This is a genomic window from Streptomyces sp. NRRL F-5122, from assembly GCF_001507435.1.
Lineage (GTDB): Bacteria > Actinomycetota > Actinomycetes > Streptomycetales > Streptomycetaceae > Streptomyces > Streptomyces lannensis.
The window spans coordinates 1-56870 of the sequence record NZ_LMWH01000244.1; the positions used below are offsets into that span (position 1 = coordinate 1).

The 56870-nt window shown below is 71.6% G+C and carries 52 protein-coding genes (1 of these 52 running past the window's edge); 26 read left to right on the forward strand and 26 right to left on the reverse strand.

Annotated features, from left to right (window positions below):
* Positions 1–172 precede the first annotated feature (172 nt).
* Positions 173–1000, reverse strand: coding sequence for an SDR family oxidoreductase (locus ADL25_RS29105; protein ID WP_059130837.1), 828 nt, complete (start codon positions 998–1000; stop codon positions 173–175).
* 194 nt (positions 1001–1194) lie between these two features.
* On the opposite strand from ADL25_RS29105, the gene ADL25_RS29110 reads away from it, so the two are divergent.
* Complete coding sequence (locus ADL25_RS29110; protein ID WP_059130838.1) at positions 1195–2082, forward strand: helix-turn-helix transcriptional regulator; 888 nt, start codon at positions 1195–1197, stop codon at positions 2080–2082.
* A gap of 218 nt (positions 2083–2300) precedes the next feature.
* Here the strand turns inward: ADL25_RS29110 and ADL25_RS29115 are convergent, their stop codons facing one another.
* Positions 2301–3068 (reverse strand): SDR family oxidoreductase, encoded by a 768-nt coding sequence (locus tag ADL25_RS29115; protein ID WP_059130839.1) that lies wholly within the window; start codon positions 3066–3068, stop codon positions 2301–2303.
* A 264-nt stretch (positions 3069–3332) separates the two neighbouring features.
* Here ADL25_RS29115 and ADL25_RS29120 point away from each other — a divergent pair, with 264 nt between their 5' ends.
* On the forward strand, positions 3333–3905 hold the full coding sequence (locus tag ADL25_RS29120) for a winged helix-turn-helix transcriptional regulator (protein ID WP_059130840.1): 573 nt from the start codon (positions 3333–3335) through the stop codon (positions 3903–3905).
* Between the two features lie 107 nt (positions 3906–4012).
* Positions 4013–4711, forward strand: coding sequence for a GNAT family N-acetyltransferase (locus ADL25_RS29125; RefSeq protein ID WP_319115178.1), 699 nt, complete (start codon positions 4013–4015; stop codon positions 4709–4711).
* A gap of 250 nt (positions 4712–4961) precedes the next feature.
* Here the strand turns inward: ADL25_RS29125 and hypE are convergent, their stop codons facing one another.
* The 9 genes from hypE to ADL25_RS29170 form a co-directional block, all read right to left on the reverse strand.
* Positions 4962–6041 (reverse strand): hydrogenase expression/formation protein HypE, encoded by a 1080-nt coding sequence (gene hypE, locus ADL25_RS29130; RefSeq protein ID WP_059130841.1) that lies wholly within the window; start codon positions 6039–6041, stop codon positions 4962–4964.
* A complete protein-coding gene (gene hypD, locus ADL25_RS29135) occupies positions 6034–7158 on the reverse strand; it encodes a hydrogenase formation protein HypD (protein WP_059130842.1) in 1125 nt (374 codons plus the stop codon). Before hypD ends, hypE begins: the two co-directional genes overlap by 8 nt.
* Entirely contained in the window at positions 7155–7463 is a 309-nt protein-coding gene (locus ADL25_RS29140) for a HypC/HybG/HupF family hydrogenase formation chaperone (protein ID WP_079050640.1), read from the reverse strand. The genes hypD and ADL25_RS29140 overlap by 4 nt, the downstream gene beginning before the upstream one ends.
* Positions 7464–7517: 54 nt before the next feature.
* The gene (hypF, locus tag ADL25_RS29145) at positions 7518–9911 is read right to left on the reverse strand and encodes a carbamoyltransferase HypF (RefSeq protein WP_059130844.1); all 2394 of its coding nucleotides are present in this window, start codon (positions 9909–9911) and stop codon (positions 7518–7520) included.
* Positions 9908–10669, reverse strand: a complete 762-nt coding sequence (gene hypB, locus ADL25_RS29150) for a hydrogenase nickel incorporation protein HypB (RefSeq protein ID WP_059130845.1) — start codon at positions 10667–10669, stop codon at positions 9908–9910. Before hypB ends, hypF begins: the two co-directional genes overlap by 4 nt.
* Before the next feature lie 3 nt (positions 10670–10672).
* A complete protein-coding gene (locus tag ADL25_RS29155; protein ID WP_059130846.1) occupies positions 10673–11068 on the reverse strand; it encodes a hydrogenase maturation nickel metallochaperone HypA in 396 nt (131 codons plus the stop codon).
* A gap of 176 nt (positions 11069–11244) precedes the next feature.
* The gene (locus ADL25_RS29160; protein WP_059130847.1) at positions 11245–11787 is read right to left on the reverse strand and encodes a hydrogenase maturation protease; all 543 of its coding nucleotides are present in this window, start codon (positions 11785–11787) and stop codon (positions 11245–11247) included.
* On the reverse strand, positions 11784–13028 hold the full coding sequence (locus ADL25_RS29165) for a hypothetical protein (RefSeq protein ID WP_059130894.1): 1245 nt from the start codon (positions 13026–13028) through the stop codon (positions 11784–11786). The genes ADL25_RS29160 and ADL25_RS29165 overlap by 4 nt, the downstream gene beginning before the upstream one ends.
* Positions 13025–14761: a hydrogenase maturation protein gene (locus ADL25_RS29170; protein ID WP_059130848.1), complete on the reverse strand. Its 1737-nt coding sequence runs from the start codon at positions 14759–14761 to the stop codon at positions 13025–13027. The genes ADL25_RS29165 and ADL25_RS29170 overlap by 4 nt, the downstream gene beginning before the upstream one ends.
* Before the next feature lie 313 nt (positions 14762–15074).
* Between ADL25_RS29170 and ADL25_RS29175 the strand changes: the two genes are divergently transcribed.
* The gene (locus tag ADL25_RS29175; RefSeq protein WP_199839222.1) at positions 15075–17861 is read left to right on the forward strand and encodes a SpoIIE family protein phosphatase; all 2787 of its coding nucleotides are present in this window, start codon (positions 15075–15077) and stop codon (positions 17859–17861) included.
* Between the two features lie 128 nt (positions 17862–17989).
* Positions 17990–18838: a chitosanase gene (locus ADL25_RS29180; protein WP_059130849.1), complete on the forward strand. Its 849-nt coding sequence runs from the start codon at positions 17990–17992 to the stop codon at positions 18836–18838.
* 15 nt (positions 18839–18853) lie between these two features.
* Here the strand turns inward: ADL25_RS29180 and ADL25_RS29185 are convergent, their stop codons facing one another.
* Entirely contained in the window at positions 18854–20743 is a 1890-nt protein-coding gene (locus tag ADL25_RS29185) for a DUF2264 domain-containing protein (protein WP_059130850.1), read from the reverse strand.
* A complete protein-coding gene (locus ADL25_RS29190) occupies positions 20740–21768 on the reverse strand; it encodes a hydroxyacid dehydrogenase (RefSeq protein ID WP_059130851.1) in 1029 nt (342 codons plus the stop codon). The genes ADL25_RS29185 and ADL25_RS29190 overlap by 4 nt, the downstream gene beginning before the upstream one ends.
* Before the next feature lie 362 nt (positions 21769–22130).
* On the opposite strand from ADL25_RS29190, the gene ADL25_RS29195 reads away from it, so the two are divergent.
* Together ADL25_RS29195 and ADL25_RS29200 are read left to right on the forward strand one after the other, a co-directional pair.
* Entirely contained in the window at positions 22131–23033 is a 903-nt protein-coding gene (locus ADL25_RS29195) for a universal stress protein (RefSeq protein ID WP_059130852.1), read from the forward strand.
* Positions 23034–23155: 122 nt separating this feature from the next.
* A complete protein-coding gene (locus ADL25_RS29200; protein ID WP_059130853.1) occupies positions 23156–23860 on the forward strand; it encodes a YqjF family protein in 705 nt (234 codons plus the stop codon).
* Between the two features lie 45 nt (positions 23861–23905).
* On the opposite strand, the gene ADL25_RS29205 is transcribed toward ADL25_RS29200, so the two are convergent.
* From ADL25_RS29205 to ADL25_RS29215, 3 genes are all read right to left on the reverse strand, one after another.
* A complete protein-coding gene (locus ADL25_RS29205) occupies positions 23906–24640 on the reverse strand; it encodes an SOS response-associated peptidase (protein WP_059130854.1) in 735 nt (244 codons plus the stop codon).
* A 50-nt stretch (positions 24641–24690) separates the two neighbouring features.
* On the reverse strand, positions 24691–24903 hold the full coding sequence (locus ADL25_RS29210; RefSeq protein ID WP_159045027.1) for a hypothetical protein: 213 nt from the start codon (positions 24901–24903) through the stop codon (positions 24691–24693).
* Positions 24904–25205: 302 nt separating this feature from the next.
* Entirely contained in the window at positions 25206–25661 is a 456-nt protein-coding gene (locus ADL25_RS29215) for a phage holin family protein (protein ID WP_059130856.1), read from the reverse strand.
* A 236-nt stretch (positions 25662–25897) separates the two neighbouring features.
* Between ADL25_RS29215 and ADL25_RS29220 the strand changes: the two genes are divergently transcribed.
* From ADL25_RS29220 to ADL25_RS49905, 8 genes are read left to right on the forward strand one after another with little or no spacing between them, the layout of a single operon-like run.
* Complete coding sequence (locus ADL25_RS29220; protein WP_059130857.1) at positions 25898–27052, forward strand: hypothetical protein; 1155 nt, start codon at positions 25898–25900, stop codon at positions 27050–27052.
* Positions 27031–27576 (forward strand): hemerythrin domain-containing protein, encoded by a 546-nt coding sequence (locus ADL25_RS29225; RefSeq protein WP_059130858.1) that lies wholly within the window; start codon positions 27031–27033, stop codon positions 27574–27576. Before ADL25_RS29220 ends, ADL25_RS29225 begins: the two co-directional genes overlap by 22 nt.
* A complete protein-coding gene (locus ADL25_RS29230) occupies positions 27573–28652 on the forward strand; it encodes a hydrogenase expression protein HypE (protein WP_059130859.1) in 1080 nt (359 codons plus the stop codon). Before ADL25_RS29225 ends, ADL25_RS29230 begins: the two co-directional genes overlap by 4 nt.
* A 37-nt stretch (positions 28653–28689) precedes the next feature.
* On the forward strand, positions 28690–30483 hold the full coding sequence (locus ADL25_RS29235; RefSeq protein ID WP_059130860.1) for a nickel-dependent hydrogenase large subunit: 1794 nt from the start codon (positions 28690–28692) through the stop codon (positions 30481–30483).
* Positions 30476–31027, forward strand: coding sequence for a NifU family protein (locus ADL25_RS29240; RefSeq protein ID WP_059130861.1), 552 nt, complete (start codon positions 30476–30478; stop codon positions 31025–31027). Before ADL25_RS29235 ends, ADL25_RS29240 begins: the two co-directional genes overlap by 8 nt.
* Complete coding sequence (locus ADL25_RS29245) at positions 31024–31611, forward strand: DUF5947 family protein (RefSeq protein ID WP_059130862.1); 588 nt, start codon at positions 31024–31026, stop codon at positions 31609–31611. The genes ADL25_RS29240 and ADL25_RS29245 overlap by 4 nt, the downstream gene beginning before the upstream one ends.
* 18 nt (positions 31612–31629) lie before the next feature.
* Complete coding sequence (locus tag ADL25_RS29250) at positions 31630–31836, forward strand: hypothetical protein (protein WP_059130863.1); 207 nt, start codon at positions 31630–31632, stop codon at positions 31834–31836.
* Between the two features lie 44 nt (positions 31837–31880).
* Entirely contained in the window at positions 31881–32027 is a 147-nt protein-coding gene (locus ADL25_RS49905; RefSeq protein ID WP_181922964.1) for a hypothetical protein, read from the forward strand.
* A gap of 211 nt (positions 32028–32238) precedes the next feature.
* Here the strand turns inward: ADL25_RS49905 and ADL25_RS29255 are convergent, their stop codons facing one another.
* Both ADL25_RS29255 and ADL25_RS29260 read right to left on the reverse strand, forming a co-directional pair.
* The gene (locus ADL25_RS29255) at positions 32239–32766 is read right to left on the reverse strand and encodes an NAD(P)H-dependent oxidoreductase (RefSeq protein ID WP_059130864.1); all 528 of its coding nucleotides are present in this window, start codon (positions 32764–32766) and stop codon (positions 32239–32241) included.
* 88 nt (positions 32767–32854) lie between these two features.
* Positions 32855–33439, reverse strand: a complete 585-nt coding sequence (locus tag ADL25_RS29260) for a TetR/AcrR family transcriptional regulator (protein WP_059130896.1) — start codon at positions 33437–33439, stop codon at positions 32855–32857.
* Positions 33440–33650: 211 nt separating this feature from the next.
* Between ADL25_RS29260 and ADL25_RS29265 the strand changes: the two genes are divergently transcribed.
* Together ADL25_RS29265 and ADL25_RS29270 are read left to right on the forward strand one after the other, a co-directional pair.
* Positions 33651–34094, forward strand: coding sequence for a MarR family winged helix-turn-helix transcriptional regulator (locus ADL25_RS29265; protein ID WP_059130865.1), 444 nt, complete (start codon positions 33651–33653; stop codon positions 34092–34094).
* Between the two features lie 80 nt (positions 34095–34174).
* Positions 34175–35896, forward strand: a complete 1722-nt coding sequence (locus ADL25_RS29270; protein ID WP_059130866.1) for an MFS transporter — start codon at positions 34175–34177, stop codon at positions 35894–35896.
* Between the two features lie 129 nt (positions 35897–36025).
* On the opposite strand, the gene ADL25_RS29275 is transcribed toward ADL25_RS29270, so the two are convergent.
* Positions 36026–40639 (reverse strand): cation-translocating P-type ATPase, encoded by a 4614-nt coding sequence (locus ADL25_RS29275; protein ID WP_063805766.1) that lies wholly within the window; start codon positions 40637–40639, stop codon positions 36026–36028.
* A 179-nt stretch (positions 40640–40818) separates the two neighbouring features.
* Here ADL25_RS29275 and ADL25_RS49205 point away from each other — a divergent pair, with 179 nt between their 5' ends.
* The 6 genes from ADL25_RS49205 (at position 40819) to ADL25_RS29310 (ending at position 46210) form a co-directional block, all read left to right on the forward strand.
* Positions 40819–41259, forward strand: coding sequence for a hypothetical protein (locus ADL25_RS49205; RefSeq protein ID WP_147317834.1), 441 nt, complete (start codon positions 40819–40821; stop codon positions 41257–41259).
* 41 nt (positions 41260–41300) lie between these two features.
* On the forward strand, positions 41301–42485 hold the full coding sequence (locus tag ADL25_RS29290; RefSeq protein WP_063805767.1) for a PP2C family protein-serine/threonine phosphatase: 1185 nt from the start codon (positions 41301–41303) through the stop codon (positions 42483–42485).
* Between the two features lie 154 nt (positions 42486–42639).
* Complete coding sequence (locus ADL25_RS29295) at positions 42640–43635, forward strand: lysylphosphatidylglycerol synthase transmembrane domain-containing protein (protein ID WP_059130869.1); 996 nt, start codon at positions 42640–42642, stop codon at positions 43633–43635.
* A 240-nt stretch (positions 43636–43875) separates the two neighbouring features.
* A complete protein-coding gene (locus ADL25_RS29300) occupies positions 43876–44208 on the forward strand; it encodes a non-heme iron oxygenase ferredoxin subunit (protein ID WP_059130870.1) in 333 nt (110 codons plus the stop codon).
* Positions 44205–44819 (forward strand): TetR/AcrR family transcriptional regulator, encoded by a 615-nt coding sequence (locus ADL25_RS29305; protein ID WP_059130871.1) that lies wholly within the window; start codon positions 44205–44207, stop codon positions 44817–44819. The genes ADL25_RS29300 and ADL25_RS29305 overlap by 4 nt, the downstream gene beginning before the upstream one ends.
* Before the next feature lie 185 nt (positions 44820–45004).
* Positions 45005–46210: a cysteine desulfurase-like protein gene (locus ADL25_RS29310; protein ID WP_059130872.1), complete on the forward strand. Its 1206-nt coding sequence runs from the start codon at positions 45005–45007 to the stop codon at positions 46208–46210.
* Positions 46211–46272: 62 nt separating this feature from the next.
* On the opposite strand, the gene ADL25_RS29315 is transcribed toward ADL25_RS29310, so the two are convergent.
* Positions 46273–47313, reverse strand: a complete 1041-nt coding sequence (locus tag ADL25_RS29315; RefSeq protein WP_079050642.1) for an amidohydrolase family protein — start codon at positions 47311–47313, stop codon at positions 46273–46275.
* A gap of 59 nt (positions 47314–47372) precedes the next feature.
* Positions 47373–48992 (reverse strand): FAD-dependent oxidoreductase, encoded by a 1620-nt coding sequence (locus ADL25_RS29320; RefSeq protein ID WP_059130873.1) that lies wholly within the window; start codon positions 48990–48992, stop codon positions 47373–47375.
* 303 nt (positions 48993–49295) lie between these two features.
* Here ADL25_RS29320 and ADL25_RS29325 point away from each other — a divergent pair, with 303 nt between their 5' ends.
* Entirely contained in the window at positions 49296–50549 is a 1254-nt protein-coding gene (locus ADL25_RS29325; RefSeq protein ID WP_059130898.1) for a cytochrome P450 family protein, read from the forward strand.
* Between the two features lie 118 nt (positions 50550–50667).
* Here ADL25_RS29325 and ADL25_RS29330 read toward each other — a convergent pair whose 3' ends face one another.
* From ADL25_RS29330 to ADL25_RS29345, 4 genes are all read right to left on the reverse strand, one after another.
* A complete protein-coding gene (locus tag ADL25_RS29330) occupies positions 50668–51525 on the reverse strand; it encodes a dioxygenase (protein WP_059130874.1) in 858 nt (285 codons plus the stop codon).
* A 73-nt stretch (positions 51526–51598) separates the two neighbouring features.
* Positions 51599–52441: a citryl-CoA lyase gene (locus ADL25_RS29335; protein ID WP_059130875.1), complete on the reverse strand. Its 843-nt coding sequence runs from the start codon at positions 52439–52441 to the stop codon at positions 51599–51601.
* Positions 52434–53624, reverse strand: a complete 1191-nt coding sequence (locus ADL25_RS29340; protein ID WP_059130876.1) for a CaiB/BaiF CoA transferase family protein — start codon at positions 53622–53624, stop codon at positions 52434–52436. Before ADL25_RS29340 ends, ADL25_RS29335 begins: the two co-directional genes overlap by 8 nt.
* A 78-nt stretch (positions 53625–53702) precedes the next feature.
* On the reverse strand, positions 53703–54524 hold the full coding sequence (locus tag ADL25_RS29345) for an IclR family transcriptional regulator domain-containing protein (protein ID WP_059130877.1): 822 nt from the start codon (positions 54522–54524) through the stop codon (positions 53703–53705).
* A 257-nt stretch (positions 54525–54781) separates the two neighbouring features.
* Between ADL25_RS29345 and ADL25_RS29350 the strand changes: the two genes are divergently transcribed.
* Positions 54782–56230, forward strand: a complete 1449-nt coding sequence (locus ADL25_RS29350; protein WP_059130878.1) for an amidohydrolase family protein — start codon at positions 54782–54784, stop codon at positions 56228–56230.
* 40 nt (positions 56231–56270) lie between these two features.
* Complete coding sequence (locus ADL25_RS29355; RefSeq protein ID WP_059130879.1) at positions 56271–56807, forward strand: DoxX family protein; 537 nt, start codon at positions 56271–56273, stop codon at positions 56805–56807.
* A 55-nt stretch (positions 56808–56862) separates the two neighbouring features.
* Here the strand turns inward: ADL25_RS29355 and ADL25_RS29360 are convergent, their stop codons facing one another.
* Positions 56863–56870: the end of a (2Fe-2S)-binding protein gene (locus ADL25_RS29360; RefSeq protein WP_059130880.1), read on the reverse strand. The gene runs 469 nt beyond the window's last position; the window shows 8 of its 477 coding nt (coding positions 470–477); its start codon lies off the right edge, out of view; the stop codon is at positions 56863–56865.

Here is a 56870-nt window from a genome sequence, read left to right on the forward strand (position 1 = left end):
GGCGGGTCAATGTCCTGTGGGCGCTGCTGCGTGACGGACGGTGCTACCAACTCACACCACCCCTGGCTGAGGCGGCTTGACATCTTCATTGGGAGTCATACGCCGAGGCTAACTCCATACCGCCCGATCGGAAACCGACCAGTTTACGGTCATGAACACGAGGGCTGCCCGGTCAGACGGCCCGATCGAGCGGGGCGGACGCGAAGGACTCCCAGCGGTCGAGCTCGGCGAGGCGGGAGCGCAGCGACTCCCGGATGCCCTCGACGGCGTCTGCGCCGACGGCCAGGCGCAGGGGCGGCTCCTCCAGCGCCACGACCGCCATGATCGCGTCCGCCACGGACTCGGCGTTGCCGAACGCCGAGGGAGGCAGCGCCGAGAAGTCCTCGAGGAACTTCCCCACGGTCGGTGCGTACACGTCGTGCGGGGCGACGACATCAACACGAGCGGCGAACTCGGTGGCGAAGACGCCGGGTTCGACGATCGTCACCTTCGCGCCCGTGGGGGCGAGTTCGTGCGCGAGTGCTTCGCCGGCCAGTTCCACGGCGGCCTTGGAGGCCGAGTACAGACCCGATGAGGCCCACGCGAACTGGCCGTTGAGCGAGGAGATCTGGACGATCCGGCCGCGGGATGCGCGCAGCGCCGGGAGCGTGGCGCGCAGGACGGCGAGGTTGGCCAGCACGTTGGTCTCGAAGATCGCGCGCGCCTTGTCCGCGTCGATCTGTTCCACCGGGCCGAACAACCCGTAGCCGGCATTGTTCACCAGGACGTCCAGCCCGCCCGCCGCCCGCACCGCGTCGGCCAGGACCTGTTCCGCGTCGGGCGCGATGATGTCCAGCGGCAGCTCGGTGACGTGCCCCTCGGTGGCACTGTCCGCCAGCTCGGCGAGCCGGTCGCGGCGGCGGCCGACGGCGATCACGTGTGCTCCGGCGGCGAGCGCACGCTCGGCGACCAGGCGACCGAAGCCCGAGGTCGCACCGGTGATGAGCCAGGTCGAAGTCATGAGGGGATCTCCTTGTGGAGGGCCGTGCGGTGCGCACGGCGAAGTGGGATGCGGGAGCGCGAGGTGGGCGTCCCGCATCCCAGCAAACCGCCGGCGGACATCCAAGACGGCCATGGAACCGGCCCGCCCCTTCCTGGGATCCGGAGGGCCACCTTCGCCGCCACATGCGCATCGGCGGGAGGGACCATGGGGACATGGAGCGGAACGAGGGGCTCGGCGAATTCCTGCGCGCCCGGCGCGCGGCGATGGATCCGGAGGAGCTCGGCCTGCACGACGTGGCGCCGCGACGGGTCCCCGGGCTGCGCCGGGAGGAACTGGCCGCGCTGGCCGGCGTGAGTGTGGACTACTACACGCGTCTCGAGCAGGGCAGGCCCATCAGTCCCTCGGACTCCGTCCTCGACGCCCTGGCGAACGCCCTGCAACTCGACCCGGCGGAACGCAGCTACCTCAACGCGGTGGCGCGCCCGCGTTCCGGTGGGCGCCACCGTGGTCACCGTGCCGTGCAGAAGGTGCGTCCCGGGGTCCACGCGCTCCTGGCTCGGCTCGAGGGCACCCCGGCCCTCGTGCTGGGACGTCGCACCGACATCCTGGTGACCAACCGGATGGCCCGTGCCCTGCTCCACGACTTCGACGCGATGCCCGTCCGGAACCGCAACGCCGCTCGCTGGATGGTCCTCGACGAGGCGGCGCGATCACTCTTCGCCGACGGCTGGGAGAAGGTCGCCTCCGAGTTCGTGGGGACGCTGCGCATGGATGCGGCCCGCCATCCCGACGACACCCGCACCGCCGAGCTGGTGGGCGAGCTGTCCATGAAGAGCGATCGCTTCCGCCGCTGGTGGGCCGCACAGAAGGTGATGCAGTTCAGCCATCACACCAAGCAGCTCCACCACCCGGTGGTGGGTCGTCTCACCCTCCACACCGAAACACTGGCCTTCCCCGGCGACCCGGACCTGACCCTGCTCACGTTCCTCGCCGACCCCGGCTCACCCTCCGACGAGGCCCTTACAGTGCTGTCCGCATGGGCCACCGACCACGGCAGCGCGGGGAGCCGCACAGCGGCCCGCACCTTGCCGCTCGAGTGAGCCGACGGCCCGCTCGCCGCGAGCCGGCCCCGGCCGCACGACGACACATGAAAGCGGTCGTCGAGACAGCACAGTACGTGCGGACCGGTACCTCTCACGTCGTCCCGTACTCGCCACCGCGCATCCCCCGTCGAGAACCGTGGTGGCGCCGACGTGCGGCCGGGTGCCTCCGGTGAGATGTCCCCCTGGAACCGGAGGCACCCGGCCTCGACCGGTCGCTACCAATCGATCCCGGCCAACCTGAACGGCTCGCTCTCGGGCGCCGCCTTGCGCGCCTTCAGGGAACGCTCGGCGGGCATTCCGGCGGGCACACGCAGGGGAGGCTCGGGCCGTTCGACCGTGTCGGCCACGACCGCGGCCACCTCCTCGGAGGTGATGACCTCGCCGCGCAGAGCCGCGAGTTGCCGATACAGCGGGGCGTAGGGGCTGTCCTCCTCGACGAACGTCCGAGCCTGCTCGGCGCCGTTCGTGGACACCGCGCCGGGCTGCACGATGCTCACCTTGACGCCGAAGTGGCCCGTCTCGATGGCGAGCGTCTCGGCGATCGCCTCCAGCGCCCACTTGCTGGCGCCGTACGGGCCGATCATCGGCAGCACCAGTCGCCCTTGGATGCTGGAGACGAAAACGAGGCGGCCGGATCCTCGTTCCCGCATCGCCGGCAGCACACCCTGCGCCACTCGCAGCGCGCCCAAGGTGTTGAGCTGGTAGAGCCGTTCGACCTCCGCGAGGGGAACGCTCTCCAGCGGCGCGCGCACCGTCGCACCGGCGTTGCTGATCAACACGTCGATCTCGCCGGCGTCCTTGATGGCCTGGTCGACGCTGCCCTGATCGGTCACGTCGAGGGGCAGACGCTGGTCCACGGGGAGATCCGCCAGAGCTTCCGGCCGGCGAGCGGTGGCGATCACCCGGTGACCACGATGTGCCAGTTCGACGGCGATGGCCCGGCCGATTCCTCTGGACGCGCCGGTGATGAGCACGGACGACATGGGACTTCTCCTCGTCGATCGATTCGGTGCTTGTGTGCCCGGATCCGCGGTGCACGCCGGAGCCGAATGTCGAGCCCGTCGGATCCCGGGGCACGGCAGGTGATCCAGCGTGAAACGCCGAAGCAGCAGCCGTCGGCGTGTGCGCTGAACGCGGAGGCGTCCGCATGGATCCCACGACCCCAGGGATACCGGTTCAGTCAGTGAACTGCGCCAGCCTAACACCGTCAGTTCAGTGAGTGAACTGCACGAGGTAAACTTCGGAGCATGACCCTCCCCAGCACCTATCCGGACCGCAACTGCTCGCTTGCGCGGACATTGGAGGTCATCGGAGAGCGATGGACACTCCTCATCGTCCGTGACGCGTTCTACGGGGTCCGCCGGTTCGGGGACCTCGCCACCCAGCTCGGGATCCCTCGTGCCGTCCTGACCAACCGGCTGAAGCTCCTCGTCCGGGAGGGCGTACTGACCCGGGACGACGACGGAGCGGGAACCGTCGAGTACCTGCTGACCGACAAGGGCACCGCGCTGTGGCCGATCGTGCGCGCCATGATGGCCTGGGGGGACGCGTTCTACTCCCCGGCCGGGGCGAAGCGCGACCTGCGCCACGACCGGGACGGGGGCCTGCTCGACCACGACGGACGCTGCGAGGAATGCGGGGCAGCCGCACCGGTCCCGGAGATCCGCATCGAACCGGGCCCCGGGTACCAGGCGGGGAACTCCCCGCTCGATCCCGTGTCCGCCATGCTCACCGGGCCGCGGCGGCTTCTCGAACCGATCGCGATCCCGAGTACGCGCCAGGCCGACGAACGTGACGGCAGCACCGATGCAGGTCGTTGAGCGCGGTCGGCGCACAGCCCCGTCATCTGCGCGCGGAGACGACCGCCGGGGCGCGATCCATACCTGTTGTCACACGTGAGGACGCCGAAGTAGTGCCTTCGCATCCGTTGGACAATTCGATCCACTCGGCGCTGAGCGGGCCGCACGCCCACTTCGCGCAGCGGCGCGGCAACGCACTGCGCTACCCGGCCGACATGTCACCGTTCACGGCGCTGCCCGACCGCCCCGATGAGGCCGACTGGACGGACCTGGCGGCGCTCTCCGGCCCCGGCGCGCGGGTCGTGCTGAGCGGCCCAGCCGTGCAGCCGCCGGACGGCTGGGAGGTCAAGGCGCTCGTCCCCCTGCTGCAGTTCGTCGACGACGGAATCGCCGCCGCACCGGACGAGGAGGCGGTCCGCCTTCGTCAGGCGGACGTTCCTGAGATGCTCGCTCTGGCCCGACGCACCGAGCCGGGCCCGTTTCTGGCACGGACGATCGAGATGGGTACCTATCTGGGAATCCGGCGCGACGGTCGACTGGTGGCCATGGCCGGCGAACGGCTGCACGTGCCGGGTTGGACCGAAATCAGCGGGGTCTGCACCGATGCGGGATGGCGAGGGCGGGGGCTCGGTACACGTCTTCTCCTGGCCGTCGCAGCCGGCATCCGGGAACGCGGCGAGACTCCGTTTCTCCATGTGCTGTCGTCGAATGTGAACGCCGTCCGCCTGTACGAGTCCCACGGGTTCCGGCTTCGCCTGCGCACCGCGAACCTCGTCCTCACCTCGCCCGCTTCACCGGAGCCGAGTGAGGTCGACGACGAGCCGTGAGCCGTGATCGGGCCATTGCGGCCATGGATCGAGCGCCGATCCGCTCGCGCCGGTCGCAGGCGTCGAAGGTGTCAGGGCCGGTACTCATCCGGCCCTCCCCCGCCGCCTGCGCCGGGCGGCAGGGGAGGCCTCGGGTCGGGCGGCCTCGGCGCGCGGACGGACCACGATTCCGCTGAGGACGGCCGGTCTCATACGCGATGGCGTCCGCCGCGGAGGACGCGGGGAGTTACGGGCCCCCGGCCGACACCGATCAGCAGATCCTCGGCAACTGCTCCCCGATCGGCATGTCCACCACCCGCGTACCGCCGAGGCCGGTGCGGGCCACCACCATGCCCGGATGAACCGCCACCGCCTCGCCGATGATCCTGGACTCCAGGCCCAGGGGATGGGCGCGCATGGCCTCCAGGACGGCGTCGGCGTGCTCGCGCGGGACGAACGCCACCAGTTTGCCCTCGTTGGCCACGTACATGGGGTCCAGGCCCAGCACGGCGCAGGCACCGGCCACCGCCTGCGGGACCGGGATCTCGCGTTCCGTGACGACCACCCCCGTGCCCGAGGCCGTGGCGATCTCGTTCAGTGCCGCCGCCAGGCCGCCCCGGGTGGGGTCGCGCAGCACGTGCAGGTCCGGGGTGACGGCGAGCATGGCCTCCACCAGTCCGCCGAGGGCCGCGCAGTCACTCTCGATCTCCACCCCGAACTCCAGGCCCTCGCGAACGCTCAGGATGGCCACACCGTGCACGCCGATCGGACCGCTGACGATCACCACGTCCCCCGGGACCACCCGCTGCGGGCGCAGGTCCACTCCGTCGGGGATGAGGCCGACACCGGCCGTGTTGATGAAGATCCCGTCGCCGTGGCCCGCCTCCACCACCTTCGTGTCGCCCGTCGCCACCTCGACCCCGGCCACCCGCGCGGCCCTGCCGAGCGCGTCGGCGACCCGGGCGACGCGTTCCATCTCGACGCCCTCCTCCAGAATGAACCCGCAGGAGAGGTAGGACGCGCGGGCACCGCTCATGGCGAGGTCGTTGACGGTGCCGTTCACGGCGAGATCGCCGATGCTGCCGCCGGGGAAGAACAGCGGTCGCACGACGAAGGAGTCGGTGGAGAACGCCAGCCGGACACCGCCGAGCGACAGGGCTGCGGAGTCACCGAGCTGGGCGAGCGCATCCCCGCCGAAGGCGGGCGCGAAGACATGCCGAACGAGCTCGGCGGAGAGCGTCCCGCCCCCGCCGTGGCCCATCACGATGCGGGACTGGTCGCGCAGCGGAGCCGGGCAGGTCCAGGCCGCCGGGTCCACGGACGATGTGGTCAGGTCGATCGTGTCAGACAACGGAGGTCGCCTCCCGGGGCGCTGGGGTGAGGTCCAGGCGCCGGTAGAGGTAGTACGCGGCGCAGGCGCCCTCGCTGGAGACCATGGTGGCTCCGAGCGGGGTGCGGGGTGTGCACAGGGTGCCGAACGCCTCGCACTCGTGCGGCTTGATCAGGCCCTGGAGGACCTCGCCGCTGCGACACGCGTCCGGTTCACGGGTCCTGATGTCCTCGACCGAGAAGCGGAACTCGGCGTCGAAGTCGCGGTACTCGGCGGACAGGCGCCAACCGCTCGCCGGGATCACGCCGATGCCCCGCCAGGAGCGGTCGGTGACTTCGAAGACGTCCGCCAGCATGGCCTTGGCGGCCGGATTCCCCTCGGGCCGCACGGCGCGCGGATAGGCGTTGGCGACGGTGTGCTCGCCGCGCTCCAGCTGGGCCACGGTGCGGCGTACGCCTTCGAGGATGTCCAGGGGCTCGAAACCGGTGACGACGATCGGGACGCGGTAACGCTCCGCCAGCTCCGGGTACTCGTCCACGCCCATCACGCTGCACACGTGGCCTGCCGCGAGGAACCCCTGTACCCGGCAGCTGGGGGACCGCATGATCGCCTCGATCGCGGGGGGCACCCGCACATGGGAGACCAGCAGGCTGAAGTTCGGGATGCCGAGCTTGCGTGCCTGGTACACCGTCATCGCATTGGGCGGCGCCGTCGTCTCGAAGCCGATGCCGAAAAACACCACCTGCCGGTCCGGGTTCTGCTGCGCGATCCTCAGCGCGTCGAGCGGCGAGTAGACGACGCGTACGTCACCGCCCTCGCCCCGGACCTGGAACAGGTCCCGTCCGGTGCCGGGTACACGGAGCATGTCCCCGAACGAGCAGAAGATCACGCCGGGCCGGGAGGCGATCTCCAGCGCCTTGTCGATGACCTCCAGCGGGGTCACGCACACCGGGCAGCCCGGCCCATGGATCAACTCGACCTGCTCAGGGAGCAGTTGGTCGATGCCGTGGCGGATGATGGAGTGCGTCTGCCCGCCGCAGACCTCCATCAGCGCCCAGGGTCTGGTCACCGTGGCATGGATCTCGTCGAGCAGTCGTCGGGCCAGTTCCGGGTCCTGGAATTCGTCGATGTACTTCACTTCCGCGCCTCCTCGTGCGAGGGCGGAGGCGTTCCCGCCGCCTCCGCGGCCATGTCCCAGGGATCGCCGAACTCCTCCTGCAGCATGCCGAGAGTCTCGAACAGTTCGAGCGTCTGCTTGGCCGACTCCTCGTCGAGGCGCTGCAGGGCGAAGCCGACATGGACGATGGCGTACTCGCCGACCTGCAGGTCGGGCAGGTACTCCAGGCACACCTCCTTGACCACGCCGCCGAAGTCGACGCTGGCCATCCGTGTGCCGTCGCGTTCCTGGATGTCCAGCACTCTGCCGGGTACCGCAAGGCACATGGGCCTCTCCTCGCTGATGGTGGTGGCGTAGCCCGGCACTGCCGGGGCGGTCGGTCAGTCGGATCCCGTCGCGGCGCGTGCGGCCACCACGAGCTGGCCGAGGGCCAGTCCGCCGTCGCCCGGTGGGACCTGGTGGTGGCGCAGCACCGTGAAGCCGTCCTCGTGCAGGACCTCGGCGCAGGCCGAGGAGAGCAGGGAGTTGAGGAACACACCGCCGGTCAGGGCGACGGTGTCCACACCGTGTCGCTCGCGCGCCAGGACGCACAGCTGGTGCACGAGGCCGGTGACGGCCCGGTGGAAGCGGGCGGCGACCGGAGCGGGGCCCACGCCGGAGCGCAGGTCCGCCGCGATCGCGGCCAGCAGGGGAGCCGGGTCTGCGAGCACCGGGCCACCGTCCGCCGCCGGTGGGCGAAGGGCGAACGGGTAGGCCGTGCGGTCCCCGTCCGGTGCGCGCAGCGCCGCCGCCTCCAGCTCCACGGCGGCCTGGGCCTCGTACCCCGCCCGATGGCACACGCCCGCCAGGGACGACACCGCGTCGAAGAGGCGGCCCATGCTCGAGGTGGGGACGCAGTTGAGGTCGCGCTCCAGCTGCCGTTCGAGAACGCGCAGTTCGCCCGGTGGACACGCGGCCACGCAGGCCAGTTCGGACGACCAGTCGATCCGGGCCGTGCGCAGATGGGCGAGCGCCATCCGGTAGGGCCGGTGCACCGCGGCGTCGCCGCCGGGCAGCGGCACGTAGGCCAGGTGCCCGAACCGGGTGAATCCGTCGTAGTCGGCGAGCAGGAACTCCCCGCCCCACACCGCCCCGTCGTCGCCGTAGCCCGTGCCGTCGAAGGCGACCCCGATCACCGGGCGGCCGCCGTCGAGACCGTTCTCGGCCATGGCCGCGGCGATGTGCGCGTGATGGTGCTGGACACGGACGAGGGGCCGGCCCGCCGCGTTGCGGGCGGCCCACCGGGCAGAGCGGTAGGCGGGATGCCGGTCCGCCGCCAGCAGCCGGGGCCGCACCGGGGTGATCGACTCCAGGTGGGCCACGGCGCCTTCGAAGGCCCGCTGGGTGGCGAGGTCGTCCATGTCACCGATGTGGGAGGACAGCCAGGCCCGTCGGCCCTCGCCGAGGCAGAAGACGTTCTTGAGGTCTCCCCCGACGGCGAGGGCGGGGCGCACGGGCACCGGAAGGGCGACCGGCAAGGGCGCATACCCCCGGGCGCGGCGTACGACCAGCGGCCGCCCGTCGCACACGCGCACCACGGAGTCGTCGCAGGGCACCTGGATCGGCCGGTCGTGGGTGAGCCAGGCGTCGGCCAGATGCGCCAGCCGTGTCAGTGCCTCGCCGTCGTCGGTGACGATGGGCTCGCCGGACACGTTGCCGCTGGTCATGACGAGCAGCCGGGGACCCGTGGGGTCGCCGGGCAGCCCGAACAGCAGTTGGTGCAACGGGGTGTAGGGCAGCATGACACCGAGGTCGGGGCTGCCGGGAGCCACCCCTTCGACCGGGTGGGGCCCCTGTGCCGGGAACGGCGGGTCCGTGCGGCGGCGCAGCAGCACGATGGGGCGGGTTCCGCCGGTGAGCAGGTCGCGCTCCTCGGGGCCGATCCGTACGACGTGCTCGATGTCGTCGGGGCTCCCGGCCATGAGCGCGAACGGCTTGTCCCCCCGGGCCTTGCGGTGGCGCAGCCGGGCGACCGCGGCGGGGTCGGTGGCGTCGCACGCCAGGTGGTAGCCGCCCAGGCCCTTGACCGCGAGGACCGCGCCGCTCGCCAGGAGCGCGCGTGCCCCCGCGACGGGGTCCGTCTCCGCGGACGGCAGCGGTGGCTCGTCGCCCTGCGGCGGGGGGACCAGCAGCCGCAGCCGCGGCCCGCACGCGGGGCAGGCCACCGGTTGGGCGTGGAAACGGCGGTCCGCCGGATCGGCGTACTCGCGGGAACAGTCGGCGCACATCGGGAAACCGGCCATGGTGGTGTGCGCCCGGTCGTAGGGCAGGCCGGTGACGATCGTGAACCGCGGGCCGCAGTGGGTGCAGTTGACGAAGGGGTGACGGTGGCGACGGTCGGCGGGGTCGGCCAATTCACTCAGGCACGCGGCGCAGGTGGCGGTGTCCGGCGGGATCAGGGTGCCCCCGGGTCCGCCCGTGCGGGACGCCAGGATGGCGAACCCGGTGTCGCCGCCGACGACGGGCATCTCCTCGTGCTCCACGGCGTCCACGCGGGCCAGGGGCGGTACGTCCACGGCGATGCGTTCGCAGAACCGGGCGACCGCCTCCGACGGGCCCTCGACCTCCGCGACGACGCCCTCGGGCGTGTTGGTCACATGCCCGGACAGCTGGAGCGCGGTGGCGAGGGAGTAGACGTACGGCCGGAAGCCGACGCCCTGGACCACGCCCCGCACGGTGACCCGCCGGCGCTGCGGCACGCGGACGCCGACGGCCGTCGGCGGCACACCGCTCACGAGTGGGGCTGCGTCAGGACGCCGGCGCCGTCGGCGTGGTCGTGGGTGTGACCGTGGTCGTGGCCGTGTGGCTCACGGGCCATGACGGGCGTGTGCACGGGAGCGCCGTCCGCGGCGGCCAGCGCGCGGTCGAGCAGTGTCCCGAGCCCCAGGCCGCGACGGGCCGAGGTGAGCACCACCTCCACGCCGGGGTTGACCCGCTCGACGTTCGCCCGGAACTCCGGCTCGTCGAACTCGACGGCCTCGGCGATATCGGTCTTCGTCACCACCACCAGGTGGGCGAGGCCGAAGGCCGTCGGGTACTTGAGCGGCTTGTCCTCGCCCTCGGTCACGGAGGCGAGCACGACCCGCAGGGTCTCCCCCAGGTCGTACGAGGCCGGGCAGACGAGGTTGCCCACGTTCTCCACGAACAGAAGGCGGGCCGCGTCCGGCAGCCACCCCTCCAGATGCCGGGCCAGCATGCCCGCCTCCAGATGGCACAGCCCGTCGGTGAGGATCTGCTTGACCGGGACGCCCGAACGCGCCAGCCGCGCCGCGTCGTTCTCGGTGGCGAGGTCGGCGGTGAGCGCCGCGACCGGCACGGAGCGTTCCCGCGCCAGACCCAGTTCCCGTTCCAGGAGGGCGGTCTTGCCGCTCCCGGGGCTCGACAGCAGATTGACGACGGTCGTGCCGCGGGCGGCCAGGCCGGCCCGCAGGGTGTCCGCGGCCCGGTCGTTCTTGGCGAGCACGGCCTGCTTCAGGTCCACCACACGGCACATGGTTCAGCGCTCCTCTGGGATCGGTTGGGCGGCGGGAACGGGCGTGCGGCCGTCCTCCCACTGCACGCCGACGATCTGCAGTTCACGGCCCGACAACAGATCGGTGGCTCCGCCGTCGCACAGGGGGCAACTCAGCAAGGGCGGCATACCGACCGCCCATTCGTGCGCGCACGGAGTGCACCGGGCCCGTCCGGGCACGGTGTCGGTCACCAGCTCGGCGCCCTCCAGCACCGTCCCGGCACAGGCGAGTTCGAAGCAGAAGGACAGGGCATCGGGTACGACACCGGCCAGCTCGCCGACCTGGAGCCGCACCGAGCGCACCGCCGTGACGTCCCCGGCCCGCTCGGCCGCCTCTTCCACCTGGCCGATCACCGCCATCGCGATGGACATCTCGTGCATGGCTCTCCGTCCCGGCGAACCCGGGCTCCCGCCGTGTGGGGCGAGGCGTGCGTGCGCGGCCCGCCGGGCTCCATTAGAGGCGAGGCACCACGGTCCGCCGGACCGGCACGCCGTGGCCGCCCGGCCGCGTACGCCGTTCGCCGCAACCGCGACGCCCGGCCGTACGCCGGGTCATCTCATCCCTCCAGGGCCCCCGGCGCGGGCGCGTGGCGCGGCCTGGGCTCTTCGGAGCGCAGCAGTTCTTCGATGACCCGGACGGCCTCCGGCACCGCCCCGGACACCGAAGGGCTCAGGCCGATGCGCTCCTCCACAACGGCGGGTTCGCACCCCACCACCAGCGTGCGCCGTGGCGGGCGGGCACCGGTGCCGGCGCAGAGCGTGCCGAGCAGGCCGAGTACGGCGTCGGGCGTCATCCGGTGGCCGTCGAGCGGCATGGGCTGCGCAGCGTCCGTCTCCGCGACGTCGTGCTCGATGACGTACACCGTGCCGGGCTCCCCGCCGCGCCGGGTGGCGTCCACCAGGATCAGGGTGTCGTAGCCGTCGAGGAGCTGGTAGGCGAGGTGCACCCCACGCACCCCGATGTCCAGGAGCTCGACGCCCTCGGGCAGGTCGCGCTCCTTCAGTGCGCGCACGGTCTCCACGCCGAAGCCGTCGTCCCCGAGGAAGATGTTGCCGATACCGGCGACGAGGACCGGAACCTTGTGCGGGGAAACGCTCATGCGTCGTCCTCCAGTGGTGTGACCTCGTCGGGCCGGAAGTAGAGGAAGACCCCCTGTTCCCTGCGGATCTCGGCACCGGGGTCGTCCTCGACCGTCACCGCCAGGTGCACCGAGCCGTCGACGTCGTTCAGCACGGCCTCGACGGTGGCGGTGCGGCCCCGCAGGAAGAAGTCCTGGGCGTCGGTGCGCCGCAGGCCCGGGTTCAGCAGCACCCTGCACCCGGCCACCACGTGCCGGCCGTTGACCACAACCCGGTCGGGTGCCGGGGCGGGGCCGGAGCCGGTCGCCTCTCCCGGCTCCCGCCATTCGGGGGGCGCGGAGTCGGCCGGGGCGAGGACCGCGTCGAGGTCGGTGGCCTCGAGCGCCGTATGGCGGGTGTGCGGATCCACCACCGGGTGGTCCCCGAGAATGACCGGGGAGGACAGCATCACGTCCGCGCGGCCGGGTTCACCGGCGAGCACGGGCCAGGTGTGCAGATTGCGGCAGGCCGCGCTCACGCCTCGCGCCCACTCGGGCGGTTCGGTCATCGACAGGAACGACCCGGCGCTGAGCCCGATGAGCAGGTGGGTCGCCACCAAGGAGTGCCGCAGAGCCGCGTCGCGGTCGGTGTTGCCGTTCTCCTCGGGGGTCCAGGCGCTGGTGTTCTCGACGACCGCGGTCAGCCGCATCAGCCGGTAGGGCCCCTCGATGCGGCGTGCCGCGAGCCGCAGCACCCCGCCGATCTCCTCGTGCCGGAAGGTCCGGTGACCGACGACGCCGCCGTCCTCGTCCTGGATCGGCTCGCTCTCCTCGCCCGCGGGGCGGACGAAGGGGATCGTGATCCCGTCGCCCTCGGCGAGTCGGTCCACCGCCACGACCGCCTCGACGCGCTCCTCGGTGCCCCCGGCCGGGGCGGCCGGCGACTCGTCGCCCGGTCCGCGCCCGGGCGCGGTCTGCGAACCGCCCTCGGAACGGGTCGGTTGCACAACGGGACGCCGGGCACGCAGGAAGCGCAGCTCGACCGCCAGGGTGGCACCCGTTCCCGGCTCCATCAGGCATTCGGTGTGCTGGAAGTCGTACTCGTCGCCGTCGGCGTTCCAGGCCGGTGGCACAAGCACGCCGAACTGCCGGCGCAACCCGTTCCTGGCGGCGGAGGCGCGGTACGGGTGGAGCGGCGAGCCCTCGAAGAGCACGGCGTCGGCGACCTGCCGGGCGAGGGTGAAGCGCGCCTCGGTCTCGGGGGCGAACGAACTGACGCTCACGGCGTGGTCCTTCCGGTGGCCGCGCTCCCGGACCGGCACGGTTCCGCCGTCGTCCGGCCGCCCGTCGCGCGGGCGAGGTGCGGGGGTGTACACGTCGCCTTCTCCTTGTGGACGAAGGCGCGCCTCAGCTCGTGATAGGGGGCGGCGGGGTTGTGGAAGACCCGGTGCATCTCGGCGAGCTCCCGTTCCCGGAAGGCGGACAGCGGTTCGACGCTCTCCTGCCGCTCCAGCTCGGCCTTCTTCGCCGCGATACGCGTGCGGGTATCCGGCAGGGACACAAGTCGCGCCGCCAGCCGGCCCACCTCGGCCTGGAAGTCCTGCGGCCGGCAGTCGACCACCCGGTCGACGAGTCCCAGTCCGCAGGCGCCGGCGGCGCTCATCGGCAGTGCCTCGCGCAGGAGCCGGTCCGCCGCGGCGGCACCCACTCGGCGGGGAAGCGTGTAGGTCCAGTACTCCGAGCCGTGCAGGCCCATCAGCCGGTAGTGCGGGTTGAGGACGCAGCCGCCGCGGCACCAGACCTCGTCCGCGGCCAGGGCGAGCATCACCCCGCCTGCGGCCGCGTTGCCCGCGAGCGCGGAGACCACCAGCCGGTCCGTGGTCCTCAGAACGGCCTCGACCAGGTCGTCGATGGCGTTGATGTTCGCCCACGACTCGGCCGCGGGGTCCTCGGCGGCCTCGATGACACCGAGATGGATCCCGTTGCAGAAGAAGTCGCGTTGCCCGCCCAGCACAAGCACCGACGTCGGACGCGCACACGCCTCCCGGTACGCGTCCAGCAGGCGCCGGCACTGCGCGGTGCTCATCGCGCCGCCGGGAAAGGAGAACGACAGGAAGCCGACGCTGCCCTCCTCCCGGTAGCGGATGTCCGTCCAGGTGCGCCATCCCGGCTCCGGCAGAGCGGGCAGACGCGGCACGGGCGGCAGCAGGTCGCCGAGGGCGCTCACGGCGGGACGTCTGAACGTGGACGGCTGCCCCGGACGACGCCGTCGGCGCAGCTCGGGGATCCACACGGCCCCGTCCGTGGTCGCGCGGCAGATCGCCCCGACGCGGGTGGCCAGCAGTTCCCCCGGTGCACCGCGCAGGACGTCCTCGGGGTGGCCTCCGTGCAGGTACCACTCCTCGCCGAGGAGCGTGTCGAGCACACCGGGCTGCGAGTCGGCGGCGCGCAGCTTGCGCACCACGGTCTCCGTGGAGTCGGCGTGCCAGTCGATCCGGCGCACGCTCTGATCGAGGTACGGCCGGACCCGCGAGGTGTCCTGCCGGACCGGGGTGTGGGTACCCGAGGCGAAGCGCTCCACGGCGAGCAGGACGGCCGCCAGTGCCGCGTCGGCGATCTCGTTGCGGTACAGATCGCTCTTGGGCACCGGGGGGAGGGGACACGCGACGGACGCCCACACGTCACCGGCGTCCATCTCCTCCACCGCCTGCAGGACCGTCACGCCCCAGCGCTCCGCTCCCTCCTGGATCGCCCAGTCGAGGGAGGAGGGCCCCCGGTCCCCCACCGGGCCCGGATGGACCACGAAGCACGGATACCTCTCCCACACCTCGCGGGGGATCGCCGTCCTCAGCATCGGAGCGAGGACGAGCTGCGGCGCGTGCCGTCGTACGGCGTCCGCCAACGAGCCGTCAGGAAGGGCGAGTTCCACCGTCACGAGCTGGCCCCGGTCACGCAGTTCGGCATGGACGCGCTGGGTCAGGCTGTTGAACGCGCTGGCCACGAGCAGGATGTGCACGACAGACCCCCGACAGACGTGCGGCGAACGACGGTGCGGGCGCGGTGGTCCCGCCGAGTGCGATGGTGTAGCACACCCGCGCGCGCCGTTCGCAGAAAGGCTGCGGGTTCACCCGAAAGCGGGTTTCGAAGCGCCACTCGGGCCTGAGGCCCCGTGCGAGTGAGTAGGGGCCCGGTGGCGCACGGTCGAGGGGCCGCTCGCTCCCGGCCCGTGAACGCCGCACGGCCCCGGCGCCGTTCGTGGCCGCCGGAACCGGCCGACGGCGCATGTGACGCCCCTCGCCTCCCGGGGCCCGGCAGTGTAGACATGGCACATGGTCCGGCTCCTGCGTCGAACCGGGACTCGGTCGACCCGTCCCGGCGGTCCGCGTGCGCGCCGCCCCGCCCGAGCGCCCGAGAACGACGCCCGGCACACATCGCAGGGGGAACGCCCCGGCCCCGGGCGGCAGCCGCGCCCCCCGTGGTCGGACCCCCGCGCCGGACTGCAGACGGCACTGGGCGGACGCAGCGTCGCCGCGCAGGTCTTCTTCCTGCAAGTGGTCATCGTGCTGTTGCTGGTGGTGTCCGCGGTGCTGGCTCTCGTTCTGCAGGTGCGGCACGACACCACGCAGGAGGCCCGCAACCGTTCCCTCGCCGTTGCCCAGTCCTTCGCCAACGCGCCGGGCACACGGGAGGCGCTGAGCGGCCCGGACCCCACAGCGGTGCTGCAGCCACGGGCCGAGGCGGCCCGCGAGGGGTCGAGGGTCGATTTCATCGTCGTGATGGACACCGAGGGGATCCGCTACACGCACCCCAGGCCGGACCGAATCGGCAAGAAGTTCGTGGGCAACATCGCGCCCGCGCTGGCGGGTGGCACCGAGGTCGAGGAGATCGACGGCACCATCGGCCGGCTGGTGCAGGCCGTGGTACCGGTCAAGGCACCGGACGGCGACGTCGTGGGGCTGGTGTCGGCCGGAATCACCACCGAACACGTGGGCGGCGTCGCTGACCGGCAACTGCCGCTGGTGCTGGCCGCGGCCGCCGCGGGACTCGCACTCGCCACGGCGGGGACGGCGCTCGTCACCAGACGCCTGATGCGCCAGACGCACGGTCTGGGACCGCGCGAGATGACCCGGATGTACGAACACCACGACGCGGTGCTGCACTCCGTCCGGGAGGGGGTGATCATCGTGAGCGGTGACGGTGATCTGCTGCTGGCCAACGACGAGGCGCAGCGCCTGCTCGATCTGCCGTCGGACGCCGAGCGCCGGCAGGTGACCGAACTCGGCCTTCCCGCCGAGACCGCCGAGTTGCTGGCGTCCGGGCGGGTCGCCACGGACGAGGTGCACCTGGTCGGGGACCGGCTGCTGGCCGTGAACCAGCGGCCCACGGATCTGGAGGGCGGGCCGCCCGGCCATGTCGCCACCCTCCGCGACTCGACCGAACTGCGCGCCCTGTCCGGCAAGGCGGAGGAGGCACGGGAGCGCCTCACCCTGCTGTACGACGCCGGTGTGGGCGTGGGGACCAGCCTGGATGTGACGCGCACCGCCGAGGAGCTGGCCACGCTGGCCGTGCCCCGGTTCGCGGACTTCGCCACCGTGGACCTGTTCGAGGCGGTGCTGCACGGCGGGGAACCGGAGGCGGCCGGCGGGCTGCGTCGTGCGGCGTTCAGCGGGATCCGCGACGATCCTCCCCTGTATCCGGTGGGCGAGCGGATCCGCTACGTCGAGACCTCCCCCCAGGCCCAGGCCCTCGCCGGCGGCCCGGCCACCGTAGAGCCATGCCTCGCCGAGGCCCACGGATGGCTGGCTCAGGACCTCGAGCGCTCCGCACAGGTCGTGGAGTACGGCATCCACTCGATGATCACCGTGCCGGTGCGGGCCGGAGGGCTCCTGCTGGGGGTGGCCAACTTCTGGCGTTCCGAGAAGCCCGGCCCCTTCGACGAGGAGGAGCTGGCCCTGGCGGAGGAGCTGGTGGCCCGGGCCGCGGTCTCGATCGACAACGCGCGCCGGTACACGCGCGAGCACGGTCTCGCGGTGACCCTGCAGCGCAGTCTGCTGCCGCGGAAGCTGCCCGAACAGGGCGCCCTGGACATCGCCTACCGCTATCTTCCGGCGCGGGCCGCGGTGGGCGGTGACTGGTTCGACGTGCTGCCGCTGTCCGGCACCCGGGTGGCGCTGGTCGTCGGTGACGTGGTGGGCCACGGGCTGCACGCCGCGGCCACGATGGGGCGGCTGCGCACGGCGGTGCACAACTTCTCGGCACTCGACCTGCCGCCCGACGAACTCCTCGGCCTGCTGGACGAACTGGTGGGCAGGATCGACCAGGACGAGGCGGCCGAGGGCGGCGCCCCCGTCACGGGCGCGACCTGCCTGTACGCGGTCTACGACCCGGTGACCCGACGCTGCGTCATCGCCCGCGCCGGCCATCCGCCGCCCGCCGTGATCCGGCCCGACGGCCGGGTGGAGTTCCCCGAGGTGCCCGCCGGTCCGCCGCTCGGCCTCGGAGGGCTTCCCTTCGAGACGGCCGATCTGGAGCTGGAGGAGGGCAGCCGGATCGTCCTCTACACCGATGGGCTCATCGAGGGCCGTGGACAGGACATCGACGCCGGATTCGAGCTGCTGGGCGCCGCCCTGGCCGGGTCGGGACCCTCGCCCGAGGAGACCTGCCGGGCCGTGCTCGACGCCCGGCTGCCGCACCGTCCGAGCGACGACGTCGCGCTGCTCGTCGCACGCACCCGGGCCCTGCCGGCCTCCCACGTCGCCCAGTGGGAGGTGCCGCAGGATCCCGCGGCCGTCGGCGAGGTACGCGCGGCGGTGACACGGAAGCTGACGGAGTGGGGGCTCGAGGAGCTGTTGTTCACCACGGAGCTCGTGCTCAGCGAGCTGGTGACCAACGCGATCCGTTACGGAAGCTCGCCCGTCCGCGTACGTATGCTGCGCGACCGCGCTCTCGTCTGCGAGGTCTTCGACGCCAGCAGCACCTCGCCGCATCTGCGGTACGCGGCGATGACCGACGAGGGCGGGCGCGGGCTGTTCCTGGTCGCTCAGCTCGCCGAACGCTGGGGGACCCGCTACACGCCGACGGGCAAGGTCATCTGGGCCGAACAGCCGCTGCCCTGAGGCCGATCGTTCGGACCGGCGCCGCCACGAGAACCTGTTGCTTGACGGGTACCCAACGCTCCATGGATCTGATAGGAAACCTTCCTATCAGTACAACTCCCCACCCCCCGAACCCACTTGGAGTCCCAGTGGTGCATCCGTCCCCCGACGCGGCAGGCGCCCGCAGCGCCTCCCGCCGCACCGTACTCGCCTTGTTCGGTGCGTCTCTCGCGGCGATACCGCTGCTCGACACCGCGAACGCCGCGGCCGCCCCCACCGCCGCCCGCGCGACAGGACTCGACGACCCGGCGAAGAAGGAGATCGCCATGAAGCTGGTCTCGAGCGCGGAGAACTCCTCGCTCGACTGGAAGGCCCAGTACAAGTACATCGAGGACATCGGCGACGGGCGCGGTTACACCGCAGGCATCATCGGATTCTGCTCCGGCACCGGCGACATGCTCGACCTCGTCCAGCTCTACGCCGATCGCAAGCCCGGCAACGTCCTCGCCAAGTACCTGCCCGCGCTGCGCGATGTGAACGGCACCGACTCCCACGACGGACTCGACCCGAACTTCCCCAGGGACTGGCGCACGGCGGCGCAGGACACTGTGTTCCAGCAGGCACAGAACGACGAACGCGACCGTGTGTACTTCAACCCCGCCGTCCAGCAGGGCAAGGCCGACGGCCTGGGAGTGCTCGGGCAGTTCACCTACTACGACGCCATCGTGATGCACGGCGACGGTGACGACGCCACGAGCTTCCGCAACATCCGCAAGCGTGCGCTGCGTACGGCGAAGCCCCCGGCGCAGGGCGGCGCCGAGGTGGCGTACCTCAACGCCTTCCTCGACGCACGGGTGTGGGCGATGAAGCAGGAGGAGGCCCACAGCGACACCACCCGTGTCGACACCGAGCAGCGTGTCTTCCTGCGCAACGGCAACCTGAACCTGGACCCGCCGCTGGACTGGAAGGTGTACGGGGACAGCTACCACATCGGCTGACGGCCCGGCGTCCGGTCACAGCAGTGACACGCTCATCGGCCGGAACCGGACCACTGAGCGTGCCCCGTCGCCGGCCCACGTCACCTCGACGCCGTCGCCGTCGACCGCCACGGCGGCGACGGCGTCCACGAGCGGCGTGGGTTCGGCTTCGGCGGTCAGGGTGGCCAGGCACACGTGCACCGAGGTGCCGCCGGCCCGCCCGCCGAGACGGGGGACCTGGGCCCATCGGGTCCAGGCCGTGCCCTGGGGGGCGCGCAGCGGTTCGGGACCGTCGTCCCAGCCGTGCAGCCCGTGGAGGGCCGAGACCGCGGTGTCGTCGGGTCCCGTGGCCCAGCCGGTGAGACTCACCCGTGCTCCGTCCGGGGCGCCGACCACGCGGTGGACGCGCAGTTCGTACCGGCCCCGCGCCACCGTGACGCTCTCCACCCGAAGGCCCGGCGCCATCGGGGGGCCGGCGACGAAGACGGGCCGGTGCCAGGACGCTGCCCAGCCCCATCCCTCGCAGTGCCCTGCCCCCAGGGGGTGGATGCGGCGCCGGACGCTCGCCCGGCCGTTCACCTCCACCGAGAAGTGGTTGTCGGCGACGTTCCCGGGCGCCGTTGGCCCGGTGCGGGTGGAGTACGCGAGCCGCCCGTAGTGCGGATCGTTCCCGTCCGCCGACTCGCCCTCGTGATGGCGTACGTCGTCACTGCCGTGGTTGTGCAACCGTACGGCCCCGTCGGCACACGTCGACTGCACCAGAAGTCCCGGGGCGGGCAGAGCGAGGACCCGATCGGCCTCCTCGACCGGCCCCGGCTCCTCCCTTGCCGTCCACAGCGGATGGCCGCCCGGCGCCAGGAGGGACACGAACGCCTTCGACGCCCAGTACGGGGAGGCGGGACCGGAGTACGCCTGCAGCGTGGCCTCGTGCGGGCCGTGCCAGCCGAGGCCGAGCAGACCGTCCCCGGTCAGCGCTCCTCGGTCCAGGAAGTAGCGCAGGGTGCCGCTCGTCAGCCGGCGGGAGGTGCCCGCGGTCAGTGGGGTGTGTCCGGTGACCGCGCCCAGGGCGATGGCCGTCGAAGCGGCGAACCGGTACACGAGCGACCGGCCGAAGTGCAGCGGTGCGCCGTCGGCACCGAACATGAGCGAGAACCCTTCGAGGTACTCACTCAGCCGGGCACCGTAGTGGGCGGACCGCTCACTGTCCCCGGCGAGGTGGGCGTCGAGCATCGGATACAGGTGCAGGGCCCAGCCGTTGTAGTGGTCGAACGCCTGGTGGTCCCCGTCCGTGTACCAGCCGTCGCCGCGGTACCAGCCCTCCAGCAGGTCCACCGCACGCTGCCGGGCCGCCGCGGTCTCCGCGTCCCCGCGGCCCACCGATTCCAGGAACCCGGCGACGGTGAACGGGAACAGGTACCAGTTGTTCGGCGCGGGCGAATGGCGCAGCGCACCGCGCAGCCAGTGCTCCGCCCGGTCCTGGACGCCGGGATCGAGGTTCTTCCACAGCCAGGGCGCGGTCAGCCGCAGTCCGAGCGCGACCGAAGCCGACTCCACCATCGGCTGGCCCTGCACATCGTGGTCCAGGATCAGGGGCCAGGACTCGGTGTCGTCACGGCCCGGGGTGCAGGTACCGGAGGCGAGACCGCGGGCGTACCGCTCCAGCCATCCGTGCGGATCGTCCCCGTCCGCCCCCGCCACGCGGAACGCGGCGGCGAGGAACGTGCGGGCATAGCCTTCCAGACCGTCGGAGCGCACCCCCGAGCGCGATGGCCGTCCGGGCAGGTGGAGCAGTGCGTCACCGGGTGTGCTCCAGCGCCACGCGGACGCCAGCAGCCCGTCCGCCACGGCCTCCCAGTGAGCGCGGGTGTACCCGGTGTACGGGCTCGACCCGCGGTCCTCCGGCGGCAGTTCGAAGGGGGTGCTCATGCCTGGATCGCCGCCCTCTCGCGTCGTACGGGATGCATGAATCCGGCGCCCGAGGCCCATCGGGCGGTCTCGGCGAGGGCGAGATCGGCCAGCCGGCGCCACTCGTTGCCCTGGGAACCGGCCAGGTGGGGGGTGATGAGCACGTTGTCGCACTCCCACAACGGGTGCTGTGGAGGCAGTACTTCGGGGTCGGTGACGTCGAGGACGGCCCGGACGCGGCCCGCCGCGGCGGCCTCGGCGAGCGCGTCCTGGTCGACGATCGCTCCGCGTGCGGTGTTGATCAGAACGGCGCCGGGGCGCATCGACTCGATCAGTTCGCGGCCGACCAGACCGCGGGTCTCGGGGAGCAGCGGCGTGTGCACGCTGACCGTGTCGCTGCGCGCGAAGAGCTCGTCCAGCCCGACGGGGGTCACACCGAGTCCGGCCGCCTCGGTCGCGGAGACGTACGGATCGTGGAGGAGCACGTCGAGGTCGTGGGGGCGCAGCAGTTCGATGACACGGCGCCCGATGAGCGATGCCGACAGGATGCCCACCGTGCGGCGGAAGTTGCCGACGGTGCGCGGGGTGGCCAGCCAGTCGTCGCTGCTGCGGGACGTGCGGTAGTCACGGGCGCGTTCTAGGACGTGCTTGCCGGTGAGCAGGATCATCGCGAGGGTGTACTCGGCGACCGGCACGGCGTTGGCCGCGGCGGCGGAGGACACCTCGATGCCCCGCTCCCAGCAGGCTTCGGTGATGTGGTGCCGCACACTGCCCGCGGTGTGCACGACCGCTCGCAGCCGGGGTGCCAACCTGAGCACGGCCTCGTCCAGCGGAGGACAGCCCCAGCCGGTCACCAGCACGTCGACATCGGCGAGGACCGCGACGGCCGCGGGTGTGGTGAGGTCGTCGAGTACGGGGAGCGCCAGGTCGCAGACGGCGGTGAGGGCGTCCAGCGACTCGCGGTCGAGCACGGCCGCGGCGGCCTCCTGGGACATGGCGAGTGCGGCGCGGGGGCGCGGAGCGGGACCGGGCTGGGAGCGGGTCATCTGGGCGCGGCAACTCCTGACTCGGTGGTGCTGTGCACATGAGACAACTGTGTGTCCGTGCTGACACGGCCTGTGCGGGTCACGGGAATCCTCACGGCCCGCACGGGAAGCGGTCAAGACGGCGCCCAGTGGGAAGCGGAACAGCCGGGCGCTCTTCCGCGGACGTCCGCTCACCGGGCGGAGCCCCGGGCGTCGGGCGCCCGGACGTACCGGCCGCCCATGCCTGCGCACGTGTCGCCGTACAGACTGGTGGGAAGGCAGGTGCTCCGCCGGTGGCCCGACCCGGCGGGTACGCACCCGAAGTGCGTGGGGCCGGGGCTCGGGCGAGGCAGGCGACCCGGTACGAGCGGCTGGAGCTGGCGATGACCCGACCGGACCACCGCCGGCCGATCGTGGTCGGTGTCGATCCCGACCCGGCGAAACGGGTGGCGCTGGCCTGGGCCGCCGACGAGGCCGCACACCGTCGGGTGCCCCTGCGTCTGGTGCACGCCGCCACCGTGCCGACCACGGAGTTCCGCAGATGGGAACTTCCGCATTCCTGGCAGGTGCGTGATCGGGCGCTCCAGGAGGCCGGCCGTCATGTGCTGGAGGCGGCCGTGGCCTTCGCGGAGCGGCGGCAGCCCCGGATCCGGGTGTCGGGACTGCTGGCGAACGGTACCCCGGCGCCTGTCCTTCGCGAACAGAGCCGCGACGCCACGGCCGTCGTCCTGGGCTCGTGGCATCTGAGCCGGATGCGGGAGATGTTCGGCGCGGAATCCATCGCCCTGCCCGTCATCTCCCATGCGCACTGCCCGGTGGTCGTCGTGCCCGAGCCGGCACACCCCACCGAGGGGCCCGGGTACGTGGTCGTCGGCGTGGACGGCAGCGCACCTTCCGCGGCGGCCGTCGAATTCGCCTTCGAGGAGGCCGCACTGCGGGGCGTGGCCGTGCGGGCACTCCATGTGCGGCATCCCGGGCCGCTCGCGGGGGCCGACGCGGACACGGCGCAGCGGGAGGGCGACCGGCTGCTGTCCGGCACGATGGCCGGTCCCGGCGCCGCCCACCCGGATGTCGAGGTGCACCACGAGGTCGTCGACGGCCATCCCGTGACCGCACTGGCCGATGCCTCCGCCCACGCGTTGGCCCTGGTGGTGGGCACACGGGGCCACGGCGGTTTCACCGGCATGCTGCTCGGCTCGGTGAGCCAGGGCGTGCTGCGCCAGGCCCGTTGTCCCGTCGTCACCGTGCCGCTTCCGGTCACCTCGGCCGGCGGGCACCGGTCCTGAGGCGCGTCGCGGGGGCCGTCGGGTGTCCGTCCCGGCCCAGCCGCCGGAAGACGAACGCAGGCCCGTCCCCAACGACGTCCGCGTCCCGCGCCCCGGACCGGTGGCGTGCGTAATCTGGACACATGGTGTCGCGCACCACCCGGCGGCATGTCGTCCTGCCCGTGCTCAAGGCGCGGTGGCTCAGTCAGACCTTTGTCCACTGGCCCTACGAACCGCGGTTTGTGCAGGCGCTGCTGCCACCGGGTCTGACGGTCGACACGTACGACGACACGGCGTGGGTGGGATTCACGCCCTTCGTGATGGCGGCCCTGCGCCCGGGCGTTCTGCCGTCCGCTCCGTTGTCCTTCGCGGAGACCAACCTGCGCACCCATGTGCGCCGTCGCGACGGCCTCGACGGCGTGTGGTTCCTGTCCGTCGAGGTCACGACGCGGACCATGATGGCGGCGTGGCTGATCGGGGCACCCTGTCACCTCGGCGCTCTCCAGGTGCGCCACGAGGACGGTGCCGTGCACTATGCTGGCGTACGCTGCGGGGGCTTTCCGTCCTACCGCCTGACCGTTCGCCCGGGCGGACCCTTCACCCCGGACGCGAGGGATCTGTGGCTGACCTCTCGATGGCACGCCTTCACCCGTACCGGGCCCGTGCTGTGGCGGACCACCGTGGACCACGAGCCATGGACGCTGTGCCGCGCCGAGGTGGTGGACCTCCGCCAGACGCTGACGACGGCGGCCGGGCTTCCGCCACCGTCCGGGCCCGCCGTGGTGCATTTCTCGCCCCAGGTGCGCACGGTTCGTTTCGCGCTGCCCCGTCCGGCGCACAGTCGCTGAGCGGCGCCGGACCGGGATCGTTGCCGCGGGCTCGCCCGACGCGGACTACGGCGCGGCCTGGTCCAGCAGCCCGGGACCGTTGTGGTGGACGTCGTTGACGGCGGTGGACACCGGGCGCACGTCGAGACGGCCGTCTGCCGGAGGGGTCAGCAGGGCACGCAGCCGGTCCGGGTCCTGGTGCCCCGGATCGAGCCAGGCGTCGTGCCGGTCGGGCGCCACCGCGAGCGGCATCCGCGGGTGGATGCGCCCGGCGGCGTCGGTGGCCTCCGTGGTGATGATCGTGCAGGTCGTCCACCAGGCCTCAGGGTCGTCGTCCTCGGCCACGGAGGGGTCGCGCCAGAACTCGTACAGCCCCGCGAGGGCCATCACCTCACCATCCTCCTGGCTGATGAAGTAGGGCTGCTTGCGGGCCTTGGACCGGTCGCTCGCCCTGATCTGCTGCCACTCGTAGAAACCGTCGGCGGGCAGCAGACAGCGCCGCTTGACGAACGCACTGCGGAAGGCCGGTTTCTCGGCGACCGTCTCCACCCGCGCGTTGATCAACCTGGCGCCGGACTTTGCGTCCCGCGCCCAGGACGGCACCAGGCCCCACCGCAACGGCCGTAGTTGCCGCCGGACGGTGCCGCCGCCGCGGGGCGCGCGTTCCAGCACGGCCCACACCTCGTCGGTCGGCGCCACGTTCCAGCTCGGCTCCAGGACCTCCTCCCGGTTCCAGTCGGTGACGTGGAAGCGGCGGACCAGGTCCTCGGGGCTGCGGGTGGACACATAGCGACCGCACATGGGCTCACTGTGCCACGCACGGTGAGGCACCACCCGGCTCCCGGACGGGATCACGGATGGGCGCAACCGCCTCCCGGGGCGGGGTGCGGATGGCCCCCGGGCGGGGCGACGGAGGCGAAGGCCATGCGGAACAGGTCCCAGGCGCTTGCGTCACCGACGGCGGGGCTCCCGCCCTGCGCGGCTCGAACGCGCCGGTACGCCGACTCGGTGACCGTGCCGCCGGCACCGGCCGGATGGGCCGAGTCGATGGGGATCGTCTCCACGAGCACCCCTCCTTCCGTACGCGCTCCGAAGCGCCGACGGCCCCCGCGGCGCGCGAGCACGGTGCCGCCCGGCAAGGCCGTGGCCCGCCGGGGCGGCCGCGGTCCGCGCCCGCAGACTGCCACTGCGACGGCATTCACGCCTCCCGCGGCCCTCGTACGCGCCGCGACCAGCGCCTCGCGACCACCCGGTTGGCGCAACGGGCGGCGCGCCGGCGCGGCATGGTCGGCCGCTCGCGCGTCGCCGGAAGACGGTCCCGGCACCGGCGGCGGCGATCGGGCGGCTTATCCCGCCGACGGTGCGCCTACACCGGGCCGTCACCCCGGCGGGCCGGTCCCGGCTCGGCCTGCGTGGCAGCGCTGTCCGTCCGGTCGAGGGCGTCCGCCGGCCGCACCGGCACGGCGCACACGCGCTTGCGCGCGGCCTGGGCGAGAGCCAGGGCTCCCATGGCGTAGGTACTGCCGAGCACGGCGGATGCGCGAGCGCCCGGCAGGATCGGCTCCAGCGACCGCAGCAACGTCTCGTGCGCCGACCACAGCGCCAGGACACCGCACACCCCGGCGGCGCCCGACAGCGCTCCGCCCGCACCGATACGCCGCAGCGCGGCCCTGACCTCGCTCTCCACCGCGAGCAGCTCGTTCCGCGCCAACTGCGCGGTGTCCTGGGCCAGGCGGGCCGCCGCATCGCCCATCGGACTCCTGTGGTCCGGCGAGCCGTCGCCTTGCATGCCCATCACAGCCGCCTCCGTCTTCTCGCGCATCGCATTCCGTGCCTCTCGACGCCGAGGCCAAGGCCGGGGCCGACAGCCGGGAGTCCACTCCCGAAGTACCCCCTCACACCGCACCGACACGGCATCGATGGCCGGTCCCGCGACCCGCTCCGGCCCGGGCCCGACGCGTCCCTCACCCGTCCGCCGCCAATACGCGCCGCCGATGAAAAAAGGTGTGATCGTTGTAAACCACTGCAATATGGACATGCTGTGAGTGAGGAGCGACGGTGAGCGACCCTGACCGGACGTCCGGAGGCACGCGTGCGGCTGGTTCCGCGGTCGATGAGGCGTGCGCGGTCGCCGACGCCGTCCTCTACGAGGGCTACCTCCTCTATCCGTACCGGCGGTCGTCGGCCAAGAACCGGGTGCGCTGGCAGTTCGGCATCCTCGCTCCGCGCGCCTGGGCGGAGGCACACGGTCCGGTGGCGCCGAGCATCTCGGGCTCCGTGGAGGCCTGGCGGCAGCAGACCGAGTGCCTGCTGCGGGCGGAGCCCGGCGCAGTGGTCCGGGTACGCGTGCGCTACCTGCAGATGCAGCACAGGGCCGTGGAGCGCCGGGACCAGGAGGGCCACTACGTACCGGCGGACTCCGTGGAGGCCTCCGGGGCGGTGTATCTGGCCTTCGACGAAGCGGTGCCCCGCGAGCGGGACTTCGTCGTTCCGCTGGACGATCTCGTGGCCAAAGAAAGGGAGTTCGACTTCGACGCCCCCGCCGGCGAGGAGACCGAGGAGCTGCCGGGTGGTGCCGGACGTCTGGTGCGCCGGCGCCGGTCGGTCCGGGCCAGGACGACACTGCGCGCGGAGCGGCTCCCCGGCCCCGGAGCGCTGTACCGGCTGCGGGTGCGCACCGAGAACACCTGCCGCGGTGTGCCCGCCGAGTCCGGACGCGACGAGGCCCTGGCTCATGCCCTCATCGCCACGCACACCTTCATCGGCGGCGAACAAGTCGCCTTCTTCTCCTCCATCGATCCTCCGGAGGAGGTCGCGGGGCACACCCGTGACTGCGCCAATCTGCACACGTTCCCGGTGCTGGCGGGCGCGGAGGGGTCGGACGACCTCGTGCTGTCGTCCCCGATCATCCTGCCCGACCATCCCCAGGTGGCGCCCGAGAGCCCGGGCGACCTCCATGACGCCGCGGAGATCGACGAGATCCTGACCCTGCGGACGCTGGTGCTCACGGACGACGAGAAGCGCGAGGCACGCGCCACCGACCCCAGGGCCGCGCTGATCCTGGACCGGGTCGAGGCCATGCCGCCGGAGGTGATGGCCCGGCTGCACGGCGCCATCCGCTCGCTGACTCCCCCCGCCGACCGCACCGCCGGGCCGGCGGACGACCACCGTCCTGGACCGGGAAGGGTGTCATGGACGCCATCGAGCTGCTGAAGCACGACCACCGTGTGGTCGAGCAACTGTTCCGCGACTATCACGCCGCCGCCTCGGGGCCGCAGCGCCGCGCCGTGGTCGAGACCCTCGTACGGGAACTGTCCAGGCACACGACGGTCGAGGAACTGATGGTGTACCCGCTGGCCAGGGAGGTGCTCCCGGACGCGGAGCAGGTGATCGACGACCATCTGGCCGAGCACATCACGGCGGAGAAGACCCTTCTGGCCCTCGACCGTCTCGGCGAGGACGACACACGCGAGAGCGAACTCGTCGCGCGGCTGCGCCAGGAGATCGAGGAGCATCTGCGCGAGGAGGAGGGCGAGCTGATGCCCCGGCTCCGGGACGCGGTCTCCCAGAGAGAACTCGACGAACTGGGGCGGCTCCTCGCACGGGCCAAGCGGACCGCCCCGACCCGACCACACCCGAACGCGCCCGTCGAGCCCCCCGCCCTGGCGTTCGCCGGACCGGTGGCCGCGGCCTACGACCGACTCCGGGACCGACTGCAAGGGAGGCCGAGCACATGAGCGGGACCACGAAGGTCAGCCAACACCCCGACAGGGCCGATCAGAGAAGCGGCTTCGACGAAATCCATGTCCTGTGGATCTCCGAGGGCATGAGCTGCGACGGCGACACCATCTCGATGACGGCCGCCGGTCAGCCGGCCATCGAGGACATCGTCCTCGGACTCGTGCCAGGCCTGCCCAAGGTGAACCTGCACAACAAGGTGCTCTCACCCACCATGGGCGGAGAGGACTTCCTCGCACCCTTCCGCGCCGCGGCACGGGGCGAGTTGGAGCCGTTCATCCTGGTCATCGAGGGGTCGATCCCCAACCAGAAGATCATTCAGGGGGACGGCTACTGGACGTCGTTCGGCAACGACCCGGACACCGGCAAACCGCTCACCCTCAACTGGTGGATCGACCACCTCGCGCCTCGCGCGTGGGCCGTCGTCGCGGTCGGGACCTGTGCCACCTACGGCGGGATCCACGCGATGGCGGGCAACCCGACCGGCTCCATGGGCCTGGCCGACTACCTGGGCTGGGACTTCAGATCGCAGGGTGCCCTGCCGATCGTGAACATTCCGGGCTGTCCGATCCAGCCCGAGAACTTCATGGAGACACTGACGTGGCTCCTGTACCACGCGGCCGGGTCGGCACCGCCGCCCCCGCTGGACCACATGCTGCGCCCGCAGTGGCTGTTCGGGAAGACGGTGCACGAAGGCTGCGACCGCGCCGCGTACTACGAGCAGGCCGACTTCGCCAAGGACTACAACTCCCCCAAGTGCCAGGTCAAGGTGGGCTGCTGGGGTCCGGTCGTCAACTGCAACGTGCCCAAGCGCGGCTGGATGTCGGGCGTGGGCGGCTGCCCGAACGTGGGTGGGATCTGCATCGGCTGCACGATGCCCGGTTTCCCAGACGCCTTCATGCCGTTCATGGACGAACCGACTGGCGCCACTTTCTCCGCGGCGCTGATCAGGCCCTACGGGGCCGTCATCCGTCGACTGCGCGGCATCACCAACATGGCCGTCAACCGCGAACCCAAGTGGCGTCACCCCAAGGCCGAGCTGACGAGCGGTTACGACGCGCACTGGCGCCCCTGAGACACACCCAGCGAAAGAGAGCGAGGAAAGCACGGACATGACGGCAACCGAGGCGCGGGGCGCCAAGCGCAAACCCGCGCAGATCGTGGACATGTCCTGGGATCCGATCACGCGGATCGTCGGCAATCTCGGCATCTACACGAAGATCGACTTTGCGAACCGGGAGGTGGTGGAGTGCCACAGCACTTCGTCGCTCTTCCGCGGCTACTCCGTCTTCATGAGGGGAAAGGACCCGCGCGACGCGGGCTTCATCACGTCACGCATCTGCGGAATCTGCGGAGACAACCACACCACGTGTTCCAACTACGCCCAGCAGATGGCCTACGGCGTCAAGCCTCCGATGCTCGCCGACACCATCGTCAACCTGGGGGAGGCGGCCGAGTACATCTTCGACCACACGATCTTCCAGGACAACCTGGTCTTCGTCGACTTCTGCGAGGCCATGGTCAAGTCCACCAACCCGAGCGTGCTGGCCAAGGCCGAACGCACCGAGGCACGCAACGGCGCGATCCACGGCTACAAGACGATCGCCGACATCATGCGCGCCTTCAACCCCTTCGAGGGCGAGGTGTACAAGGAGGCGCTGAAGGTCAGCCGGATCACCAGGGAGATGTTCTGCCTGATGGAAGGGCGCCATGTGCACCCGTCCACCCTGTATCCGGGCGGCGTTGGCACCATGCCCGAGCCGACCACGTTCACCGACTACCTCTCCCGTCTGGTGCGGGTGATCGACTTCGTCAAGAAGGCCGTCGCGATGAACGACGACGTCTTCGACTTCTTCTACGACGCGCTGCCCGGTTACGAGGAGGTCGGCCGCCGCCGCATCCTGCTGGGCTGCTGGGGCGCCTGGCAGAACCCGGACGTGTGCGACTACCGCTACGAGACGATGAGCGAGTGGGGCAAGGCGATGTACGTCACCCCCGGCGTCGTCGTGGACGGCAAGCTCGTCACCAACGACCTCGTCGACATCAACCTGGGCATCCGGGTGCTGCTGGGCAGTTCCTACTACGAGGACTGGGTCAACGAGCAGGCGTTCGTCACCCACGATCCGCTGGGCAACGCCGTCGACATGCGCCACCCCTGGAACCAGACCACGGTCCCCATGCCGCAGAAGCGCGACTTCAGCGGCAACTACAGCTGGGTGATGAGCCCACGCTGGTACGACAAGAAGAGCGAGGAGCACCTCGCCCTCGACACCGGCGGCGGCCCGCTGGCCCGGCTGTGGTCGACGGCGCTGAACGGCCTGGTCGACACGCCGTACGTCAAGGCCACCGGTCACAGCGTGCAGATCTCGCTGCCCAAGAGCGAGCAACTGCCCGAGATGACGCTGGAGTGGAAGATCCCCCAGTGGAGCAACACGATCGAGCGCGACCGGGCCCGGCCGTACTTCGTCGCGTATGCCGCCGCCATGGCCTTCTACTTCCTGGAGAAGGCCATGGGCTTCGTCCGCGCCGGCGAGACCAAGGTCTTCGAGAACTACGAGGTGCCGGACGAGGCGATCGGCTGCGGCTTCCACGAGGCGGTGCGCGGTGTGCTGTCCCACCACCTGGTGATCAAGGACAAGAAGATCGCGAACTACCACCCCTACCCGCCGACACCGTGGAACGGCAGCCCGAGGGACATGTACGGCACCCCCGGCCCGTACGAGGACGCCGTCATGGGACAGCCGATCTTCGAGGAGAACGGTCCCGACGACTTCAAGGGCGTCGACATCATGCGCACCGTCCGCAGCTTCGACCCCTGTCTGCCCTGCGGCGTACACATGTACCTCGGCAAGAACCAAACGCTCACCAAATTGCACTCGCCCACGTACGGAGCGGCCCATGCCTGAGACCGCACGGCTCGACGAGGCGACGGTCGCGGAGCGACTGGCGCGGCTCGACCTACTGCTCGAACAGCTCGAAGGCGCTCCCGGCCCCATGACCGGCGCGGCGATCGAAGCGGTGCAGGTCCTCGCCGCGGTCTACGGCGAGGCCCTGGCCCGGGTCATGGACGGTGCGCACCCCCACCTGGTGGAGCGCATGGTCGGTGACGAGCTCATCGGTCACCTCCTCGTACTCCACGGGATCCACCCCGAACCGCCCGAGCGACGGGCCGAGCGCGCCGTCGCCGGTCTGCGTCCCTCGGTGCGCGAACGGGGCGGGGACGTCGAGCTGATGGGCGTGGAGGAGGGCGTCGCCCGGGTGCGGCTGGCTGCCAAGGGATGCGGGTCCTCCACGACCGAACTGGAGAGTGCGGTCCGCGAGGCCGTGCTCACCCTGGCCCCCGAGCTCTCCGGCGTCGAGCGTGCGCCGGGGGCCGAGGGCCGGCCGAGCACCTTCGTACCGGTCGAAGCGCTCACCCTGCGTACGGCGCCCGTCGGAGACCGGTCATGACCTCCGGCGCGCTCGCCCGTGTCATCCGCTCCGCCGCCGACGGGCGCACTGACGTGGAGCGCTGCGACCTGTGCGGCGCGGACGTCCCCTCCGCCCACCGCCATCTGCTCGACGGCGGCGGCGAGGAGGTGCTGTGCGCCTGCCGGCCCTGCTCCCTGCTCTTCACCGAGACGGGAGCGAGTGAGGGGCGGTACCGGCTGGTGCCGCAGCGGCGGGTACGCCTGCCTCCGGTGGGTACTCGGGCGTTGGGTGTCCCCGTGGGGCTCGCCTTCTTCGTGCGGCGCACGGACGGCACCGTGACCGCGCACTATCCGAGCCCGGCGGGCGCCACCCGCTGGGAGGCGGATCCGGAGGCATGGAGCGACGTCGTCGCGGACTGCCCGCCGCTGGCCACCCTGGAGCCCGACGTGGAGGCGCTGCTGGTGAACACGGCGTACTCCGCACGGGAGCACTGGATCACCCCGATCGACGACTGCTTCCGGGTGGTCGCGATCGTACGGCGGGAGTGGCGGGGCCTGTCCGGCGGCAGCCGGGTATGGCCGGCCGTCGACCAGTTCTTCGCGGAACTGACCGAACAACCGTAGACCGGCAAGGAGCGGACGATGGGAAGCATCCGAGTGGGCAAGCCGGACGTGCGGCCCGATACACCGACCCACGTCTCCGGACTGCACCAGGGCAACCTGGGCCCGTACAGCCGTCAGACCGGGCATCACAAGGACGGAACGGCCGACGCGCGGCGCTCGACCGGAGTCCATTGGAGGAAGCACAACGCGATCGCGAGGACCATGCCGAATCTCCCCCCGGGGTGACACGGCACCCCCACGACCGCGGACGACGACCTAGGAGTACGAACATGGCCAAGCGAGTACTGATCGCCGAGGCGCTGCTCGTGGCAGGCCTGGCGACCGCCGTGCTGCTCAGGGAGATGCCCGGGCTGGTGCGTGAAGTCAGGATCTGGCGGATGGTGGGACTGCCCGGCGTCACCCGGCGCCGCCGCTGACCCCCCGCCCTCGGGGCGCCTTCGGCCGGGCCGCGCAGCATCACTGCGCGGCCCGGCCTCGTTTCCGGTCGGTCACGCGGGCGGCGGTGGGCGCGCCGTCCCGTCGTCGGCGGCCGGACGCCCGTCCGCACGGCCGTGTGCGGGACGTCGATCGCGTATCCGGGCCCCTCCCCTGGCCCGAGTCGGCGATCGAGGGTGCGGCGGCCGGCGCTCAGCCGAGGCTCGCCAGGAGTTCGCGGTAGCGCTTGGCATGCAGGGCGAGCTCCTCGTCGCCGGTGCCGCGCGCGTCATGCAGGACCAGGGGTTCCGCGTACGCCAGGCCCATGCGGTGGGCGGTCTGTTCCAGCGGCCGCAGCAGCTCCCCCATGGTGAAGCAATGGAAGCCGCCGGGGCGGTAGGCCTCCTCCACACCTCCGGTGGAGGTGACCAGCTGGAGGGTCTTGCCCCCGAGCAGCGGCCCGGAGTCGTAGGCGAAGTCGCGCAGCATCACTTCGTCCAGCCACTGCTTGAGGAAGCCGGGGACGGAGTACCAGTGGAGGGGGAACTGGAAGACGATCACGTCGTGCTCGCGCACCAGCCGCTGCTCGGCGGTCACATCGATGACCCGGTCGGGGTAGGCGGCGTGGATGTCGTGCAGCGTCACATGGTCCAGGTCCCGTACGGCGTCGGCCAGCGCGGAGTTGATCCGGGACCGGCCCAGGTCGGGATGGGCGAGCAGGACCAGGGTGCGGGCTGTCATGGTCGGTTTTTCCTTTCGGACAGACAGGTCTGTCTTGTCGAGGGATCGGGCCGTCCCCCGGCGCCGGGCCGGGGGACGAGGTCTGGGGTCAGCGGCCGGCGGGTACGGCCAGGTCGACCAGGGCACGCGCCGCGGCCTTGGCGGCCGTCGGCATGGCGGGGTTCTGCTCGAGCTTGCCCGCCGCCAGCGTGCCGTCGATGAGCAGCGTGAGCTGAAGCGCCAGCTCGTCCGGGTCCTCGGCGCCGGCCTCCTCGGCCAGGGAGCGCACCCAGTCGCGGACGGACCGCTTGTGCTCGACCGTCACGGTGTACGGCGCGCTGCCGGGCTCGCTCTCGGCAGCCGCGTTGATGAACGGGCAGCCGTGGAATCCGTGGCGGCGGTAGGACTCGGCGACGGCGTCGAACATGCCGACCAGTCGCTCACGGGGGTCGCTCCCCGCGGCAAGTGCCGCCCGGCGCAACTTGCCGCGCCAGGAGTCGTCGGTACGGCGCAGATACGCCGCCGCCAACGCGTCCTTGGACGGGAAGTGCGCGTACAGGGTGGCCTTGGCGACGCCCGAGTCCGCGATGATGCGGTCCACGCCGACCCCGCGCAGCCCGTGCGCCGCGAACAGATCACCGGCCGTGCTCAGGATCCGCTCCCGGGCGGGAAGTCGCTTCACTGTCGCGGGCATGACGGCCACCTCGTTCCGTGCGGGGCCCGACGGCTCGGGCACCTGCACAAACTAACAGACAGGTCTGTCTATTCCGGAAGCTCATGCCGCTCCGGCTCCGGTCTCGGGGCGCCGGCGAACAGGCCGCGGCCCCATCGGCTCGACATGGCCCGACCGAACTATTGTTTCGCACTACACCTAGATGCATAATGCGGTTATGCATAATCGGGTTATGGACCCTGAGACTCCCGCGGCATCACCTGAGGACCTGATGATCGCGGTGGAGCAGTTGGTGCGTTATGTACGCTCCAGCGCCACCACCGCGAGCCTGAGCATCGCGGCAGCGTCCGCCCTGGGCCGGCTGAGCCGCGAAGGTCCGTATCGGCTGACCGAACTGGCCCGGGCCGAACGGGTCTCCCAGCCGAACATGACCCAGCTCGTCACGCGTATGGAGCGTGCCGGTCTGGTGCGGCGCGTCGCCGACAGCAGCGACGGGCGAGGCGTACTGGTCCAGGCCACCGAGACCGGCCTCGAGGTCTTCCGGCAGCGCCGCACCGAGCACGCCGAGGCGCTGCAGGAGCTGGTCGAGGAACTGACCGGTCCCGAGCAGCGTGCGGTCAAGGCCGCACTTCCGGCTCTCGCCCGGGCGATCCAGCAGCGCCAAGCCCGCTTCTGACCCCTGCCTCCTTCACCCCCATCACGCGCACTCCCGACACCGCTCGAACTCAACGACTCCGCTCGAAAGAGAACACTGCAATGAGTGCATCGCACGGGACGGCCGCCAGCCCGTTCAAGCAACCCAAGGCCGTCTGGGCCGTCGCGTTCGCCTGCGTCATCTCGTTCATGGGCATCGGACTGGTCGACCCGATCCTGCCCGCCCTCGCCGAGAGCCTGCACGCCACGCCCAGCCAGGTCTCCCTGCTGTTCAGCAGCTACCTGATCGTCACCGCCGTGGCGATGCTGATAGTCGGCTGGGTCTCCAGCCGCTTCGGCGCCAAGCGCACCCTGGTCATAGGCCTGGTCATCATCGTCGTGTTCGCCGCACTGGCCGGCACCAGCGGCTCCATCAACGGCATAGTCGGCTTCCGCGCCGGATGGGGGCTCGGCAACGCGCTCTTCATCGCCACCTCGCTGGCCGTCATCGTCGCCTCGGCCAGCGGCGGCTTCGGCGGCGCGATCATCCTGTACGAAACGGCCCTGGGCCTCGGTATCGCCGTGGGCCCGCTGCTGGGCGGCGAGTTGGGCGCCATCAGCTGGCGCGGCCCCTTCTTCGGGGTCGCCGTCCTCATGGCGATCGCCCTGGCCGCGACCATCGCCTTCGTACCCTCCCTGCCCAAACCGCAACACCGGACATCGCCCCTGGCCCCGCTCAAGGCGTTGCGCCACCGCGGACTGCTGACCATGGGCATCATGGCCCTGCTGTACAACTGGGGCTTCTTCACCATGCTCGGCTACGCCCCCTACCCCATGGAGCTGGACGCGCATCAGCTCGGCCTGGTCTTCACCGGCTGGGGCCTGCTGGTGGCGGCCTTCAGCGTCTTCTTCGCGCCGCGCCTGCAGGCCCGTTACGGCACGGCCCCGGTCCTGTACGCCAACCTGCTCGGCCTCGGCATCGTGATGGCCGTCATCGCCGCCGGTGTCAGCACTCCGGGCGTGGTCATCGTGGCGGTCATCGTCAGCGGCGCCTTCATCGGCATCAACAACACCCTCACCACCCAGGCCGTCATGCTCGTCTCCCCCGTCGAGCGTCCCGTTGCCTCCTCGGCCTACGGCTTCCTGCGCTTCATCGGCGGCGGCCTCGCCCCCTACGTCGCCGGCAAGCTCGCCGACGCCACCGACCTGAGCGTCCCCTTCTACGTCGGCGCCGCGACGTTCGTGCTCGCCATCCCCGTCCTGGCCACCGGGCACCGCCTGCTCCGCCGGGCCGAACAGCAGACCGTGGACGGACCGCCCGTCACCGCGACGCTCACCCCGGTCGGCGCCGCGGCCGCGCCCGGCACACCTCCGCTCATCGTCGCCGTCGGCGCACACGACCGGGCCGCCGTCATCGTCGACGCCGCTGCACAACTCGCCCGTGACGCAGGCAGCCCCCTGGAGGTCGTCCATGTGCAGCAGACCGCCGTCGTCGAGGAACAGGCCGTCGACACCGAGGACACCGAGCAGGCGCGCGCCGCGGTGACCGTCCACCTCGACCGCCTCGCCGCACACGGCATCCCCGCCACCGGCCAGATCCTCACCAGCGTCGGGGACCACGCGGCCGCCGGTCGTGTGCTGGCCCAGCACGCCTCGGACGTCCACGCCCGCACCGTCGCCGTGGGCCGCTCCCCACGGGGCCCGCTCGCCCAGTTCGCCGACGGCAGCTTCACCACCGCCCTCACCCACGCGGCCGACTGCACCGTCGTCCTCGTCGACCCGGACCACAGCCCTCGACCGCTGACCGCGGCGACGCTGACGGAGCTGCGCAACAGCCCGGCCTGAGCCGGGCCCGCGAACGGGCCGGACGAAAGCCGCCGTCGGCAGTCGGGGATCCGGCTGCCGACGGCGGCTTCCCGTCTCCGTGGCACGACCGCTCCCGGACGACCGGTGGCCGGTCGTGCCCGAGCAGGCCTACGACAGGTCTGCGTCCGGGTCGGCCGACGGTCCGAGACCCGGTACCGACACACCCAAGCGGGACAACGCGCCGCCCAGCCAGGTCAGGGGCACCATGGCGAGGGCGGTCGCGGCCGACTGCGGCGGTACGGAGCCGCCGGCGTCGCTCTCCGTGGACTCCCGGTTCAGCAGGCCGATTCCGGCCAGGCGGCACGAGAGCGGCTTCAACGCCGAATGCAGCAGCATGGCGCCGGTGATGGCCGTCAGGGCGATGCCCCAGCCCACCGGGCCGAGCGGGGTGGATCCGAAGAACTGGCTGATCCCCGGGGTCTGGATGATCCCGACCAGGACCGCGGCGGAGCCGATGGTGGCGGCCAGCACCTGACGGTCCGTACCGCCGCTGATGAGGGTCTGTGCGAGCTGGGTGCCGACCACGGCGGCCAGTGCCACCGTGGCGGCGCGGCGCTGTGTGCCCGTGAAGCGCGCGGCCGTCCAGGCGAGCCCCGCGCCGAGGGCGGTGGTCAGCCCGCGCTGGAGCATCTCCTGGGTGAGCGCGGTGCCGAGCGACTGCTGGGGACCCTCCTCCAGCAGTTGCTCGCCTGCGCTCTCGGCCGGGGTGCGGACGGCGATGGACAGCGCGGGAGCGAGATCGGTCAGCAGGTTGACCAGCATGATCTGGCGTGCGCTCAGCGGTGAGCTGCCCGCGAGCGCTGATGTGAGCACTCCGAAGGTGACCTCGCCGAGGTTGCCGCCGATCAGGATGGCGAGCGCCGTCCTGACCGAGGCCCACATCGCCCTGCCCTCGGTGAGAGCGGTGACGATCGTCTCCAGACGGTCGTCACCGATGACCAGATCGGCCGCGGCGGTGGCCGCGGGCGTGCCCCGCCGCCCCAGGGCGATACCGACGTCGGCGAGACGGATGGCGGGGGCGTCGTTCGCACCGTCACCGGTCATCGCCACGACCCGTCCGAGACGCTGGAACGCCTGGACGATACGCACCTTGTGGCGCGGGGTGCACCGGGCGATCACATCCACCTTGGGCAGCAGCACGTCGAGCGCGTCGTCGTCCAGCTCGTCCAACTCCGGTCCGGTGCACACCGTCTGGTCCGGATCACCGGTGACCGCGGCCGCGATGGCCTCGGCGGTGGCGGCGTGGTCCCCGGTGAGCAGAACCGTGTGCACACCGGCGGCGCGCAGCCGGGCGGTGGCCGAGGCGGCACCGGGGCGCACCGGGTCGGCCAGCACCACGAATCCGAGGAAGACCAGGTCCTGTACCGCGTCGTCGGTGAGCTCCTCACCGGGTCGCATGGTGCGTTCGGCCACCGCGAGGACACGGCGTCCCGCACCCGCGAGTTCCTCGGTCGCCGCGGTGAGCGCGCCGCGTCCGGATCGGTCGAGCACCGTCTCGGCGCCGTCCAGGCGCCTGCGCCGGCAACGCTCGAGCACCGTCTCCGGGGCGCCCTTCACGCTGAGCAGGATGCCGTCCTCGGTGCGGCCCGCCGTGGCGTGGTAGGCGCGGGAGGGGTCGAAGGGAAGGGTGTCGGTGCGCCGCCAGCGGGGCGCCCCGCGGCCGGCCGGCACCCGTGCCCGGCGGGCGCCCGCGTCCACGGCCCGATCGGTCTGATGGGCCATCGGCTCGGACTGCCGGGCGGCGGGCGTGGCCCGTAGCGCGGCCGCCAGGATCGCCTTGTGCGGCGCGCCGAGCCGGTCGACGGGGAGCATACGGTCCCCGTCGCTGAGGGCCGCGAGCTGCAGATTCCCCTCGGTGAGCGTGCCTGTCTTGTCGAAGCACAGCACATCGGCCCGGCCCAGCGCCTCGATCGTGCGCGGATTGCGCACCAGCGCGCCGTGGTCGGCCAGCCGTCGGGCGGAGGCCAGCTGGGCGGCGTTGACGAGGAACGGCAGCCCCTCGGGGACGGATGCGACCGCCAGGTTCACCGCCGACGCCAGGCTCTGGGCCAGCGGGCGCCCGTGCAGCATCCCGGCTCCGGCCACCGCCAGCGCGGAGACCGTCGCCACCGGCAGACTCGCCTTGGTCAGCGACGACAGCCGTGCCTCGACCCCGGTAACCGGTGCCGCCTCCCGCGCCGTGGCCATGGTGCGCCCGACCTCGGTGGCGGCGCCCGTGGCCACGACCACCGCGAGCGCCTCCCCGGCGGAGACGGTGGTGCCCTCGTAGAGCATCGAACGGCGGTCGGTGAGTTGCGCGGCCACCACGGGAGCCGGGTCCTTGGGCACGGGCAGGGCCTCACCGGTCAGCGACGACTCGTCGACCTCGAGCCCGTCGGCCTCCAGCAGCCGGCAGTCGGCCGGCACGACGTCCTCGGGCCTGAGCAGGACGATGTCCCCGGGTACCAGGTCCTCGGCGGTGACCAGCCGCTCACGGCCCCCGCGCCGTACCCGCGCCCCGACCGCCGAGCGGGCGGTCAGCTCGGCGAGGGCGCGTTCGGTCCGGACTCGCTGGAACCCGCCGACCAGCGCCGATGTGGCGGTGATGGAGGCGACCAGCGCGGCGTCCGCCCGCGAGCCCACGGCAGCGGCCAGGGCGGCGCCGCCGGCCAGCACCGGTGTCAGCGGGTTGGCCAGCTCCTCGACGAACGCCGACAGCAGTGTGGTCCCGGGTGTCGTGGCGGACCCCGAACCGCCCTTGGCCCGTGTCGCGGCCTCTCCGTCCGACAGCCCCTCGCCGCTTGTGCGCAGCCGGTCGAGGACCCGGGAGGGCGGCATCAGATGCCAGGGCACGGTCTCCACGGACGGGGTGATGGGGTGGGAGCACAACTGCCTGGCCCGCCAGACTGCAAGGCCGAACGCGACGCCTCCGGCGGTGTTGCACGCAGCCTGACCGCGCGAGCACGCCTCGCCGACCGGTGCCCGCATCGCCGCCACCGCGCCGATTCCGCTGCCGCTCGCGGCCAGTACCGCGCTGTCCCGGTCGACCTGCCGGGCCGCACCGACGCCGCTCAGGACCAGCGCGACCGAGTCGAGGTCGGTGCCGACCAGCAGGTGTGCGCCCCAGGCGGGCGGCTCGCCCTCGCGGTGGACCCCGATGCCGCAGTCGGAGGCCCCGAGAGCCCGGCGGTTCCCGGACACCAGCAGCACCACCGCGCCGTCCGCCTGCAACGCGCGGACCGACGCCACCAGATCGTTCCCCCCGGGCACCATCGCGTCGACGAAGCCGAGCTCTGGGTAGGGCTGGTCGCCTGCGAGGACCACCCGGATCCCGGACCGACGGGCCGCCGCCGCCAGGGCCTGGGCACCCGGGAGCGTCTGCACCGCCACGCCGGCGACGGCCGTCAGGCGGCGCCGGAACGCCAGGCCCAGTACCAGTTCACCGCCCCGGCTCCGTATCCGGTCCGCGTGCCGCCGTCCGGTGCGGCCGGTGAGCTCGAGGTCCTCGAGCGGGCCGAGCGCCCAGCCGTCTTCGTCATGCTCGATCCGACCGGGTGCGGATGGATCGAACAGGCTGAAGAGCCGGTCGGAGACCTCCGCGGGCTCGGTGCCGCCGAGCAGCTCCAGCTCGGTCAGTTCGTGCCGGCCACCGCGCAGCACGTCCACGTCGAGAAGCACGGTGTCCACCTGCCCGAGCCGGCGCAGCGCACTGCGGTCCATGGCCACGACGCCGCGCAGCGCGAGATACCGGCCGAGGGTTGTGGCGAAGCCCTCACGCCCGGCCTCCGGTGCCTTCGGCAGGCCCGACAGCGCCACCGCGAGCGCCCGCCGGGGGCCCGCGTACGGCATGGCCAGGGCACCGACGGCCGCGGCGGCCCCCATGGCCCGTTCGGCGTAGCGTGCGGTCACGTCCTCGTGCACCGCCGGCCGTTCCACCACGATCGGCTCGGCCTGCGCGTCCTGCGGTCCCCGCACGAGACGGGGCTCCGCCTCCGCCCATGCCTCGAGTGCCGCGTTCGCCTCGCGCCACTGCGCCACGCGCTGCGCGACGTCGAGTACGAGGCCGCCGCCGCGCGTGGCCACACCCTGGACGAAGGCATTGAGCACCGGAACGACCGATCCGCGGCCGTCCTGCGCGTTCAAGCCCGGCAGCACCACACGGCGCAGCCAGGGATGCTGCTGCACGGCCGTGGCGAGCGCTCCCACCTCGGCGGGCAGAGGTGTCCACGGCGACAGCCGCGTGGCTGCCGTGAGGAGCAGACCCGCCACGTCCGCCGCGAGAACCGGGAGCGCCGGGCGCCTGCCGGGTGCCTCCGACGGGTGATGCGGCTCGGGGCACCACCCGTCGAACAGGCCCGATCCCCCGATGGCGGCGGCCCCGTGGGACTCCGCGTGGTCGATGATCTCGACGAGTTCCCGCAGCGGTGGTGGTGGCGAGGCCAGTTCGACGACGACCCGCTCGGCGGGCGCGTTCACCCGCGCCCACAGGACGCCGGGATGCTGCTCCAGCGCGTGCTCCACGACGCGGCCGACCCAGGTCCCGCTGGGTCCTCGTACACCGCGCGCCTCGATGTGGCAGCGCCCCGGACGGGACCACACGTCCCGCCGTTCGATCCCGAGCAGCGTCGCGGTCACGTCCGCGGCTCCGCGCACGCCGGCGGCCAGACCGCCGGCCAAACCCCAGGGCAGCGGTGGCACGGTCGGCAGCGGCAGCGGCAGACGCACTCCGGACAGCAGCGACATCGTGTCACCTCCCCGGACGGGCCGGTTCCTCGTCCAATTCCGCTCATCCTGACCCGCCCCCTGCGCCACCGCCCGGCGAGCTGAGCCGAATGGATTCCTGGCTCGCAGGCTCCCTGCCCCGCGGGTAGCTTGTGCCTCGTTGGGGGGCGAAGTCCCGGACCCACGAACGGATGTGAACCGTGACCACGCCGAAGACCGTCGAGAAGCGCCCGTCCGCACGCAGCAAGAGCCCGGCAACTCGCAGCAAGAGCCCGGCCACGCGGAGCAAGAGCACCTCACGCCCCGCACCCAGGGCGAAGACGCCGCAGCGGCCCGCCGCGGGGCCGCGGCCGACGTCGCCGAAGACAAGCCCCGGCGCTTCACACGGGGGGCGCAGCCTCACTCTCACCGTCCCGCCGCTCGGCGAGACGGCCACCCGGGCCGTGCAGCAGGTCGCCACCCTTCCCGTCACCGCCGTGCGCCGCGTTCTCCCCGCCAAGGGCGGCCTGCCGCTGTATGCCGGCCTCGGCGCGCTCGCGGTGGTCGGTGCCCTCGAGTGGCCGCTGGCGGTGGGCATCGGCGTCGGCTACGCCCTCCTGCGGCACCACGGACCGCTCGCTCCACCCTCCGACCCCGAGTGAGCCACATGCCACTTGGCCGCGACCGGGTGTATCCATGAAGTATGCGATCGCAGCGTCACAAGGGTGGCGGCTGGGCCTGGACGTCGTACCGAGGCCTCGTGGTGATTCCGCTCGCCCTGATCGTGGCGATCACGGTCGCGGACATCCTTGCGCCGCAGAACATTCACCTCGGGCCGCTGCTGGTGGTCGCACCGGCGCTCACCGCGTCGTTCGGCGGTTCCAGGCTCACGGCGGCCATCGGCGCCCTCTCGATCGTGGCTCTCGTGCTGCTCTCCGCGATACGCACCAGCGTCTTCACCTCGAACCACGAGAGCCAGCTCATCGCCCTGGTCGTGATCAGCGCGTTCACCGTGATCTTCTGCCGGCTACGGGAACGGCACACCGCGGAACTGAGACAGGTGCGGTCGGTGGCGGAGGCCGCACAGCAGGTCGTGCTGCAGCCGTTGCCCGAGCGGATGGGCACTCTGCGCATCGCCAGCGCCTACGCGGCGGCCACGGACCAGGCCCGCATCGGCGGTGATCTGTACGCGGCCGTGGCCACCCGGCGCGGCACGCGCCTGCTCATCGGAGACGTCCGAGGCAAAGGCCTGCCCGCCATCGAGGACGCGGCTCTCGTACTGGGCGCGTTCCGGACCGCGGCACATCGCGAGCCGGCCCTCACCGACCTGCGGAGCGAACTCGAGGCGACGGTGTGCTGGAGTCTGTCCCAGCCTGTCAAGGAGGGCACGGACGCGGAGGAGTCCTTCATCACGGCCGTGCTGATCGACATCCCGGACGACGCGCCCGAGGTGCACATCCTCAACTGCGGGCACCCGCCGCCGCTGCGGCTGCGCGACACGCAGGTCACCGTACTGGCCCCCCGGCGGTACTCGATCCCGATCGGCATGTGTCTCCCCCGGGCACCGCACGGCGCCGTCGACACCTTCGCCTTCCGCCCCGGGGACATGCTCGTGCTCTACACCGACGGCGTCTCCGAAGCCCGTGACGGGGGCGACGGCTTCTACCCTCTCACCGACCGCGTCGCCGCCTGTACGGACACGGGCACTCCGGCCGGACTCGTCGACCATGTCCGCCGCGACATCCTCGACTTCTGCGGTGGCACGTTCGGCGACGACGCCGCGCTCGTCGTGGTTCAGCGCAAGGCGGTCACGGCCAGCCACGCGGCGCCGCCCGCGGCCGGCCCGCCCGTCCGGCGCCCCGCCGTATCGCACCGGAACCTGCGATAGCCGCCGCTCGACGTCGCCCGGCTGCCCACGCTGCGTCGACTGATGGACACCGTGCGGTCACGCCCGCAGGGAAGGTTTCCGCCGTCCCCATGCCTCGCCTTGTATCCGTCCGCCGCGCATCACGCCGGTGCGACGCGGAAGGACGACGTGCGCCGTGTCCCTGCTGCCGCTCGAAGAAGTCCCCGGACCGCTCCCGGGCCCCCTCCGCTCCCCCTCGGTCGGTCGCCTCGCCCGCCGGGCCCTGAGTCTGCTCCCGCTCCTGCTGATCGGCGCGTGGGCGGCGACCGACTGGCGTGCGGTGCGCGACGGCGCGGCCCGGCTCGCCTCCGCCGACCCATGGTGGCTGCTGGTCGCGGTGGTCTTCACCTGCCTCGGCTGGGTGACCGCCGCGGTCGTCCGCCAGGGCGCCTTGCCCGAACGTCTTCCGCCGGGGCTGCTGCTCGCCTCGCAGTTCGCCGCGGGCGCCGCCAACCACGTACTGCCTGCGAGCATCGGGGCCCATGCCGTCACCCTGCGCTTCCTTCAGGGCCGTGGCATACCCCTCACCAGGGCCACCGCTTCACTCGCCCTGTACTCGCTGGTCAAGCCGATCGCGAAGACACTGGTGCTGCTGGTCTTCCTCGTGGCCTTCCCGGAGATGCTCAGGCTCGGTGAACTCGTCCCGGACGGACGGATGGTGCTGCTCGCCGTGGGGGTCACCGCGATCGTGCTCGTCGTCGCCGCCGTGCTTCTGACGGTCGTACGGCAGTTGCGCCGCCCGGCACTCGGCCTCGTGCAGACCGCCCTGACCGACGCGCGACTGCTGCACACCATGCCCAGCCGGGTCCTGGCCCTGTGGGGCGGGTCGGCCGCCGCACCGGTGTTCCAGGCGACCGTGATCGCCGCACTCGGGACGTCGCTCGGGATGACGCTGTCCTGGGCGCAGGTGGTCTTCGCCTTCCTCGCCGCCAGCACCGCGGTCGGGGCCGTGCCCGCACCCGGCGGAATCGGGCCCGTGGACGCGGCGATGGTGTTCACTCTGGTCGCCTACGGCACACCGATGGGCCTGGCCACGACCACCGTCATCGGCTATCGCGTCCTGACGGTCTGGCTGCCCCTGCTGCCGGGCGCACTCGTCCTCGCGGCACTCGTCCAGCGCAAGGTGCTGTAAGGGCGGATACCGGGTACGCCCGGCCGCCCGCACACCGCATCGGCCCGGCCGCCGCCACCGGACGTAGGCCGAACTACCGAGGCAGGCCGCGACCCGGGGCGGAGGCCGGACCCGGACCGGGTCGCTAGGGTCGACCCAGCCCAACGATCACATGTGCCGCTCCGGGCCGGGATTCCGCTCGATGCACCCCTGTGAACGGGATGTCGCGAATCAACTGCCATCGCCCGGCCGAGGTGACTCATGCCCAACAGCGGTTACACATACGTCTGCCCGTTCGACGAGTTGGAGGACGGCGTCCCCCGGCGGTTCGAGGTGGACGGCGTTCCCTTCGCCCTCGTCCATGCCGAGGAGGAGGTCTTCGCGATCCACGACGTGTGCTCGCACAGCGCGGTCGCGCTCTCCGAGGGCGAGGTCGACGGCTGCACGATCGAATGCTGGCTGCACGCCTCGCGCTTCGATCTGCGGACCGGCAAGCCCCTCGACCCGCCCGCGCGGATTGCCGTCCCGGTGTACCCGGTACGGATCGAGGACGCCGCGGTGTACGTGAGACTGGTCCCGGAGAGCGGACGATGACCGTCCCGTCACAGGGTCCGGCGACCGAGCGGGCCGATGCGGCACGCAATCGGGCCCGGCTGCTGGAGGCGGCTGCACGGCTGGTGGCCGAACGCGGCGCCGGGCAGGTGACGATGCAGGCGGTCGCGGAGGCGGCCGGCGTCGGAAAGGGCACACTCTTCCGGCGGTTCGGTGATCGGGACGGACTGCTGCTCGCCCTCCTGGACGAGGCCGAGGAGGCGTTCCAGGAGGCCTACACCTCGGGCCCTCCCCCGCTGGGACCGGGAGTGTCCGCGGCCGACCGGCTGGCGGCCTTCGGCTGCGCCCTGCTCGACCGCGCCACATGCACCTCGGACCGGGGCATGGCGCTGGTACGCCACGTGGACTGCGAGCGCCGTAGCGCCTCCCGGATCCACCACGCCTTCCACGGCCATGTCACGGCGCTGCTGCGGGAGGCGGGCGGCGGCGGGGACCCCGAGATGCTCGCCTTCGCCCTGCTCGCCTTCGCCGACATCGATCTGTGGGACCGTCTGATGCGCGACCGCGGGATTCCCGCCGACCGTATCCGGGCCACCTGGCTGGATCTCGTGGGGCGGATGACGGGCACGGAGGTCGGTGCACCCACCTGTTGAGACCGGGTCGCCCGCATCGGGGGTTCTTTCACGGCGCGCCCTCCCGCCCGGCGATCGCGGCGCCCGGCCACCGGCCCCCTGTGCCACCGGCCTCCTGGGCTACCTTCATGCCATGTGCGCAGCGGCTCCGCACGGGACGCCGCCCGCACAGCCATGTCTCTTCCAGCCCTGGACAGGAGCCCTCCGTGCGCTACGACATCACCGGCATCCGCGCGCAGTTCCCCGCCCTGGCCCCCGGCACCGCCCACTTCGACGGTCCCGGGGGCACCCAGACCCCTCAGCCCGTCATCCAGGCCATCACCGACGCACTCGCCCGGCCCCTGTCGAACCGTGGGCACGGAACCGCCGGAGAGCGCAACGCGGAGACCCTCGTCACGGAGTCCCGCCGCGCCATGGCGGACCTGCTCGGCGCGGAAGCGTCCGGGATCGTCTTCGGGCGCAGCGCCACCCAGCTGACCTACGACCTCTCGCGCAGCCTCGCCAAGGGGTGGCAGCCCGGGGACGAGGTCGTCGTCACCCGCCTCGACCACGACTCCAACATCCGTCCCTGGGTCCAGGCCGCGGAGCGGGCCGGAGCCGTCGTCCGCTGGGCCGACTTCGACCCCACGACCGGTGAACTGACCGTCGAAGACATCCGCGCCGTCCTGTCGGAGCGCACGCGGCTGGTCGCCCTCACCGCGGCCTCCAACCTCATCGGCACCCGTCCCCAGATCCCCGCCGTCTCCCGTCTGGTGCACGAGGCCGGGGCCCTGCTCCACGTCGACGGCGTGCACCACGCCGCACACTCGCTGGTGGACCTCGAACAGCTCGGTGCCGACTTCTTCGTCTGCTCGCCGTACAAGTTCCTCGGTCCCCACCTCGGCGTCCTCGCCGCCGGTCCGGAGTTGCTGGAGACCCTGCACCCGGACAAGCTGCTGCCCTCCGCCGACACCGTGCCGGAGCGCTTCGAACTGGGCACGCTGCCCTATGAGTTGCTCGCCGGCACCCGTGCCGCGGTGGACTTCCTCGCCGGGCTCGACCCCGACGCCGCCGGCACCCGGCGCGCACGCCTGACATCGTCCTTCGCACAACTCGAGGCACACGAGGCGACATTGAGGGCGCAGCTCGACAAGGGACTGTCCCAGCTCGGGCAGGTCACCGTGCACTCACGGGCAGCCGACCGTACTCCGACCCTGCTGATGACCTTCGAGGACCGCAGCACGGTGGACGCCTACCGCTTCCTGGCCGAACGCAGTGTCAGCGCGCCCTCCGGGTCCTTCTACGCTCTCGAGGCATCCCGCCGGCTGGGCCTCGGGGACACCGGCGGGCTCCGGGTCGGCCTCGCGCCGTACAACGACTCCACCGACGTCGACCGACTGCTGGAGGGCCTCGCCGACTTCCTGCGGTCCTGAGCGCCGACGAACTGCCGCCCGGCGTCCGCGCGATGCGATCCGCAGACGCCCGGCGTGCGGTGTCAGACGTGCTGCCGGTCTCCGGCGAGTGCGGGCAGCAGGCGCTGGGCGTTGTCGCGGTTGATGCTGCGACGCTGTTCCTCGTCCAGGGCGGGGTCGTTGTCGAGCGCGGGTGCGGTGACGCCCGTCACCAGGTGGGCCGGGGTGGGAGGCCAGTCACTGCCGTAGAGGATCCGCGAGGAGCCCACGACGGACAGCAGACTCGGCGTCGCCGACGGCGACATGGGACCTGCCGTGTCGTAGTAGAAGCGATGCAGATGGTCGCGCACGCGGGCGGCTTCCACCTTCGGTGTCAGATGACCCCCGAACACCTCGAGCCGGCTCGCGATGTACGGGAGGAAGCCGCCTCCGTGCGGCAGGATGAAGGTGATGTTCGGGAAGCGGTCCAGGGTCCCGTTCATGATGAGGCTGATCCCGGCACGCGTCGTGTCCATCAGGAAGTCGCACAGGTACGGCGGGACGCCCGGCAGGTCCCCGTCCCCGCCGGGGACCTCCATGGGGTGCGTACTGACCACGGCGGAGCGCTCGTTCAGCTCCGCCATGATCCTGTCCTGGGACGGATGCCCGAGGTACAGGCCCTTCATACTGGTCCGCACGCTGACCCCGACGGCCCCTCGGTCGTCCATCCCGTAGCCGAGCGACCACGTCGAGAGTTCGGGGCTGTCGAGGAAGACGGGGGTGTAGAACGCGAAGCGGCCTGCGTGGCTGTCGGCCAGGTCTCCGGCGGCTTGCAGGGCGATACGAGCGCTCTCCTTGCGCAGCTTCGGGTCCTGCAGGCGCCCGAGCATCGCGACGGTGAACACACTGGTCCGGATTCCCGCCCCGTCCATCAACGTCAGAGCCCGGTCGACGTCCCACTGCGTCCAGGGCGGCAGGTGCTTGCGATCGACGATGTCCTGCTTCTCCGCCCAGTCGATCCACTCCGGCGCGGTGTAGTGGTGGTGGACGTCCACCCGTGCGCGGCGCGCATCACCCTCCGCCGACCCACCCTGCCCGGCGCCGGCGGCCTGAGCCGCGCCGTCGGCCGTCTGCAGTGAAGTCATGGACAGGCCCCATTTCTGTGGTCGCACCGGAGGAATCGGGGTTCCCGGGCGTTGTTCGGTCAGCGCCCCAGGATCTGAAGGAGCGCCTCGGCCAGTTCCTTTTCCTTGTCCCGCGGCTCGCCCTCGGCCCGCCAGGCCACGAAGCCGTCAGGCCGCACGAGCACCGCGCCCGCGGGGGTCGTACCGTGCGCCGACGCCCAGTCCGGGCCGTCCCCGGTGTCCAGGTCGAACTCCTCGCCCGCGCCGATCGTGCAGGACTCCAGCGGCACGTTGAGTTTGGCGGCCACGTTCTCGCCGGCTGTGCGCCAGGCCGCGTTCCCGCCGAGCAGGACGAAGGAGCGCTCGTACATGTCGACGGTCGACAGGGTGACACCCTGGCGGGTGACCCACAGATGGGGTGCACGCGTCCCGGGGTCCGCGCACAGCGACAGTTCGTCCGGGATGATGGGCTCCTCCGCCTTGGCGCCGACGACCGCCGCGGAGGCGTAGCGGTAGCCGAGCGCCACCGTCATCAGATCCGTCGAGTTGCTGGTCGCCGTCCTGGCGGTGTAACCGGGGTGCTGCTCACGGGCCGCCTGCAGCGTCGCGCGTGCGCTTGTGGCCTGCGCCACGGGGCGGCGCTCGGCCTCGTAGCTGTCCAGCAGCTTGGGGTCCGCCCAGCCGCGCAGCACCGCCGCGATCTTCCAGGCGAGGTTGTGCGCGTCCTGGATACCGGTGTTGGAGCCGAACGCGCCGGTGGGAGGCATCTCGTGCACCGAGTCGCCCATGAGGAACACCCGCCCGTCCCGGTAGCTGTTCGCCACCCGGTCCGCCGCGTGCCAGGGGGCCTTTCCGGTGATCTCGACGTCCAGATCGCGCACTCCGACCGCCGCCCGGATGTGCTCGGTGATGCGGTTGTCGGTGAAGTATTCGAGCGTCTGCCCGCGCTCGGGGAACCACGGGACGTGGAAGACCCACTGCTCCTCGTTGTCCACGGGCAGCAGCACGCCGTCACCCGAGGGCTCGGTGACGTAGCAGACGACGAAGTGCTCGTCGCCCGCCACCTCGCGAAGGAGCTTGCTGCGGAAGGTGACGCTGACGTTGTGGAACAGGTCTCCCGAACCGGAGTGCTCGATGCCGAGTCGCTGGCGCACGGGGCTGCGGGGACCGTCGGCGGCGAGGAGGTAGTCGGCACGCACGGTGTGGGTCTCACCGGAGTCCCGGGCCTGCAGGACGGCGTTCACCCCGTCGTCGTCCTGGGTGAAGGACAGCAGCTCGGTGCTGAAGCGCACGTCTCCGCCGAGGCTGCGGGCGCCCTGGAGCAGTACCGGCTCCAGGTCGTTCTGGCTGCACGCGCACCGGAGGGTCGAGCACACGCCGTCCTCCGGCGGCCTGCCGGTCAGCCGTGCGGACAGCCAGCGGCGGTTGCCGCTGTTCAGGGTGTCCACCTGGAGGATGCCGTGGTTCCTCGACAGCGTCGCCGCGGCCTGCCGGATCGCGGGCTCGAGGCCCGCGGTGCGGAACAGCTCCATCGTGCGCATGTTGTTGCCCCGGCCCCGGGGATGTGCCGAAGTGGCCGTATGGCGCTCGACGACGCGGTGCTGCACCCCGAGTCTGCCGAGGAAAACGGATGCGGAGAGGCCCACGAGTGAGCCCCCCACGACCAGGACTGGCACGTAGTCGTTGCCGCGATCGTTCATCGCGTGTTCTCCTCCGGAGTCAGCGTCTGCGATTGAGACGGCCGTTGTCACCGGCCCGCTTCTAGTTCTTTGCCATGCGCTGCCGAGCGATATTCAGCGATCACCCGCACAGCGGCACAAATGCCCCCGCCAAAGGTGGTGCGGTGCGTATCCGCAGGCAGGGGTCGTGCGATCGGGCGAATGGCGTTTACGGTCCATATCGCACCGGGCAATGCTGGGTCGAACGTCATATGTCCGCTGTCCCGTGGGCGAGCGGGAACATTCAGAAAGGCCGTGGGAATGACTCAGCTCGACGAACGGGACATGACAGAGGCGACCGAGAGAGCGGCAGCGGCGGCATCACGTGGCGAGGCCTCGTACCGCGCCGACCCCTACCCGGTGTACGGGTGCCTGCGCGACACGGCGCCGGTGTGCCGGCTGTCCCCTCCGCACGGCGTGGAGACCTATCTGATCACGCGGTACGACGACGCGAAGGCCGCGCTGACGGATCCGCGCATCAGCAAGGACATGTACGCGGCCATGGACGCGTACCACACCATTTTCGGGGACTCGTCCGTCGCGCTCGACGACAACATGCTCTTCTCGGACCCGCCCAAGCACACCCGGCTGCGGCGCATCGTGAACAGCGCGTTCAGCCCGCGCCGTATCGAGTCCCTGCGTCCCCGGATTCAGCAGGTCACCGACGAACTGCTGTCGCGGTGTTCCGGATCCGCGCCGATCGATCTGCTGTCGTCCTTCGCATTTCCGCTGCCGCTCATCGTCATCTGCGAACTCATCGGTATTCCCGAGGAGGAGCGTGACGACGCGCAGAAGCGATGTGCGACGGTGGCACGTACCGGTTTCAGCAAGGCGGACAAAGAGAAACTCGCGGTGGCCGAGGGGGCTTTGCGGGACTATTTCGTCGAACTCATCGCGCGTAAGCGGAAGAACGCCACCGACGACCTGCTCAGCGATCTGATCCGGACGCAGGACGAGCAGGGCGCCATGAACGACGGCGAGTTGCTCTCGACCCTCTGGGTGCTGCTCTTCGCCGGCCACAAGACCACGGCGTACCTCATCGGCAACGCCGTGTACAACCTGCTGACCCACCGCGACCAGCTGCGGGACGTCATGGCGGACCCCGAGCTCCTGCCGAACGCGATCGAGGAGATCATCCGCTTCGAGGGCTCGGTGGAGAACGCGACGTTCCGTCACGCGCTCGAGGACATCACCATCAGGGACACCGTCATCCCCAAGGGTTCGCTCGTCCAGGTCGCCGTGGCCTCCGCCAACCGTGACCCGGAGAAGTTCGAGTCGCCGGACACCTTCGACATCAGGCGGAAGGGCCTGCAGAGCGCCCATCTCGGCTTCGGCAGCGGAGCGCACTACTGCCTCGGCGCGCCGCTGGCCCGTATGGAGATGCGGATCGCTTTGACCTCGCTCTTCGAGCGGTTCCCGAACATCGAACTGGCCGATCCCGCCGCGGAGACGGCGTGGCTCAAGGTGCCCTTCCCGGCGTTCCGGGGACTCGAGAAGCTTCCGGTGGTCCTCGAACCCGCGCGGACGCGCGGAGTCTGACCCCGCCCGTCCGGTCGAGGGGGGTGGAAGCCGTCGCCCGTCGGGCGGCGGCTTCCTGTCGTCCGGGCCTGCTCGCCCGTTCGGCGGGGCGTGCGCGCGGTCGTGCCGCCCGTCGCCGTCAGCCGGGCTGGAGGACGAAGTCGTACTCGGCGTGCAGATACGGCTGTTCGATGTGGCTGCCGTCGGGAGCGGTGCCCGCCGGCTTCTCGGTGAACCGCACGATGAGCGCGTCCTTCGTGCCGAAGACCACGTCGCTGTCCAGGTACTCGCTGCCCTCCTGGAACAGGTGGGTGATGAGCTTGCGGTACCCGGGCTCGTCGATGAGGAAGTGGACGTGCGCGGGCCGGAAGTAGCTGATGTCCGTCGCGCCGATCAGTTCGCCGACCGGTCCGTCCATGGGGATGGCGTAGCCCCGGGGCGCGATGGTGCGGATGCAGTAGGTGCCGTCCTCCCGGGCCTGGTACTTGGCCCGCAGCCGGGCTTCGTCGATCTCCGGGATCTGCGCCTCGTAGGCGCCGTCGGCGTCGGCCTGCCATGCGTCGAGGACGGCAGCGGGGACGGGCTTGCCGTCGACGTCGACGACCTTGCCGGTGACGAACAGAGGTGTTCCTGGGATGCCGTCCGACATGTCGAAGCCGTACGGGGCGGCGGGCGACCCGTCGATGTGGAACGGGCCGAGCACGGTTGCGGGCGTCGCCTGCTCCGAGAACCGGTTGTTCAACTGCACGACGAGCATGCTCAGTCCGAGGACGTCGGAGGTGAGGATCAGTTCCTGGCGCTTGTCGTCGCTGATCCGGCCGGCTTCGGTCAGCCACTGGATCGCGGCCATCCACTCGTCCTCGGTCAGCTGCACCTCACGGGCGAAGGCGTGCAGATGGCGGATCAGGGCGGTCATGAGCTCCGCCTGCCGGGGCGAGTGGGCGGTCGCCCAGCGCCGGGCGGCGAGGTCGGTGATGTTGTCCTCGTCGACGTACACGATTGCGGCTCCTTTTCGGCGTTGCGGGTGCGGTGACGACGGTCCACGGCCCGACGGCCCGTAGGTGGCGCGGTCAGCCGTCGCGCCGGCCTTCGGCGAACGGTTGCGGGAGGTAGGGATCCGGCGGGACTGAGGTGTTGTTGAGGTCGACGGACAGGAAGACGTCCCGCGCGACCGGGTGGCGGAGTTCCTCGGCGAGTTGGCCGATCAGTCCGGCCGTCCGGGCCAGCAGGGCGAAGCCGCGCAGCAGAGGAAGCGGAAGGCCCAGGTCGGCGAGGGCGGCGCCGCAGACTCCGGCTCCGTTCAGGGGGAGCGTCTTGCCGAGCACGGTCGGATGGACCCGGCCGATGGCGGCGAACAGCGACAGGTGCGGGCCGAACAGGCCTTCCTCCGTCGCGATCCGCATCAGCCTGGGCGTGCGGGGGTCGCCCTCCTTGTGCACATGGTGGCCGAGTCCGGGAACCAACGTGCCGGACGCACGCCGCTCCCGCAGCGTGTGCAGGGCCACCGCGTCCCAGCCCGCCTCGTCGGCCGGCAGTGTCCCGTCCTGCGAGTCCAGCACCTCGTGCAGGAACCTGCCGGTGTCCTCGGTGACTCCGAGGAAACGCGAGCCGCCTCCGAGCAGACCGGCGGCGAGTGCGCCCTGGACGGAGTCCGGCGCGGACAGGTAGGTCAGCCGGGTGACGATGGCGGTGGGGGTGAACCCGTGGTCGGCCAGCGCGGCGAGCACGGCCTCGAATACGCGCGTCTCCCCGGCGCTGGGGCGCCGCTGCACGGCCAGCCAGAACGCCAGCTCGCCGAAGCCCACCGAGCCCATGATGTCGTCGGCGAGGTCATGGCCGAGGAGGGTGATGTTCTTCAGGTCGGACGCGCCGAGCGCGGTGGGGTACGCGGCGTCTGCGGTCGGCTCAGACACGGCCCTGCTCCTCGGGTTCGGACAGCCACTTGCGCAGTTCGTCGCCGTGCTCGTCCAGTTGCGGCGGTGGCAGCCGATAGGTGGCGGGTGTCGCGGAGAAGCGGATCGGATGCCGGGTGGTGGGTACGGCGCGCTCCCCCTCCCCCACGCTGACGACCGGTTCGAGACCGAACCGTTCGGCCATGGCGAAGCCGCCGTCGATGGTGTTGATCGGCCCGCTCGGGACGCCCGCCTCGACCAGAAGGTCGAACCATTCCTCGGCTCCGCGCTTCCTCAACTGCTCGACCAGAAGGGGGCGAAGCTCCTCTCGGTTGGCCGTGCGGTCGGCGTTGCGGGCGAAGCGCGGATCGTCGGCGATCGCCGGAATGCCCAGTACTTCGCACAGTTTGCGGAACTGGCCGTCGTTGGCCGCCGTGACGATGAGGTCGTTGTCGGCCGTGGGCAGCGGTTCGTAGGGGAACACGCTGGGGTGGGCGTTGCCCATCCGGTAGGGCACGGTATCGCCCGCGACGTACGCGGAACTGTGGTTGACCAGACCGGTCAGGGCCGAGGACAGCAGGTTCACCTCGATCAACTGGCCCTCGCCGGTGGCATCCCGATGGCGCAGCGCCGTCAGGATGCCGATCGTGGCGTGGTTGCCCGCCATGACGTCGAACACGGAGATCCCGGCCCGGTAGGGCGGCCCGTCCGGGTCGCCCGTAAGGCTCATCAGGCCCGAGATGGCCTGCACCATCAGGTCGTATCCGGGCACATGACGGCCGGCACCGGAGCCGAAGCCCGTGATCGAGGTGTAGATCACGCCGGGGTTGTCGCGGCGCACCGTGTCGAAGTCCAGACCGTACTTGGCGAGCCCGTCGGGTTTGAAGTTCTCGATCACAACGTCCGCGCGGCGGGCGAGTTCGCGCGCGATGGTGACGTCGGACTCCTGCCTCAGGTCCAGCGCGACGGAGCGCTTCCCGCGGTTGATCCCGAGGTAGTAGGTCGAGACCTCGCCCCGCACCGGGGGCATCCAGGACCGGGTGTCGTCGCCGTGCGGTCCCTCGACCTTGACGACGTCGGCGCCGAGATCGGCGAGCAGCATCGTGGCGTACGGACCGGCCAGGATGCGCGAGAAGTCCGCCACCAGAACCCCGGAGAGCGGCCCCGCGCCGGACGGACGATCGGGCGTCGAGCTTTCTGACATCGACCGACCTTGCCTCTCTGTCCGCCAAGCGGACGCCTGTCCGTAGTTTGCGATTCTGGGCCTCGGACTGTCAAGGCGTCAAGGTTTCACCGCCACACCTGTCGGACGGGTCAGGTGCGGCGCGGAGTCGAGCCGGGCGAAGTCCACGCTGATCTCGCCCGCGGCCTGCAGAAGGAGCGGCAGGTGGTCGTGGAGCAGTGTCTCCACCGAGGTCTCGGCGGCGTGCGCGTTGACGTTGACGCTCGCGACGACACGGCCCGACCCGTCGCGCAGCGGTGCGGCCACCGACCGGATGCCCCGCGCCAACTGCTCGTCGGTCATCGCCCAGCCGCGGGCGCGCACCTCTCGCAGCTCGGCCTCCCACTCCGCACGGTCCGGCCGCCACACGGGGACCAGGCCCGACCGGGTCGGCTCGGCGAGGACCCGGGTCACTTCGTCGGGCGGCAGCGCCGCCAGCAGCACCTTGCCCAACGATGTCTGCAGCGCCGGGAACCTGGTGCCGATCTGCACGGCGAGCGTGACGATCTTGGGTACGGAGGCCCGGGCGACGTAGACGATGTCCGAGCCGTCGAGCTGGGCGATCGAGCACGACTCGTTCGTGCGCTCGACCAGACGCTCCAGGTGCGGCCTCGCCACGTCCCACAGCCCCATCGAGCGCACGTAGGCCATGCCCAGGTCGAGCACCCGAGGGGTGAGGGCGAACCCGCCGTCCTGCTGCCGTACGTATCCCAACTCGGCCAGGGTCAGCAGGATCCGGCGCGCGGTGGGCCTCGCCAGCCCCGTCGCCTGGGCCATGTCCGTCAGCGACATCACCGGCCGGCGGGGCTCGAAGGCGGTGATCACCTCGAGCCCTCGGGCCAGCGCTTCGATGAAGTCGGGCCCGGTTCCTTCGCGGGGCATGGGAACTCCTCCTGCCGATGACAACGGTCGTCCGCCTCGCGGACAGCCTGACATAGGCACTTTATGCAGCCACGTGGGCTTCGGCACACACAGCAGCGCACCACGGCACCCGCGCCGTCCGCACATCGGACACAGGGCAGGTGTTCTGACCACCGAGGATTCGCCTGCGTCCGGTATTGACATCGCCCTGACGCGGACCCACGATCCTCGACAACACTTGACCGTCATGCGGACGTTCGTCCGAAAGGGAGACAGTGATGAGCCAACCCCTCGAATTCCAGCCGGGACGGGCCGTCGTCTTCCGCAACGGCACTGTGCTTCCCATGGACCGGGGCCGTTCTGTGCTCACCGGCACCGACGTGCTCCTGGCCGGCGACCGCATCGCCGCCGTCGGCCCGCGGCTCGCCGTGCCGGACGGGACGGCCGAGATCGACGCCGAAGGCGGCATCGTCATGCCGGGCATGATCGACACGCACCGGCACATGTGGCAGACGGCGATGCGCGGCTACGGGGCCGACTGGACGCTCACCCAGTACTTCGTCTGGTACTACCTCGAGCACGGCAGGGCCTTCCGGCCCGAGGACGTGTACGCCGGGAACCGGCTGGCCGCCGTGGAGGCGCTCGATGCCGGTGTGACCACCGTCGTGGACTGGTCGCACGGGCTCCAGACAGCCGATCACGCCGACGCGGCGGTCGACGCGCTCCAGTCGGTCCCCGGACGGTTCGTCCTCGCCTACGGCAACATCCAGCAGGCTCCGGCGGAATGGACCCGGGCGCCGGAGTTCCGGGACTTCGTGCGCCGTCGCATCACGGACGACGACATGCTCGGCTTCCAGCTCGCCTTCGATGTGACGGGCGATCCGGAGTTCCCCGAGAAGCCGGCCTTCGAGGCAGCGCGCGAACTGGGCCTGGCCGTGACCACCCATGCCGGGGTCTGGGGCGCCACCAACGACGACGGCATCCGGCTGATGCACGAGCACGGGTTCATGACACCCGAGACGGTCTATGTGCACGCCTCGACGCTGTCGGCCGACTCCTACCACCGCATCGCCGCGACGGGCGGCTCGGTCTCGGTGTCCACGGAGAGCGAGCAGAGCGCCGGGCAGGGCTACCCGACCACCTGGGCGATACGGTCCCACGGCATCCCCGTCTCGCTGTCGATGGACACCAGTGTGTGGTGGAGCGGCGATCTGTTCTCCGCCATGCGCACCACCCTGGGTGCCGACCGGGCCCGCCAGCATCTGGATGCGCACGGCAGGAACGAGACCGTCACCCACTCGGCGCTGCGCGCGGACCAGGTGGTGGAGTGGGCCACGCTCGGCGGCGCCAGGGCCCTGGGCCGCGAGAAGGACCTCGGCAGTCTCGAGGTGGGCAGGAAGGCCGACGTCGTCCTGCTGAAGAACGACCACTCCCCGGTCTCGTTCCCCCTGCTCAACCCCTATGGCCACGTGGCGTTCCAGGCGCAGCGCGGCGACGTCCACACCGTGGTGGTCAACGGGAAGGTGGTCAAGCATGAACACCGCCTGCTCGGCGTCGACCTCGGCGCGGTACGGCACGAGGTCGAGCAGACCGTGGAGCACCTGCGGTCGACGATCGGCGAGGAGGAGTGGCACAAGGGCATGAACCCCGACATCCCCGAGACGAAGGTCCTCGACAACCCGTACACCTACACCGACTACCGCAGCTCCACGACGCACCGGCGCTGAGTCGCGCGCGGACCGGATCGGGACACGGGAGGTCACCGCGATGAGCGTCGGACTGCTGCTGCTGCGCGTGTTGCTCGCCGCCCTGCTGTTCGGGCACGCGACCCAGAAGCTGCGTGGCTGGTTCGGCGGTTCGGGACGTGCCGCCACCGGCGCGATCTTCGAACAGTGGGGGTTCGTGCCCGGTGCCCGGATGGTGCTGGTGGCCGGACTGGCGGAGCTCCTGGGCGCCGCCTCGCTCGCGGCGGGCCTGCTGACGCCCGGGGGCTGTGCGCTCGTCGTCGGCACGATGACGGTGGCCGCGGTGGCGACGTCGGTCAACGGATTCTGGGCCCAACGGGGCGGCTGCGAGGTCCCGTTCTGGTACGGCGCCGCGGCGGTGGTACTCGCGTTCACCGGCCCGGGTCCCTGGTCGCTCGATGCCGGCCTGGGGCTGCGCTGGTCTCCCGGCTACGCCTGGGGCATCGCCGCATCGGCGCTCGGACTGCTCGCCTCCGCAGTCCCCCTCGCCTCGCGTGCGCGGGTCCCGCGCGAGAGGAGGCCGACCGCACCGCAGGGCGAGGACCCGGCAGACGTCTGATCGCCTGAGCGGCCCCCGTCCCTCCCCTCCGGGGCGGGGGCCGCCGCTCCTGGCGTCAGTACT

Bases quoted from the DNA above. Each gene is read 5' to 3' on its own strand.
- ADL25_RS29225 (WP_059130858.1), top strand. From the start codon at position 27,031: ATGGACGCCATCGAGCTGCTGAAGCACGACCACCGTGTGGTCGAGCAA.
- ADL25_RS29340 (WP_059130876.1), bottom strand. From the start codon at position 53,624: ATGTCAGAAAGCTCGACGCCCGATCGTCCGTCCGGCGCGGGGCCGCTC.
- ADL25_RS29245 (WP_059130862.1), top strand. From the start codon at position 31,024: ATGACCTCCGGCGCGCTCGCCCGTGTCATCCGCTCCGCCGCCGACGGG.
- ADL25_RS29260 (WP_059130896.1), bottom strand. From the start codon at position 33,439: ATGCCCGCGACAGTGAAGCGACTTCCCGCCCGGGAGCGGATCCTGAGC.
- ADL25_RS29175 (WP_199839222.1), top strand. From the start codon at position 15,075: ATGGTCCGGCTCCTGCGTCGAACCGGGACTCGGTCGACCCGTCCCGGC.
- ADL25_RS29250 (WP_059130863.1), top strand. From the start codon at position 31,630: ATGGGAAGCATCCGAGTGGGCAAGCCGGACGTGCGGCCCGATACACCG.
- ADL25_RS29205 (WP_059130854.1), bottom strand. From the start codon at position 24,640: ATGTGCGGTCGCTATGTGTCCACCCGCAGCCCCGAGGACCTGGTCCGC.
- ADL25_RS29290 (WP_063805767.1), top strand. From the start codon at position 41,301: ATGCGATCGCAGCGTCACAAGGGTGGCGGCTGGGCCTGGACGTCGTAC.
- ADL25_RS29315 (WP_079050642.1), bottom strand. From the start codon at position 47,313: ATGACTTCACTGCAGACGGCCGACGGCGCGGCTCAGGCCGCCGGCGCC.
- ADL25_RS29120 (WP_059130840.1), top strand. From the start codon at position 3,333: ATGACCCTCCCCAGCACCTATCCGGACCGCAACTGCTCGCTTGCGCGG.
- ADL25_RS29215 (WP_059130856.1), bottom strand. From the start codon at position 25,661: ATGCGCGAGAAGACGGAGGCGGCTGTGATGGGCATGCAAGGCGACGGC.
- ADL25_RS29270 (WP_059130866.1), top strand. From the start codon at position 34,175: ATGAGTGCATCGCACGGGACGGCCGCCAGCCCGTTCAAGCAACCCAAG.
- ADL25_RS49905 (WP_181922964.1), top strand. From the start codon at position 31,881: ATGGCCAAGCGAGTACTGATCGCCGAGGCGCTGCTCGTGGCAGGCCTG.
- ADL25_RS29200 (WP_059130853.1), top strand. From the start codon at position 23,156: ATGGTGTCGCGCACCACCCGGCGGCATGTCGTCCTGCCCGTGCTCAAG.
- ADL25_RS29110 (WP_059130838.1), top strand. From the start codon at position 1,195: ATGGAGCGGAACGAGGGGCTCGGCGAATTCCTGCGCGCCCGGCGCGCG.
- ADL25_RS29190 (WP_059130851.1), bottom strand. From the start codon at position 21,768: ATGACCCGCTCCCAGCCCGGTCCCGCTCCGCGCCCCCGCGCCGCACTC.
- ADL25_RS29275 (WP_063805766.1), bottom strand. From the start codon at position 40,639: ATGTCGCTGCTGTCCGGAGTGCGTCTGCCGCTGCCGCTGCCGACCGTG.
- ADL25_RS29305 (WP_059130871.1), top strand. From the start codon at position 44,205: ATGACCGTCCCGTCACAGGGTCCGGCGACCGAGCGGGCCGATGCGGCA.
- ADL25_RS29265 (WP_059130865.1), top strand. From the start codon at position 33,651: ATGGACCCTGAGACTCCCGCGGCATCACCTGAGGACCTGATGATCGCG.
- ADL25_RS29350 (WP_059130878.1), top strand. From the start codon at position 54,782: ATGAGCCAACCCCTCGAATTCCAGCCGGGACGGGCCGTCGTCTTCCGC.
- ADL25_RS29105 (WP_059130837.1), bottom strand. From the start codon at position 1,000: ATGACTTCGACCTGGCTCATCACCGGTGCGACCTCGGGCTTCGGTCGC.
- ADL25_RS29240 (WP_059130861.1), top strand. From the start codon at position 30,476: ATGCCTGAGACCGCACGGCTCGACGAGGCGACGGTCGCGGAGCGACTG.
- ADL25_RS29185 (WP_059130850.1), bottom strand. From the start codon at position 20,743: ATGAGCACCCCCTTCGAACTGCCGCCGGAGGACCGCGGGTCGAGCCCG.
- ADL25_RS29115 (WP_059130839.1), bottom strand. From the start codon at position 3,068: ATGTCGTCCGTGCTCATCACCGGCGCGTCCAGAGGAATCGGCCGGGCC.
- ADL25_RS29160 (WP_059130847.1), bottom strand. From the start codon at position 11,787: ATGAGCGTTTCCCCGCACAAGGTTCCGGTCCTCGTCGCCGGTATCGGC.
- ADL25_RS29195 (WP_059130852.1), top strand. From the start codon at position 22,131: ATGACCCGACCGGACCACCGCCGGCCGATCGTGGTCGGTGTCGATCCC.
- ADL25_RS29155 (WP_059130846.1), bottom strand. From the start codon at position 11,068: ATGCACGAGATGTCCATCGCGATGGCGGTGATCGGCCAGGTGGAAGAG.
- ADL25_RS29345 (WP_059130877.1), bottom strand. From the start codon at position 54,524: ATGCCCCGCGAAGGAACCGGGCCCGACTTCATCGAAGCGCTGGCCCGA.
- ADL25_RS29235 (WP_059130860.1), top strand. From the start codon at position 28,690: ATGACGGCAACCGAGGCGCGGGGCGCCAAGCGCAAACCCGCGCAGATC.
- ADL25_RS29355 (WP_059130879.1), top strand. From the start codon at position 56,271: ATGAGCGTCGGACTGCTGCTGCTGCGCGTGTTGCTCGCCGCCCTGCTG.
- ADL25_RS29255 (WP_059130864.1), bottom strand. From the start codon at position 32,766: ATGACAGCCCGCACCCTGGTCCTGCTCGCCCATCCCGACCTGGGCCGG.
- ADL25_RS29320 (WP_059130873.1), bottom strand. From the start codon at position 48,992: ATGAACGATCGCGGCAACGACTACGTGCCAGTCCTGGTCGTGGGGGGC.
- ADL25_RS29140 (WP_079050640.1), bottom strand. From the start codon at position 7,463: ATGTGCCTTGCGGTACCCGGCAGAGTGCTGGACATCCAGGAACGCGAC.
- ADL25_RS29300 (WP_059130870.1), top strand. From the start codon at position 43,876: ATGCCCAACAGCGGTTACACATACGTCTGCCCGTTCGACGAGTTGGAG.
- hypB (WP_059130845.1), bottom strand. From the start codon at position 10,669: ATGTGCCGTGTGGTGGACCTGAAGCAGGCCGTGCTCGCCAAGAACGAC.
- ADL25_RS29325 (WP_059130898.1), top strand. From the start codon at position 49,296: ATGACAGAGGCGACCGAGAGAGCGGCAGCGGCGGCATCACGTGGCGAG.
- ADL25_RS29230 (WP_059130859.1), top strand. From the start codon at position 27,573: ATGAGCGGGACCACGAAGGTCAGCCAACACCCCGACAGGGCCGATCAG.